Below are 43,686 nucleotides of genomic sequence, written 5' to 3'. Positions count from 1 at the left end.
GAAGCCGAGACTTCAGCTACACTGACCAAAGCAGCATAGCTAACCCCCGATGTGTCCACTTTCCGGGGGTCGGGCCCAACGCGCTCGTCGAGACTATCCAACAGCTACCAGCACACCTGCGTGGTTCGCTGACGTGGGATCAAGGAAGTGAAATGGCCGGCCATAAATCATTTACCATTGCCACCGAATATCCGGTGTACTTCTGTGATCCAGGATCACCCTGGCAGCGAGGAAGTAACGAAAACACCAACGGACTTCTGCGCCAGTATTTCCCCAAAGGCACTGACCTATCCGTCCACACCAAAGAAGACCTCGAGTTCGTTGCCATGCAACTCAACGACAGACCACGCGCAACCCTAGGCTTCGCCAAACCAGCCGAAAAAATGGCCGAACTGCTAAACTATGCCACCGAAATCTAAAATCGTGTTCCCACGACCACTAGAATCCGCCTTGCTTTGGCAACGCTCGACGGTAAACGAGATCATCTCGCTTGCTACCAGTTGGTCCGCCAATAAGAAAACCGTCCGGTGCGCTACGTGCACATCGGACGGTTCCGCTGGGTTCCCAAAAAAGAACCAATTATTGAGTGCTCTGTATAGTCACAAAGCCTATACAGAAGCGGGATGACCTATTTAGCGGTCGACGTCAAGGACTAGGCCGTTCTTGTCGATGTCGACGTCAACGCCACCAACTTCGACCTCCCAGTAACCGTCGTTGTCCCACTTGACCTTGCCTTCGCCATTGTGGGCACGCTGCAGAACCTGGGTCACTTCATCCTTAGTCAGGTGCTCTTCGGTCAGGTCACGCTCTGCCTCACCGGAGTAACCGGTGATTTCGGTTGGCAGGTCGTTGGTAGCTGTGTTGCCACCAGCCTGGCCACCCTGACCAGCGTTGCCGCCGTTCGCGTTAGCGTCAGCACCAGAGGTGACGGTGACGGTTTCTTTGCCACCATTCTGGTTGCTCTGGTTGCCCTGATCAGTCGATGCAACGGTCTCGGTGACGGTCGCTGGGGCGGAGCTGCCGTTATCGCTGCAGGCTACGAGAGTCAGGCCCAGAGCGGCAGTTGCAGCTGCGATGGAAACGCGGCGGTAATTCTTCATTTTCATGTCTTCAACCCTTCTTGTGAGTCTTGTGAGTTTTCCCAACGTTTGCTGGGGAGGCGGTGTCTAGCCTCTGAGAACTCCAGCTCGACACGATTAGTGAGTATACCTATAGGGACATATCAATCAACTATCGCAATCCTGAAATGTGAGGCATATATCACAGTAGCGCACAGCGTGATCGTGGTTATGCTTGCCTTAAAACACTTAGCCGCCCCTTCAGGACCGGCAATCTCCACCAAATGGGCCGTGAGCGTGACAAGTGGCTTTGTGAGAGGTCGCGATTATAGATATTTGTCAAAACCGTCGGAGCAGACCACGGCCATTTGGTTGATGGCCTATTTCCAGCCCTGCCCTTTTATTTCTTGGCGTAGCGCATACCTTCTATGACGTCATCATTGTCAAAGATGACGGGTTGGCCGTACTCCAGATCAGGACCGTCATCGTATTTATGCATCAGGTAATCATCAAGCTGCTGCATATCCTTCACCGTCACCGCTTGATATGGCATATCGAAGGCAAGCTTCTCCAAGAATAGGTAGCCATCCTCATATGGCACGGCAACGCCGGTATGCCCGATGAAAAGTGTGGCCGGTTCCGTCAAAGTATCGTGCGAGAATACCGAGACCACTCGGGCGTCCGTATCCGCGAACTCGATGCCACGGTCCTTAAAATAAGCCTTGATATCGGCGATGTGCTGTCCTGGATCTTGTTCCATGGTGGTTTCCACATTCCCATAGAATGCCTCAAACTTGGCGCGCTCGGCTTCATCAAAGATTTGGTCCGGCGCATTATCTAGGGACTGTTGATCTAAGAACAGCAAGGAGTCATTGGGGTTGTCCTGGTCATCAACGGAAAAGAGCGAATCCGCCAAGGTGAAGGTATTGATGCGGCAATTGGTACCCACATAATCCGCGTGATGATCATTCCACGCCTTTAAAATGGCCTCCACGTCGTATTCTGGGTCTTGCGTCCCGTAATCCACGAAGCCTTCGGCCACCATGCTCTCCGTCGGTACGGCAGTGTTGTATTCGTCTACCAATTCAAAAAAGCCGTCGATGCTTTCTTGTGGCACTCCGGCATCGGCAAGCGCGGTGCGGGCTACTTCTTGCGATTGTTTATCGACGAGATTGCTCATCGTCATCCCAGCCAGAAGCTGCGACGCATCACCTTCTGCGGTCGGAATTTCCGTGCGCTGAGCGCTCGCCGCCTTTGACTGCGCGGCAGCACTGGAGGACGACGCAGATTCAGAACCACTCGGAGCCTGATTCGTGTCACCACTATCGGGATTCGAGCAGGCTGCTAACAATAAACATGCTGTCACGGTGGGGACAGTCAGGAAGGAAAAGCGCATCATCACATGCTAGCGAAAAGGGACCGTACACGATAGCCCCTTGAAAAGGGCAGGCTTGATTTTCAACACGCCTCGCGGCACATCGTGTTGGTCCTTCATTGAGAAAACACCTCTATCCTAAGCTTTTTATACCCTACAAAGACATAAGCCTCCTAGCAGGAGACATCCTCATCAAACATCTTCTGATCCACCTTGATGGCAACGGCGGCTCCAGCTCCCATGGCTTGAGGCATCTGGTCTGGAGAGCTGATGACATTTCCGGCGGCCCAAATGCCCTCGCATGAAGTCATCCCAGAGTCCGCTTTAACCCAACCGTTTTCTACAGCGCATCCAGCTTTCCTGAGAATCGAATCATTGGGAACAAATTCAGGCCCAGTAAAACAAGCTTCATATTCTCTCTTTTCCTGCCCTACGTCAAGAACTACGCCACCATCAAATCGTTCAGATTCTGTAATCCCTTGCACTAAATTAAGTTCGATCGTGATTCCTAGCGATTTCATACGCCGCTGTTCCTCTTGCGGAAGCTCCAATCCATTTGGATAGAAAGTCACTCGATCCGTCCACTTAGTAAGCAACTTTGCTATGCGGAAAGTAAAGGGAGGGTTCTTTCCAACAATGACGGCTAGTTTCTTATTTTTGACCTCATAGCCATGACAGTAAGGGCAGTGAAAAACTCGTGAGCCCCACAGCCGCTCTAGTCCGGGAACATCTGGCAATTCGTCAGTGATACCTGTAGCAACGATTACATGACGCGAGTAGATTACCTCACCGCTTTCCAATTCGGCTTTCCACCCAGCTGAGTCATCCTCAAAAGGAGAGAGCAACTTTGCCTTTTCAGAGATAATCTCTCCTCCGAACGATTGAAATTCACGGTGGCCACTTTCCAGCATTTGAATAGGCGAAGCTGACTCAAAACCTAAAACTCCGTGGGAATGCTCGCTAAACCTATTCCGTGGCTGATGTGAGTCCACTAAGACTACAGACCGGTTCGCGCGAGCCAAAGTAATAGCCGCAGAAGTGCCCGCAAAACCGCCACCAATAATTACTACGTCCGCCCTCATAGAAATCCTTTCCCTTTTCAACTGCTTAGTCATTGATAACCGAGTTTTCCTAATCCCATCTTAAGACAAAGCGAATTAGGGAGCAGAGGCCAAATGGCTGCGGCTGCATTAATCGAGAATCCCACGAGTTAACAGATACGTTGAGGCAATACGCACCATTCGTACACATAGGCGATTTCTCTTACTCGCCACCATACTTATGTCCAGACCGGTTGATTTAATAAAAGCCGTTGCTGCTTCACACCCTAGCCCGATGCCGGGGTGCGTACCGGCAACAATCACTCGTTACTCCCCTTCCGAAAGACCCTAACGTTGGACAACTCTCCATATCAGACCCCCTATCCCGCACAACCGGCCCCAGTCCCCACAACAAAGCCGAAAAAGCCGCTTTTTAGGCGGTGGCGGTTCTGGCTATTACTCGTCGGGGTCACCTTCGTGGTGTTCGTGATCTTTATTTTTGCTGTACTAAAGGTAAGCGAAGCCCAAGATACTGAGGCTGCTTTGGATAAATGTCGCGAGCAAGTAACCAACCGGGCCAAGTATCCCGGCGGAGTCAGTTTTCCAGAAGAGATTGATATTCAGTCGCCAGATTCTATAACCGATTCGCCACGGACGTACCACGCCTTTGGCCAAGTTGATTTCCCCAATGGCTTTGGCACCCCAGTCCGGGAGTTCTATTCCTGCACCATCGTCGTTGATCTGGGTGATGTGCAAGATTCCACTGTCCATGTTGCTAAAGATCCACTTCGCTAATCTCTCTCGACCACAGTCACGACAATGTGGCCAATGTCGGAAAACTTTCTTCCATATCCCTCACCCACATTGAAAGGAACGCTCACCATGAGTACCCCCTCCCCTTCTCCCTCTCCGTATTCCAATAATTCTCAACCCGCGGGCCAACCACAGGCTGGTCAACCACCAGCTGACGCGCCGCAGAAGAAAAAGGGCGGGTGCCTCAAATGGGGCGCGATCATCATCGGTGTCCTCATCGTTATCGCCATCATTGCCGGTTTAGGCGGCAGCGATGATGAAAACAGCAGCAGCACAGACTCCACGGACCAAACCACCCAGCAAGACGCGGTGGAGGCCACCCCGGAGGAAGAAGCCCAGGAAGCTGATGCAGGCGAAGATTCCCACGCCACGCAGGATGACCAGAACGTCCCGCGCGAATTCAAAAATGCGTTAAAGAGTGCCAAGCTGTACTCAGATACCATGCACATGTCCAAGCAGGGATTGTACGACCAGCTCAGCAGCGAGTACGGCGAACAATTCAGCCCGGAAGCCGCCCAGTACGCCATTGATAATTTGGAAGCGGACTATCACGATAATGCTCTTCAAACGGCCCGCACCTACGAAGAAACGATGAGCATGTCACCCAACGCCATCTATGACCAACTCGTGAGCGAATACGGCGAAAAGTTCACCGCTGAAGAAGCACAGTACGCAGTGGATAATCTGTAGTCACCCTCACTAGCATTGAGGCACCATTGCACTCGGAAGGATTCCTGCCATGAACGCTCCACACTCCACGTCTTCCCCGGAACCTGATGACGACTCCCAGGAGCCGTTGCCCTTAACCAAGGATCCATTCCTTAGGTGGAGCGTTCTTGTCCTTATTATCCTTATCATCATCGCCATCGTCACCAACCTGCCTTAAAGCTGGCGACGCTGTAGGCCGATGCCCCATCTAAGCCGCTAGCGCTTGCGCCGGCCGCGGCGAAAGCCTTTTAGCTCCGCCTTCTTGGCAATCGCGGCCACCTGTGCCGCGGTGTAGTTCACTGGCGCAACCCCGGCGCGGGGCAAGACCCATCCCCTCCAGTAAGAAATAATGGCCATGCCGCTGCCGACGATTGGGGAAACCACCATGCCCAAGGCGAATTGGTCATAGGATGCAAAGGTCACCATGACGATGCCGGTCACGATAGACGGCACTGCATAGAGGGGGCTGCCGCCGAAAATGGAAGGGATCTGACCGGAGGCGACATCGCGGACCATTCCCCCGCCGACGGCAGTTAAGACACCTAAAAACACGCACGGGATCATAGGCATGCCCGCAGCCAGTGCCTTCACGCAACCGGTGGTAGACCACATACCCAAAATGATGGCATCGCCGTGCTCGCGAAAAATCTCCCACGCCTTTCCCTTCAGCTCCATGAGAAAGGCGGTCAGCGCCCCGGCGCAGGCAAGGCCCAAGTACCAGGGATCTGAAATGGCGGCGGCGGGGCCGTCATCGATAAGCATGTCGCGGATCATGCCGCCAGCCAGGCCGGAAAATAAGGCGAGGAAAATAAACCCGACGATGTCGAATTCGCGGCGGCGGGCAATCGTGCCACCGATGATGCCGTTCAAGGCCACTCCGATCAGATCGAAGGCCTGGTACATCGTGTTGATGAGGGGATCCACGTCGTGCATAACAACTACTGAACATAGCCGATCACAGCGGTTTCGCCCTTTCTAGGGGTAGGAAGTGAGTAAAGTTGATAGACGGTCTCTTCTGACCGGATTACAGCGTTATCCCGCTTTGTCTCGGTTATCTCGAAAGTTCTTTCATGTCTAACTCAAATGCCAGGTACTTCATCTGGTCCAATGGCCTGCAAAATTTAGGCGACCAGATCGTCGCCTCCAAAACGGTGCTGCCGGCGCTCTTTAATGCGGCAGGCGTCCCCGCCTTCTTCACCGGCCTGCTTACCCCTATCCGGGAATCTGGCTCCATGCTGCCGCAGGCCGCTCTTACCCCCTGGGTGACCACGCACCGCGCACGCAAGCGCTTGTGGATGATCGGCTCGACCGGCCAAGCTATCTCCGCCGCCGTGATTGCCCTTGCAGCTTTCTTTATACGCGGCGCATGGTTGGGCGTGATTGTACTTCTTGCATTGGCGGCGCTTTCCCTATTCCGCGCGTTGTGTTCCATCGCTGGCAAAGACGTCCAAGCGCGCACGATTTCCAAGGGACAGCGCGGCCGGGTGACTGGATCCGCAACGGCCTTGGGCGGCGGGGCCACCCTACTTGCCGGTGTCATCTTATTCCTCTTGGGAGATCTCACGATCTCTACTATGGGCATCGTTTTATTGGTCGGCGCTTCTACCTGGGCCATTGCCACGCGGGTATTTTCGCACGTGGAAGAACCAGTGCCGGAGGGGGAACAAGAGGGCATCGATAAGAGCTGGTGGTCAGATACGTGGAAGCTTTTCACTGACGATGCCCAGTTCCGCAACTTCGTCATCGTTCGCGCACTGCTGCTGGTCTCGGCGCTTTCTACCGCATTTATCGTGCTGCTGCACGATGACCTATCTGGTGTCTTCGGCTTCGTGATTGCCTCTGGTTTGGCCTCACTTATCGGTGGGCGAGTTTCTGGCATATTTTCGGATAAATCCTCCAAAAACACCATGGCGGCTGGTGCTGCCGCCTCCTCCGTTATCATCCTGCTCATCGTGGCTAGTTCCCACTGGGCCTCAGACGCGGTGAATGCTTGGGTCATGCCGCTCGGCTTCTTTGCCGTCAATCTCGCGCATACGTCTGTTCGCGTGGCGCGAAAGACCTACGTAGTAGATATGGCCGGTGGGGATAAAAGGACGCAGTACGTGGGTGCGGCTAACACCATGATGGGCATTATTTTGCTCATCGTGGGTGGTATTTCTTCCGTCATCGCTCTCGCGGGGCCAGAGGCAGCGTTGATTTTCTTGGTGCTCGTCGGCTTTATTGGAGTGTGGCGCGCGGGCAGCCTTAAGGAGGTTTCTCGCACATAGTTTAAATATGGACTATAAGATAAAGCCCGAAGAACTAATCAAACTCAACCCCCAGGAGTTTTGTTGACCGTGGAAGCAACTACCCCAAGTGCCGTCGTCGTCCTTGCGGCGGGCGCCGGCACGCGCATGAAATCCACAAAGCAAAAGACTTTGCACGAAATTGGCGGTCGCACGCTGCTTGGACACGCGCTGCACGCCGCGGCGGGTATTAACCCGGATCACCTCGTAACCGTCGTGGGCCACCAGCGCGAGCAGGTCTCGCCCGTCGTAGAAAAAATTGCGAATGAGCTGGACCGTGAGGTCGTGCAGGCCGTGCAGGAAGAACAGCGCGGTACCGGCCATGCCGTGTCCTGCGGGATTTGCCCAATTTCTGATTTCGAAGGCACCATCATCGTCACCAACGGTGACGTGCCGCTTTTGACCCCAGAAACCATCGAGGGGTTGCGCGATACCCACACCGCTCAAGGCAATGCGGTCACGGTGTTATCCATGCGCCTTGCAGATCCCACCGGTTATGGCCGCATCATTCGCGACACGGACGGATCGGTGTCCGCCATCGTGGAGCACAAGGATGCCACCGAAGAACAGCGCCTGGTTAATGAGGTCAACTCCGGTGTTTTCGCTTTCGATGCGGCAGCATTGCGCGATGCCCTGACCAAGCTTGATACCAATAATGCGCAGGGCGAGCTCTACATTACCGATGTCCTCGAAATCGCCCGCACCGCCGGACATGGCGTGGGTGCGCACGTGGCCGGGGATCCGCAGGAACTCGCCGGGGTCAATGACCGCGTGCAGCTGGCCGCCGCTGGCCGCGAGCTCAATCGCCGTATGGTGGAAAAAGCCATGCGCGGCGGCGCCACCATCGTCGATCCGGAAACCACCTGGATTGGTGTCAATGTCACCATCGGCACCGATGTCACCATCCACCCCGGCACCCAGCTGTGGGGTGCAACGAGCATCGCGGATAATGCCGAGGTCGGCCCGGATTCCACGTTGACGAATATGCAGATCGGTACCGGCGCGTCCGTGGTCCGCACGCACGGCAGTGATTCCGTCATCGGCGTTAACGCCAAGATCGGGCCTTTTACCTTTATTCGCCCGAATACCATCGTGGGCGAAGACGGCAAGCTCGGCGGCTTCGTCGAGGCGAAGAATGCCGAGCTCGGCCGCGGTACCAAGGTGCCGCACCTTACCTATATTGGTGATGCCACCGTGGGCGAGGAATCAAATATTGGTGCGTCCTCCGTTTTCGTCAATTACGACGGCGTGAACAAGCACCACACCACCATTGGCAGCCACGTGCGCACCGGCTCAGATACGATGTTTATCGCTCCAGTCAATGTCGGTGATGGCGCGTACTCCGGTGCGGGTACAGTAATTAAAGACGATGTTCCCGCGGGAGCACTCGTAGTCTCCGGTGGCAAACAGCGCAATATCGAAGGCTGGGTTGAAAAGAAGCGTCCGGGCACCCCAGCGGCAGAAGCCGCAGCCCGTGCACAGGACAACGAAAAGTAAAGGGGCATATTCTCCTATGACTGGCAAAGTAACTGGTAGTAGCAAGAACATGAAGCTCTTTTCTGGGCGCGCACACCCAGAATTGGCAGAGGCAGTGGCAAAGGAACTCAAGACTGATCTGGTTCCTACCACCGCCCGGGACTTCGCCAATGGCGAAATCTTTATCCGCTTCGAAGAGTCCGTGCGCGGCGCTGACTGCTTCGTTATGCAATCGCATTCCCAACCGCTCAATAAGTGGCTGATGGAACAGCTCATCATGATCGATGCACTGAAGCGTGGTTCCGCTAAGCGCATCACTGCGATTTTGCCGTTCTACCCATATGCGCGTCAGGATAAAAAGCACTTGGGCCGCGAGCCCATTTCCGCTCGCCTGGTCGCAGATCTCCTGCAGGCAGCCGGCGCGGACCGCATCGTCTCGGTAGACCTGCACACGGACCAGATTCAAGGCTTCTTCGACGGCCCGGTGGACCACATGCACGCCCAGCCCATCTTGACCGACTACATCAAGTCCAAGTACGCCACCGATAACATCGCCGTAGTCTCCCCCGATGCCGGCCGCGTGAAGGTCGCCGAAAAGTGGGCCCACGACCTGGGCGATGCCCCGCTGGCCTTCGTCCACAAGACCCGTTCCAATACCGAGGCCAATAAGACGGTCTCCAACCGCGTGGTGGGTGAAGTTGAGGGCAAGGATTGCGTGCTTCTCGATGACATGATTGACACCGGTGGCACCATCGCCGGCGCCGTGCGCGTCCTCAAGGAAGCGGGCGCAAAGAAGGTCATCATCGCCTGTACCCACGGCGTCTTCTCTGACCCTGCCCGCGAGCGCCTGTCCGAGTGCGGTGCCGAGGAAGTCATCACCACCGATACCCTTCCGCAGTCCACCGAAGGCTGGTCCAACCTCAAGGTCCTGTCCATCGCCCCACTGCTGGCTCGGACCATCCACGAGATCTTCGAAAACGGTTCCGTGACTACCCTTTTCGATCGCGCATAAGCGTTTCGCCGGTCGCACTACGCCACACACCCCGCCCTTCGCGCTCACCGTGAACGGCGGGGTGCCGGTGTTTTCCATCCCCGTGAGCGCCAAGGGCGTCGCAGGTACACGCAAGCACTACCGCACTACCGCCTGCCGTTCGCCCCACTCCTCCCTTCGCGCTCACCGCGTAACCCGAGCTACAGACATACGCGCTACCGGTGAGCGCGAAGGGCGTAATCAGAGGAGAGGGCGCGAAGGAAGATTAACGGGGTGAGTTTTGGTTTCATCGGCCGAAAGATGCTAATCTAACTCAGTCTCGGCGAGGGCGACTCAAAAATTGGGAAGCCGTTATCGACGCGATTGAAGTTAGAGCATGTTGCTTTTATTGACGCCTGCGATGACTCGTCCAAGACGTTCATCGGCAGGCTTTCGTCGTTTTTATACCTTCGATAGCCTCGCCGCACTACACCGACAAAGGAGATTGCATCATGGCAGAGCGCCCAATTATTAAAGCAGAACCACGTACCGTCTTTGGCAAGGGCTACGCCCGCCGCCTGCGCCGCGACTGGAAGGTTCCCGGCGTAATCTACGGTAGCGACCAGGAGCCCGTACACTTCGCAGTGCCACTGCTGGACATCCAGTCCCTCGTTCGCAACAACGGTGTCAACGCCGTTCTGGAGCTTGAGCTTGAGGGCGAGCAGTACCTGACCATGGTCAAGAACGTTGACCAGAACGTGCTCACCATGGACATCGACCACGTTGACTTGCTGCTGATTAAGCGCGGCGAGAAGGTCGAGGTTGAGGTTCCGATTACCCTGACCGGCGAGTCCGCACCGGGCACCATGCACATTCAGGATGCAGACGTCCTCATGGTTGAGGCTGACGTACTAAGCATTCCGGAAGAGATCGCGCTGTCCATCGAGGGCCTCGAGGACGGCGAGGTCATCACCGCCGCCGACATCACCATGCCGGAAGGCACCACCCTGGTGGCAGACCCAGAGACCGTTATCCTCTCCATCTCCCTGCCTGAGGTTGACGAGGAGCTCGAAGAGGCCGCTGAGGCTGCTGAGGAAGGCGGCGCCGACGCTGGTGCCGACTCCGTCGACGAAGAGGGCGAAGGCGAGTCCTCCGAGTCCGACGACTCCGAGGAGTAATTTCCCACTCCCCCAAACGCATATCGCCGTGAGCAGCAATGCTCACGGCGATATCGCAGTTTTATAGATGGTTTTATAAATCTTGTCCGGCAAGTTCACGAATTCTAGGCGTGATTTCGATCTTGCCCTTGCCTTCCTTAGCGCGCTTGATAATGAGCCGCGCAGCAGCAACTTTGCTACTAGGAATCTTTTCGGTTTCGCGATCAACTTCAGGTGGTTTTTCGGTCATGGGGCGCACCTCCTTAATCACTACGATACTTCCCCAAGTCCACCGCTGTAAGAGGTATTTTTAGGAGCCGAGCAGCAATGATACTCGGCGGCATATTCTATGGAGCATAGACTTGTATTTCCAATAGAATTTCAATTTATGCGACAATAATGCAGTGACTCCACTACTCGTAGTAGGCCTTGGCAATCCTGGCCCGAAGTATTCCGGCACGCGACACAATATCGGCTTCGACGTTGCCGATGAGCTCGCCGGTGAATTAATGAGCAGCTTTTCGGTGCATAAGAAGACTAATACCGAGGTCGCGGAAGGAATGCTATCCGGACGCAAGGTAATCTGCGCTAAACCGCGGTCCTTTATGAACCTGTCTGGCGGGCCAATCAAGGCACTCGCCCAGTACTTCCATCTGGCACCCACGGATATTGTGGTGGTGCACGATGAATTAGAGCTCGACTTTGGGACCGTGAAATTACGCCAAGGCGGTGGCGATCACGGGCACAACGGTCTGCGCTCTACTACAAAGTCGCTCGGCACTAAGGACTATCAGCGCCTTTCCATCGGCATCGGAAGGCCGCCAGGCCGGATGGATCCAGCATCGTTTGTGCTCAAGCCGTGGTCCAAGCAAGAAAAGGTGGAGATCCCCATCCTCTGCGCTGACGCGGTAGCAAAAATAAGGAGTGCGCTAGACTAGCTGGCATGAAACTGGCTACTCTTCGCACCGCGTTCGGAAACTCCGCAATCCGCATTGAAGGCGATAATGTGGGAGTGGAGCTGGACTACGAAGACGTAGGCGCGCTGCTGCGCAGCGAAGATTGGCGCAAGGCCGCACAACTATCCGGCGAGCCGATAGTCTTTGATCAGCATGATTTAGAAGCAGTCGTCCCAACGCCGGGGAAGATCATCTGCGTAGGCCTTAATTACGCCAAGCATATCCGGGAAATGGGCCGCGAGTTTCCCGAGCACCCCACGCTGTTTATCAAGTTCGCTGATGCCCTGACCGGTCCCTTCGATGACGCCTATATTCCCGAGTACGCTACCCAGAAGCTGGACTACGAAGGTGAGCTTGCGGTGGTCATCGGCGAGCGCGCGCACCGCGTAAGCCGCGCGGACGCACTGGATTACGTGGCGGGGTATGCCATCATGAACGACTACACCCTGCGCGATTTTCAGCGTCAGACCAGCCAATTCCACACGGGCAAGTCATTTTATCGCACCGCAGGCTTTGGGCCTTGGCTGACCACCCCTGATGAATGGGCGCCAGGCAGCGGTGCACGCCTTACCACCACGGTTAATGGCGAGGTGCGCCAACAGGACAATACCGATGACCTCATCTTTTCCATCGCTGAGCTCATAGAATTCTGCTCGCAGCTCTATCCCCTCAACCCCGGTGATGTCATCGTAACCGGTACACCCGAAGGCGTTGGTTTTGCCCGCGACCCGCAGCAATTCCTCCAGAACGGCGATACCGTCGCCATAGACGTCGAAGGGCTCGGTCATATTTCTAATACCACTCGCTACGGCGAGCCCGGCCTCTAAGCCTGCTGCACATACCCCGCACAAGCTGTGGTTGGGTTCTCACTCCAACGAGGGCACACCAGTTTTCTAGATAGGGCCACCAAGCCGTTAAGCTGGAAGAATGAGCACCAAAAGCAGCAAATCCCCTAAGAAGCTGAATAAGAAGGCCTACGAAAAAGAGCTCGAGCGGTTGCAAGCAAAGCTCGTTGATATGCAGCAGTGGGTCGTTGAAACCGGCGCCCGCGTGGTCATCATCATGGAAGGCCGCGACGCCGCCGGCAAGGGTTCTGCCATCAAGCGCATCACGCAGTATCTCAACCCCCGCACCTGCCGGATCGAGGCTCTTCCGGCCCCGAACTCGCGCGAACAGGGCCAGTGGTATTTCCAGCGCTACGTGGAAAAGCTGCCGACCAAGGGCGAAATCGTCATCTTTGACCGCTCTTGGTACAACCGCGCCGGCGTTGAGCGCGTCATGGGCTTTTGCACCGACCAAGAATACGTCCGCTTCTTGCACCAGGCTCCCACCTTTGAGCAGATGCTTGTGGAAGACGGCATCATCCTGCGCAAGTACTGGTTCTCTGTCTCTGATGAAGAGCAGATTAAACGCTTTGAATCCCGCCGCAATGATCCGCTGCGCCGCTGGAAGCTCTCCCCCATGGATCTCCAATCCATTACCCGCTGGGAAGACTATTCCCGCGCCAAGGATGCCATGTTCATCCACACCGATACCCCGACCGCGCCGTGGTACACCGTGGAGTCCGAGGACAAAAAGCGCTCGCGCATCAACGTCATTTCGCACTTGCTCAATACCATCCCTTACGAGAAGATCGAGCGCGAGCTGCCAGAGATTCCGCACCGTCCCGATTCCGATGGCAAGACCTACGAGCGCCCAGACCGCGAAGAGTTCCGCTATGTGCCGGATGTAGCCGCCAAGCTAGAGGACTCGTCTAAAAAGAAGGGTAAGAAGAAAAGCAAGAAGAAGGACAAAAAGAAGTAGTCCCCCCGAAGGCGTACTACTATGTCCGACTATGAGCACTGACACCGTCGCCAGAACACGCTTGGGGGATAAAATCCTCACCGCGGTGGCAGCGCTCATCGCGGTGTTTTATCTCACTAGTGCATGGGCGAATCCCGGTGCTATCGAACTCATCCAAGCAGCGCTATCGCTTTTATTTTTACCCTTCATCTGGGTCTGGCGTACCAAACCGGTACTCAGCGCAGCTGGCTTTATCGTCCTCCTTGGTGCGTGGGCCGCGGCGTGGATAAGCCAGCTACCAGCAAACCTCGGGGTCACCCCATGGGCATTGACCGCGCCGATGGCCGTCTACGCCACCTCCCGCTACGTGGAACGCCGCTCAATTCCCCGCGCGGTGCTTATCGCCGCGTTTCTGGGTTCCTTTGTATCGCCTGCTATGTGGCGCATTGACCCCGAGTCCTTTTTATTATCTTTCCAGCTAGATCGCCGCTACATCGCCTTGCTGGTGGTGCATTGGGCAGTGCTCGGCAGCGCCTATTTCATCGCCGCACGCTATTTTGATCTGGATAGGCAACGCGAGCGCTTAGCTCAAGAACGGTTCCACCAAGCGCAGGAGGAAGAGCGCTTACTCATTGCGCGGGAATTGCACGATGTCTTGGCCCATTCCCTCACCTTGATCAAGGTTCAGGCTAATGCCGAGATTATCGCCGCGCGCACGGATACCACCGCCGCAGAGTCCACTTTGAAAAGCATTCGCGATGGTGCGGATTCCGCGCTGGAGGAAGTGCGCGGCATCGTCACGGCGCTACGCAGTACGGGGCCCACGGCGTTAGAACCCGCGCAGCAGCTCGAGCATATACAGAGCATCATCGATGGCTTTCGCACCGCTGGCCTGAAGATTGACGCGGAATTGCCTTCCTCCTACGAGGTTTCCGCGCTGACTCAGCTAGCCCTCGTGCGCATCATTTCTGAAGGGCTGACCAATGCCCTGCGCCATCAAGGCCCCGGCACGCATGTGCGGCTAAAACTTACGCTTTCCGATGCCGCACGAGTCACCCTCACCTCCACCGCTACGTCGCCTACGCCCAGTGAGGTATCCGGCAGCGGCGTGGGTTTGGTGGGAGTTAAGGAACGCGCCCAAGCGTTAGGCGGACACTTAACCAGCAATGGTGATGCCCAGAAATTTACACTGGATGCGGAACTTCCATTACACAAGGACAACCATGCCTAAGATTCGCGTCATGCTTGCAGACGATCAAGCGATGCTCGTCGCTGCCTTATCGACCATCTTGAACGCGCAGGAAGATATTGAGGTGGTGGCTACCGCAACCTCCGGAGGCGACGCCGTCTCCTTGGCACTTCGACACCGCATTGATGTGGCCATTTTGGATATACGAATGCCTGGCATGGATGGAATTGCCGCAGCTCAAGCCATTCTCTCCCGCACCCCTGATTGCCGGATTATCATGCTCACCACGTTCAATGAAGAAGATCTGGTATCCCAGTCAATTGCCGCCGGTGCGCATGGATTCTTGCTAAAAGATGCGGATCCAGAGGTTCTGGCACACGCCGTACGAGACGTTGCCAAGGGTGAGTCAGTCCTCGCCTCCCAAGTAACAGGCCCTGTTTTAGAGGGCTACCGCCGGGCACTAACGCACAGCCAGCTTAGTTCACACGAACGCCAAGGGCTTAGCCTAGTCACTCGGCGCGAGATGGAGGTGCTCGCGCTCATCGCGCGCGGGGCTACAAATCGCGAGATTGCCGACCACATGTCTATCGCAGATACCACGGTAAAAACGCATGTCTCTGCGCTGATGTCCAAGCTAGCTGCACGCGACCGCGTGGCTTTGGTGCTGCTGGCGCACAAAGCCGGCATCGCCTAGCCTCCTACTGTGGTAGGACTACCCCGGCGCGAAGACCGTCTCGCAGGCTGAAGATTAAGGCAGTAGCGCAGCTCATACTTTTCGTATGAGCTATGAGGTTTCCTTCCATCACATCACAAAGTCTTTTGGTTCCCAGGCAGTGCTGCGGGATATAAGTTTTCACGTTTCGTCTGGCCGCGTACACGCTGTGCTCGGGAGAAATGGCGCCGGCAAGTCCACCTTGTTTTCCATTTTCCTCGGGCTTCTGCCCGCCGATTCGGGAACGGTGCGCGTGGCTGGCAAACCATGGTCGCGCGAGGTTCTCGACCATGTTGGTGCCTCGGTTAACGGGCCGGCTTTCTATGGCCACCTTTCTGCCACGGATAACCTCCGCGTGAATACCCGCCTTCTCGGATTGCCTGATACTGAAATCGACCGTGTCTTGCACATTGCTGGTCTAGCCGGAGCTGGTTCTAAGAAGGCAAAGTCTTTTTCCACCGGAATGAAAGCCCGCTTGGCCTTAGCCCAGGCCCTACTCGGTGATCCAGAAATCTTATTGCTTGATGAACCGCAAAATGGACTCGATCCACAGGGCATCGCGGAGCTGCGCCAGCTCCTCCAGCAGCTCGCCGCCGCTGGGCACACAGTCGTGGTCAGCTCCCATCAACTCGGTGAGGTCCTTCACCTAGCCCATGACATCACTATCCTGTCCCAAGGCACCATCCGGTATTCCGGCTCCCTGCAAGAACTCGCCCCCAGCGGTGAATTGGAAGCCGAATTCTTCCGCCTGACTTCTGCAGATGGTGAGACCGATGAGTAACCAGTATCGACGGTATCTCTCAGCAGAACTACTGCGCAGCCGCGGCAGCGCCCTGCAGTGGCTACCATTACTCGCCCTGCCCCTAGTGATAATGACGGTATTCTTTTCTGCGTTCACCTCCTCCGCTGAGGACGCTACCGGGGTTCTTGGCTGGCAGTCCATGTTTATCACCGGCATGTACGCTCCACTCATAGCGCTTTTTGCTGGCATTCCTGAGCGCCGCGAGGCACTCAGCCGTAGCGGCGGCACCCTATGGCGCCGGCTTCATCCTCGCTACGAGCATGCCTCCCGGTTCCTCATCGTCTTGGCAAGCCTCGCAGTATTTCACCTACTTAATTTCGGTCTGTCCTGGGCGGCGGTTGCAATACAAGCACGGACAGACCACCAGCTGCTCATCATCGCTGGGGCTTATTCTTTGATCGGGGCTATTGGCATCGCGGGGCTTGCGACCGCAGGCGCCCGCAGGCTGGGCCTTGCCGTCACGCTTATCCTCGCGGTTATCTGGCAGGTCATTAGTGTGCTTCCTCGCGTTGTCGAGGGGCCGCTATGGTGGGCCTTTCCGCCCGCCTGGCCGCTACGGTTACTATTGCCTGCGCTGCGCATCCACCAGAATTCGGTTCCGCTCGAGCCTGGCGATCCACTCCTGCAGGAAAGCCCCCTTCCTGCACTGGCGTTATGCCTCATCCTCGCTGTAGCAGGAGCGTTGACCGCAACCATGACGCCTCGCCGAATACGGCCGCTCTCCCGACCCCGGCGCGTGACGGCGCCCACGGTCAGTACCGCCGCCACTCCGGCTCAGGGATGGCAGCCTGCCACTGTCTCTCGTGCCGCTGCCCGCTCGCGCCGTGCCGATGCGCTCCGGGGTTTTCACCGGGCCATAACGACACCAGCGGTCATTACGTGCTTGGTATCAAGCGCCTTAGCTCTGATCTTTATTGCCTTTATCTACCCACCACGTTATGTACAGGGATTCTTCGTATTTCTGCTTCTCCCCGTGGGTGCCGGTGTCCTTCCTGTACTGGTCTGGCCGGGGTTCTCAGGCGCGTGGCAGATTGTCTATACAGAATCTCGCCACTGTTCTACTGCCCTTCTCCTGTGGTTACTGGGTATCATCACAGCGGTGTGCACGTGTGCTTCAGTCGCGATTATCTTCGCCGGTGAAGCCACCCTAGCTGTGCTCACCCAACTGCCGCTGGCCATCGGCGTCGGGTACGTGCTTTCGGTGGTATCGCTCATCGTGGTGATCCGCTTTGGTATTTGGAGCTCGCTTGCTCTCACCATCATCGGCACCATTGTCGCCGTGACGGTAGGCGGCGATGTCCTCGCGAAGACTATCCTTTGGCTCATTGCCTTCCCCGCCTGGCCGATGAATGCGGATTCTCCTGGCCGCTACGCCTATGCTGCGATAATAACGCTGTTTTTCGCCGCCATTACTTCGAGGGCCGTCAGGTGGTTGCTGCGCACACGGGCACTTCGACCTACCGATTAAATAACTAAGGCCCGCGAGGACTCCGCGGGCCTTAAACTATGCGAGCTTAAAGCTCAGAGGGAGATACGCGCTTGGGCAGGACCACCGGGCGGGCATTAGAAAGCCCCTCCACTACGCGGATGACCTGGTTGGAGTAACCGAACTCGTTGTCGTACCAGACGTAAAGCACCAGGTGCTTGCCGGAAGCGATGGTGGCGATGCCATCAACGATGCTGGCATTGGTATTGCCCACGAAGTCGCTGGAGACGACCTCTGGGGAGGCAATGTAGGAAATCTGCTGGCGCAGATCCGAATGCAGGGAGACATTGCGCAGGAAGTCATTGACCTCATCGCGGTCGACTTCTTGCTCCAGCTCAAGGTTAAGCACCGCCATGGACACGTCCGGGGTGGGAACGCGGATGGCGTTACCGGTCAGCTTGCCTTCGAACTCAGGCAGGGCCTTTGCCACGGCCTTGGCAGCACCGGTGGCGGCAAGCACCATGTTCAGGCCAGCGGCGCGGCCGCGGCGCTCGCCCTTGTGGTAGTTATCAATGAGGTTTTGGTCATTGGTAAACGAGTGCGCGGTTTCCACGTGGCCGTGGGCTACCCCGTAGCGGTCATTGATCACCTTGAGCACCGGGGTAATGCCGTTGGTAGTACAGGAGGCTGCCGACAAAATGCTGTCAGACTCCTCGATAATGCTGTGGTTAATTCCGTAGACGATGTTCTTCACATCGCCCTTGCCCGGCACGGTGAGCAGAACCTTGGAAACGCCCTTGGACTGCAGGTGCTGTGACAGCCCCTCACGGTCACGCCAGCGGCCGGTGTTGTCGATGACAATCGCATCGTTGATGTCGTACGCGGTGTAGTCAACAGTAGCCGGGTCATTGGAGTAGATGACCTGGATCGGGGTGCCGTTTGCCCAAATAATGTTGTTTTCGCGGTCAACCGAGATAGTGCCGTCGAATGCACCGGGGACAGAGTCACGGCGCAGCAGCGAAGCACGCTTGACGATGTCGTCGTGGGAGACCAGGAAATTGTTGCCGTCCAGGTGGGTCGTGTGCTGCGGTGGCCTGCCCGCCCGCTGCGCGAGGCGCTGGGGCTGGTGACCGGGAAATGAGCAGGAGCATGAAAAAGAAATTGGGCTACGTCGGCCTCGGCTTCCTGCTGGCCGGTGGCGGCGGAGCCGCTGCGGAAATCGACCCCAGCCAGCTACTCCACCTATTAGGAGGTCTGCTGTGAGTACACGGGAAAACGTCACAGTGACGCTTAGATTGGAGGTAGCGGCATGAAATCGGTAATCCTCGACGTGCCGCCGTTTCACAGCGACGGCGCGCAAAGAGAGTTCGAAGAATTTTCTTCCACACTTCCCGGCCCGGAGCTGATTACCGCGAAATATGGCGGCGGCCGCCCGCACCCGCGTGATGTGTCGCGTCTAGCGTATGCAGCCTGCACTGCACTGGCACTGCTGACCGTGTGGCTGTGGCTGCCGCACGGCACCAGTGGCAGTGGCGAGGCGGTGACAGCTAGTCCGACCTCGACAGCCACCTCTACTCCGTCGCCTACGCCGTCCATTACATCGTCGCCGTACGAGCGCGGGCAGCAGCTTGTGGACGACCTCGGCCAAGTCCGCCCCTACCGTCCCGACATATTAAAGGCCTGCTTCCAGTGGGTCGGCACTGGCACCCCGCCCGCTTTCCAAGTGAACTCTGACCCGGACGCGGACACCTACCTGGTGCCCGACGGCTGTGACTCCGGCTGGCGCGAGGAGCTGCCACAGGAAGCGTGGGTATGCGGCGAGGCCAGCGTCTCCAAGCGGTACTCGATATACAACGAGGCACTGGACGAGGGGCGCGTGAAGCAGCCCTATGCCACCTATCTCCTCGCCTACACCATGATTTGCGGAGGTAACGATGAATGACGAAACCCGCGTCTTCTACCCAGTAGATAACGACGAGACGACCATCATGCAGCCGCTCGGCGACCCCGACATTGACTTCGCCCCACCACAGGAGACGGACAACCGCGCCGGGCTGCTCGACAGGCTGGAGCTACCCCGCCCGCAGTGGAGCCTGCCGCACATCGACACTCCGCGGTGGCTGTGGCAGCCCACCTGTCGCAGGCGGTGGCTCCGCTGGCTCGCCGTGCTCGCCGCGCTGTATCTGGTCTCGGTGCTGCTGCACAATGCTGCTGCCGGGTACACGGCGGTCGCCGCCATTGCCCTGTGGCTCGCCGCATGGTTCAGGGGTCGCCGGTACGAGGTGCGGGTACCGCCACGCAGTGCCGTGACGGTCGTGTTCGACCAGAAGACAGGGCGCGGGCGCTTCGCTGATTTGGACGACGCTTTAGAGGCTGGCGGCCTGGCGAATACCACCTACGACGAGAATGGCAAGGCTTTCCACACGGGCTGCTGCACCGTGTCGCTGACCCCACTAGCGGAAACTGGCGACGTGGAAGCGCGAGTGTCCGCGCCGTCGCAGTACCGCCTCGCTGACTTGGAAAAGAATGAGGAGCGCATTCGTCGCCGCCTCAATGTGAAAGACCTTTTTGATTTTCATATCGACCAGTCAAACGGCAATTTTGTGTTCACCATGACGACCGCTGACCGGCCGGACGCGGAGGTCGCAACGGAGTCATGGACAAACGTTTAGGAGTAAGAAAATGGCTAAAGATTTTTTCGCCGGACTCGGCGACGACACCCTGCCGCAGGTTCCCGGTGACACGGAGCAAGTAGCAGAGACGGACACCGTGGACGAGGGTTTTTGCGACCCCGCACTTATCGACGAGGCAGTCGCTGACCTCGCCAGCTACCGCGAACGCTACTCGCAGCTTGCCCAGCACGTAAAGGGCGGCTCGTTCCATGAGCCGGGGGTCGGCAAGCTGCCCGGTGACTCTGTGCACGAGCTGCTGCGTATCTACGGCGCGGTGTTTTCCCCGCAGCCGTGGCACGAGCACGTGGTGCGGTTTGAGCCGGACAGCGTAGGCCTGACACTGGAACTCGACACCGGCGACGCGGTGGAAGCCCTGCGCTCCGCCGGTTTCTACGACGTAACCAGCAATGGCCTCACGGCGCAGGTCGCGGGTCACGACATGCAAGCCACCCGCGGCTATCAGCTCGTCAAGCGCGACGCGCGCGGCCTCTGGGAGCTGGTGCAGTCCACGACGCTGGCACACTGGAACCACACCATGCACAAGCTGGGTCTCGCCTACGTCACTAAACGCGCGGACGGGGTGACCTCCTACCTCTGCCCTACTCCGCAGGGGTGGGGTGTGACAGGTGACGGTCGCGGTTACTTGGCAGTGAAAACCCCGCCGACTGTTGGGTTCGACGTTTGGAACCGGACTGTTGAAAAGCTGCGCGGTGTCGTGAAATGCGACGTTGAACTGCGCCGTTTGGCCGCTGACCGTGTGGCAATCGTCACCCCGCCGAGGGCTGCCCGCATGACCCCCTGGGTGCCTGGCGCAGACGAGCAACTCCATGTAACTGGCACCGACTCGTTGGAAGAGTTTTACGCGTCATCTGTTGCCGCGTATCCGCGCCTGGCGTGGGTGCAGGGCCGCACGGCGGACGGCGAAGTGCTGTCGGCTGCTATGGCGCGCTCACCGCACGCACTGGTCGGCGGCGGCACTGGTAGCGGTAAGTCGTTTTGGGCCTCATGGCTGCTGACTAGCTGCGTGCTCGCGGGTGCCGATGCAATGATTGCCGACGGTAAAGGTAGCTCGGACTACGTTCCCCTGGTGCAGCACCTACCCAATGTGGTGATGTACACGTCAACCGACGCGGAGCATGTCCGCCTTATCCAGTGGGTGCATGCGGAGATGGAACACCGCTACGCGCAGCAGAAAGCCGCAGCTATCTCGGGCGAGGTGTACGAGCCGCGGCTCCTTGTAGTTTTGTTTGACGAGTACGGGGCGTTTTCAAAGTCAATCAACGTTAAGAGTCACCCGCAGAAAAATCATAAGACCGTGCACGGTGTGCCAAGATTGAACTCATGAACGCCTCCACCACGCCTCTGCTTGTCGTGGGGCTCGGCAACCCTGGGCCCAAATATGAACTCACCCGCCATAACGTCGGACATCTGGTGCTAGATGAACTAGCCAGCCGGACTTCTCCGATGCCTTCGTCGTTTAGCGTGCACAAGAAATCGAATGCTGAGATTGTGCAGACTCGGTTTAAAACCTCCGATGGTGGCGAGCGACAGGTGATTCTGGCTAAGCCCCGGACGTACATGAATCTGTCGGGTGGGCCGGTCGCGGCGCTGGCGAAGTTCTTCAATGTCGCACCTAGCGACGTCGTGGTGGTCCACGATGAGCTGGACCTAGACCCGGGTGTGGTGCGCCTTAAGCGCGGCGGGGGCGAGAATGGCCACAATGGCCTGCGTTCGACATCGAAGTCATTGGGCACGAAGGACTACATGCGCGTGCGCATTGGCATTGGTCGTCCTCCGGGCCGCCAGGATCCAGCTGATTATGTGCTGCGCAACTTCAATGCCAAGGAGCGCGAGGAACTCGCTTTCACCCTGCCCACCGCGGCGGAGGCAGTGGAGCTAATCGCCAGCCACGGGCTGGAAATTGCTCAAAACCAGGTGCACGGGCGGTAGTAGCTAGCGGCAAGGCAGCAAAGAGCCCCCTTCCCTCCCAGCTTTCACGGGAATGAGGAAGAGGGCTATTTTCGCTTTCTAGGAAGCTTCAGCCTTACAGCTCGTCGGTGTTCGTGCTGCTCGGCGTTTTCGTCGGCGGTTTCGCTCTGCCCACCGAGCGCCTGGCGGTGGGATTCGGGAAGCTGCGGCAGGGCGGCCCGTGAGGGCATCGACCAGGTGATGAGGATCAGGCGCCCGAGGAGCTCCCCGTCCGACACGCCCACGACTCGGCGTAGCGGCCGCCCTTCGCCAGCAATTCATCGTGCGTGCCCCGTTCTGCGACCGTCCCGTCCTCCGAAAGCACGACGATGAGGTCGGCATCGCGGACGGTGTGCAGGCGATGGGCGACGACGATCACGGTGCGATCGCCGCGCAACGCCTCCATCGTGCCGACGATCGCCCGCTCAGTGGCCGCATCCAGCGAGGACGTCGGCTCGTCGAGAAGCACCACCGGGGAATCCTTCAGAAGCGCCCGGGCGATGGCGAGGCGCTGCCGCTCGCCTCCCGACAGCAGCGTCCCCTCCTCCCCCACCGGGGTATCCCACCCGGAAGGCAGCAGCTCCACGATGCGGTCCACCCCGGAACGCCGAGCGGCCTCGCGCAAGCGGTCCCCGTCACCGGGCCCGGAACCGAATTCGGGGTCGGCGAAGACCACGTTGTCCCGCACGGACGCGTCGAAAAGGAACGTCTCCTGGAACACCGGGGTCACCAGCGAGTTCACGCCGTCGGTGCCGATCCGAGGCAAGGGCACCCCGCCGATGAGGATCTCCCCCGAGTCCGGATCATGAAAACGCGACAGCAGCCGCATGACCGTCGTCTTGCCCGCCCCCGACGGTCCCACTACAGCAACCAGCGCTCCCTGAGGTGCACGGAAGCTGACGCCGTCGAGAACCTTCTTATCCCCGTACCCGAAGCTCACGCCGCGGAACTCCACGTCATGCCCGTTGGGCAGCTCCGGTGCGGTCGGTTCGGGAAGGGCGGGGATCGCCCGAAGGTCACGCAACGCAGCCAACGTGTTGCGGCCCGCACCGAAACCGCCGGACAACGCTCCCGCCGTGGTGATCGGTCCGGTGAACTGGACGACCACGATGAGCATTGGCGCCAACTGCGCCGGCGCCATCCCGCCCGTCGCGGCGACTGCTACGGCGACGATTACCGCCGCCGTGAACACCGCATGGACGACCGAACTCAACCGTCCGATGGCCGCCCCCTGCGTCGACGTCGCCTTCGCGAACGTATCGTGTTGGGCCCGGATCGCCTCATCCACCATCGCGTCCGCCGCCGAACCGTCGCTCGCGGCGCGAATCGCCTGCTGGCAGCGGGTGAACTCGATCAGCCTGCCGGAGACGGCAGCGACGGCGTCAGCATGCGCTTCGTCCGACTCCCCGCCGACCCGGCCAATGGCCCGGTAGGCGAAGAAGAGCACCGGCGCCGACGCGACGAGAACCAAACCGACGCGCCAATCCACCGCCAGAATTCCGAAGGCGATGACGGTCGGCGCAACCACCGCGGCGATGACGGGCCGCAGGATCACGTGCGGCACGGACGCCGCGAACGCGATACCCGACGACGCCATCTCCGAAAAGCGGCCGGCCGTGGACTTGGTGACGTACCCGAGTGGCAACGTCAGCACGCGTTTGCCCAGGGAACGCAGCAGGGACGACAGCACCGCTGCGGAATTCGCCCTGCCGACCGTCCCCGCGGCGAGGGACAGCACCGCATGGGCGACCGCGAGGCCGGCGATGACGCCGGTGAAACGCCACGCCGTCGCATCATCTCCCTCGGCCAGAGCCGACAGCAGCGGCAGCAGCGCGACGAACGCCGCTCCCTGGGCCAGCGAGGCAAGCGCGGCCAACGCAATGAGCCACGCCAGCGTCATTCTCGAGCGCCGATCCGTCATCGACCACAAGTCCCGAATCATCGGTTCCCCGCCTTTTCATCGTCTGATTCAGTGCCCCGCGGAGCGGATGGTTCGTCGTCGAGCGCGAACGCGCGCCACAAATCCCGGTAGCGGCCACCGCGCGCAAGCAACTCGTCGTGGGTACCCGCCTCCGCGACCGCTCCCCCATCGAGAACGAGGATGCGGTCGGCGTTGCGGATCGTGCTCAACCTGTGCGCGATCACAATCACCGTCCGCGAACGGGCCAAACGCTCGATTGCGGACTGGATGAGGGCCTCGGAAGCCGGATCCGCATAAGCGGTTGCCTCATCGAAGATGAGCACCGGCGCGTCCGTGACGATCGACCTCGCGATGGCCACGCGCTGCGCCTCACCGCCGGAAAAGGTCACGTCGACGTTGACCACCGAATCCAGACGCTTCGGCAGCGCCGCGATGGCCGCATCGAGGTTCGCGAGCTTCGCGGCCGCCATGATTTCGCCGTCGGTGGCGTCTCTCCTGGCCAGCCGGATGTTCTCCCGCAACGGCAGCGTGAGCAACTGCGGATCTTGGAACACCACCGACACCGAGCGGTGCACGTCGCGCACGGCGATGTCGCGAAGATCGGCGCCGCCCAGCAGCACCGAGCCTTCAACGGGGTCGTGGAAACGCGCCAACAGCCGGGCGACGGTGGACTTTCCGGAACCGGAGGTCCCCACCAGCGCAGTGAGGGTCCCCGGTTCGAACGTCGCGGACATCCCGTCGAGGACCCGCGGCCCATCGCCGTAGGAGAAGACCAGGTTCCGGACCTCGAGCGCGCCTCCGCGCACGGGCACCGGATCGGCGGGCTCGGCGATTGGCGGCGTGCCCAGCACCTCCGCGATGGACTTCAGGGCGGCAATCCCCGCGATGATGGGTTCGGAGTTCATGGCCACCCGCACGATCGCCGCGGAGAGTCCAAGGCTGAGAACCAGCCCGGCGACGAGACCCTCCGGTATGCCGCCCGCGGCGTCCCTCAGAGCGAGGCCGGCCCAGCACACCACTGCGAGGACTGTGATCGGGGACGTCACCACGTCGATGAACCCGAGATAGATGTTCGATTGCCGGGACCAGGCGGACCACGCGCGGACGAACGACAACGCCGCGGCATCGTAGCGACCCGCGCCCTGGTTGGCGCGTCCGAAGGACTTCATCACCGGGATACCGCGCACCAACTCGATGACCGCGGCCGTCACTCCTTCGGAGGCTCGCTCGTAGTCGCGCTGAAGACCGGCTCCGCGCGAAATCATCACGCCCATCAGGGCGAAGGTGACCAGCACCGGGACGATCGCCACCGCCGCGATCCGCCAATCCACCGCGACGAGCGCGATGAGGGAAAGCAGGGGAACCAGCACCGCCACCACGGTCTCACCGACGGTGTGGCCCATGAGCTGGTGGACAGCCGCGACGTCCTTCTCAACCGACCCGATGATTCCCGACGAGCGCCGGGCGTCCAGCCAGCCCAGCGGCAACTTCCGGATTTGGGCGACCAGCCGGCGCCGGAGGTGGAGCTGCAGGTCGTTATCCGCCCGGTGCGAGAGCATGCCGGCGGCGCCGTCCGCGGCCATGCGCACCGTTGCGGCGACGACGATGACAGCCACGGCCAACCACGTCCGATGCTCCGGGGCCTCCGGGTACGTCATCGCGATGTCGATGATGCCGACCAGCGAAGCGACGGTAGCCACCGACGACAGGACGGATAACGCGACCACCGCACGCATCCGTGTCCGGATCGGGGCGAGCAGCGACCACGGGCCTACGGTCCCGTCCACGGCGCTCACTTGCCCGCCTCCCCGATCGCGCTTTTCTTCGTGAGAGTGCAGAAGTACACCATGCCGGCGTGTGAGGCTCCGCCCAGCTTCAGCCCGTTGGCTTCGGCGAGGTCCTCGAGCTCGCTGCCCCGGAACACCCGGTGGCCCATCTTCGCCATGACGGCCATGTCGACCCGCTCGTTCACGTCGGGATCCTCGGCGAACGTCTGCACGTAAGCGATGCCGCCGTCGGCGAGCAGACCGGCGACCCTGCCGAGCGCGGCACCCGCATCCTTCATTTGGTGGAGCGCGCCGCACACCCAGATTTCATCGGTCCTGCCGGGCTCTCCCGCGAGCGGCGCGAGGACATCGGCGACGTGGAATTCCGTCCGGGCCCCGAGCCTTTCGACGGCGGCGCGTTCGCGGGCGATGCGGATCGCATTGGGCGACAGGTCGTAGCCGACGATGTTCGCCCTGCGATAGCGAGGCTCGGCGGCGAGCATGCGGGCGAGCCACCCGGTTCCGCAACCGAGGTCGAGAACCCGGGCCGGCGCATCCGGCCCGGGATCCAGCGCACGGAGCTTCCGATACACGGCGGCGGCGTCCATCGGTTCACGCGCATAGCGGCTGAGGAACCTCGGCTGGACCTTGTCCTCGTAGGCCGCGAGGAGTCTGCGGTTGTTCTGGACGATCTGGGCAATCGACTTCATCTGGTTCTGTCTCCGGGGTGTGTGGGCCGCGTCCACGCGGCGGTTTCGGGTTAGGTGCTCGGGTTCGCGGGCCGTCGTCGGCGGCGCCGCCCCCGTGGACGTGCCCGTCATGCAGACTCCCCCGGCCTCGTTTTCACGGCGATGCCCCACGCCGCGAGCACGGCGATGCCTAAGAACCAGGCCGCGCAGACCACCAGACCCGCAGCCCCGGTGCCGTTGACGGCCTCGCCTGCCGCGGATACGGGGGTGTGCCCGGCGATTCCGCGCAGGAGGGGACGGAAGTGGTCGGCGGGCATGAGCACCGTGTTGACGAACATCGCAACGATGATTAACGGGATGAGGGCCACGGACCCCTGGGGGCTGGTGATGGAGAACGCGATGTACGTGCCGGTGCATGCGGCCGCCGCGGCAACCATCGCCCCGGTCACCGCGATCCTCCACCACCAGGACACCTCCGGGGGGCCGTCGGAAAGCAAGGCGGCCACCGCCGCGACGACGGCCGTCATCGCCATGATCCGGATGAACTCGGCAATGATCCGTGCGGCCGACACGGCCGCGTACGGTGACGGCATGGTGATTAACCGCTCGTGGAAGCCATTGCTGCGTTCAACGAACACGGTGGACGATCCCGTGATGGCCAGGATGAACGCCCACGCCGTCACGACCAGGATGACCGCGTTCCGGAGTTCGAACTCTCCGGTGAGCTGCCTGACCAGGCCACCGAACATGCGGTTGACGATGAACAGGTACACGAGCGGAGCAATGAACGTCATGAACCAGAAGTCGGGGCGCCGCAGCCAAATGTGGGCGATGCGCCGCAGATGCACGAAGATGGCGCCGATCATGATTCGCTCCTCGAGGTGAACCGGCGGATGAACAGGACGATTCCGGCGACCACCGCGACACCGAGCCACAGGGCTGCCTCTTCCCCGGCGCTATCCGGGAAGGCGTCCGGGGACGCCGCCCTGATCACCTCGATCATCGGCGAAAACGGCATGTGACGTACGACGTCGCGCAGGGAGCCGTCCAAAGCGGTCGCCGGAATGAACGCGGTAGAGAACATGAGCAGCAGCATTTCCAGCGCCTGGATCGATGAGGCCGTCGACACCGGGGCGGGCACCATCAGGATCACCCCGTCCGTGACCAGGGACAGGACCGCCGCGGCGAGCAGCGACCACAGGACAGTCCACGCGACGTCACCGACAGCCATGTCGAGGCCGCAGGCCCACGCGACGACCAGCAGCGCCGCGATCGACGCGGACATCCGCAGCACATCGGTGGCGAGCCTGCCGGCGACATAGCCGCCTGTGGCCCCGGGCAACACGCGCACGCGGTCAACGAGCCCGGATTCGACGTCCTGTCCCACCGCCATCGCCGACGCCGCGGCGGTGAACATCGCCGCCTGGAACAGGCAGCCGCCGAGCACGAAACGCAGGTACCCGAAGCCGGATTGCCCCGCCGAGTATCCAAACACCGCGTACAGGCACAGCAGGAAGAGGGGCGGAACTACGAACATGGAGATCAGCGACGCGGTGTTGCGTCGCAACAGCAGCAGATCCCGACGGAGAAACGCCGCGACCGACGTCGCACTCATCGCGCCGCACCCCCCGCGTTCATCGATATGAACACCTCGTTGAGGGTGGGTGACGACACGCTCAGCGAATCCGGCGACGCTTCCGAGGCCTCCATCGCCTGCGCCGCCGCCTCGAGGACCCGCGGTCCGGGGTCGACGTCGAGGGACACCAACTTCCCCGCGACGCGGGCGCCGTCTAGGCACGTTCCCCCGAGGCAGCAGGCGAACGCCTCCGCCTCGGCGGCGGTGGCGAAGGACACGCGGAGCACGTGCGACCCGAAGTCGCGGCGCAATTCCTCCGGCGTTCCGCTGGCGACGATGCGGCGATCCTTGAGCAGATGGACGTGGTCGGCCAGCGCCTCCGCCTCTTCCAGGTACTGGGTGGTCAGCACCAGGGTCATTCCGTCGTCGCGCAGTTGCCGGATGAAGCCCCACAGCTCTTCGCGGCTGACAGGGTCCAGCCCCGTTGTGGGTTCGTCGAGGAACAGCAGCCTGGGCACGACGCACAGCGACGCGGCGATGTCGAGACGGCGCCGCATGCCACCCGAATAGGCCGACGCCAGCGTCGAGGCACTGTCCGCGAGCGAGAATTGCGCGAGCAGTTCCGTCGCGCGGGCGGCCGCGGCGGCGCGGTCGAGCCCGCGCAGCCGCCCGAAGAACTCCAGGTTCTCCCGGCCGGTGAGGTTCTCGTCGATCGCCGCGAATTGGCCGGTGGTGGCAATGTCGGCGCGCACGCCCGCCGGGTCCTCTTTCACATCGCGCGAGAAGATGCTCACCTCGCCGGAGTCGGCGGTGATGAGCGTCGACAGGATTCGGATGAGGGTGGTCTTGCCTGCACCGTTGTGGCCGAGGAACGACACGATCGCCCCGGCGGGCACGGTAAAACTCACGCCGTCGAGCACATGCTTGCGCATCCGGGCGCCGCGCTTTCCCTTGCGCCCGCCGTCCGGCGGGGCACCTGCCCCGCCTTCGGGCGGGGTGCCCGCATTGCCCGCATTGCCCGCAATCGGGTAGCTCTTCGTGAGGTCGCGGACGACGATCGCCGCACCTCGTTCAGCTTGATCCGTCATCGTTTCCCCTTTTCTTTGGTATCGCAGTGGGCCGCTGTCGGCAGCGGCCCCGTGGTCGGGTTGTCATGCGGCACCTCGATATGGATGCCCGCATCGCGGGCGAAGGCGAGGACCGGTTCGAGGAGCCGGGGGTGGCCGACGAGATCCCGGCACCCCGGCGCGACCGGCTTCCCCGCGACCGCCACAACGGTGGCGGCAGCAATCGCCGCGGTCATTTTGTAGGAACCCGGGCCGGTCGCCCGGACGACGGTCGTCTCGGCCGTCGGCCCCGCATCGCCCGCGCCGGCGGACAACAGTGCGACGACCAGCTCGGCGGGTTGCGGAGTGCCCTTCACCCGCGCCTTCCGCGATGTCACGGCCGCCCCGAGACGGGCGAGCAGACCGGAGACAACGGGCATCGCGTACAGTCTCGACGTGCAGATCTTCTCCACCGACTCATCGGGGAGAGCATCGAAGGCGACGTGGTAGGAATAGCCGCGGATCGAGGGGCACACCTCGCGTACGACGTCGATGTCCGGGCATTCATAGCCGATTCCGCTTTGCGACGACACCGGGTTGCGCCGTACTTCGACAATGGCGCCGCCGAGCATTGCGCGGTATCCGCCGCGAATGGTCCGGAACATCGACTCGACCGACGCGGCCCCGGATTCCTGGTCGGCGCCGATTCGCAGATCGACCCGCACATCGCGGACCTCTTCGACCCCCGCAGCGCGGGCCCCGAGAATCAACAGTGCCGTCGACAAGCCCGGGCACAGGCCGAACCCGGTGAGCACGGGAACCCCCTCCCGCCGGGCATCCCCGTCGAGAGCCATGATTGCGCGGCGGGCGTCGATCGAATCGTTGACGTCGATGTACCCGGTACCTGAGTCGATGCAAGCACGGGCGAGTGAGTCTGCGTGCACCTCGAACGGGCCGGTGCAGTTGACCACCCAATCGTGTTTTCGGAAGACCCTGCAGATCTCGTTGTGGCCGGCGGCGATCCTCAGCGGGAAGTGCCGCCCCGGGCCATCGTCTGGCTTCTGCCGGGAAGTGTAGGCCAGCTCAATCCCGTCGACGACGCCGAGCATCCCCCGGACGAGCCGTCCGGTGACGCCGGTACCTCCGGCCACCAGCACTTTCACGGGTTCGCCCGCGTCGCGGTCCCGTGCTTCCCCGCCGTTTCGTCGGTCAGTCATTTTCCATCTCGTTTCCCCGGTCCCGCGACCGGTCGATTCCTTCGGACGACGGGTCCGCTGCCCTGTCGTCCGTTTCCGGCGCCCGGCGCCGGCGTTCGATGTACTCCCCGATGAGGGCCCCGGTCAACGCGGCATCCTCTCCGAGGACGAACGAATAGTGGTTTCCCGCGACGCCGGCGACGCAGAGGTCATCGACGAGGTGGTCCCGCCACTGGTCGTGGTTGTGAGCCTCGCCGTCATCGGGGAGAACGAACAGCGCCTCCCTCACCCGCCCCCCGGGCCGGTACCGGGTGCGGGCATCGATGAGCGAGCGCAGCGAGTTGAACTCCGTCGCCGTCACCCGGTCGCCGGAAAGCCCAAGGTCCTCCAGGAGCGTCGGTGCGACCGCTGCGGCCAGGGCACGCAAACGGGCCCCCCGTTCCCCGTCGGTCTCGTCGACCCCGCCGAACTCCGCCCAGAGGCGGGCAACCGGCGTTCCGTGCGGGAGATCGGCAATCGAGGGCACCACCCGGGACAGCAGCCCCTTTTCGGATTCCGCGCCGAAATCCCCGACGTCGACCGCGATCCCCGGAGCCAGGCTGTCGAGAAACACCAGCGCGGGATCAAGATCGGCCAAACGGAGCACCATCTCGGCCGCGATGGTGCCGCCGAGGCTCCATCCGACGATCGCCGGGGCGGCACCGTCGACGAGCACCTCGCGGACCCGGCCCGAGTAGTGGGCCGCGATGTCGCCGATGCCGATGGCGTGGGGGAATGGTCTCTCGAACTCCGCGAAGCCGACGCCCCACACCTGCCCGCCACCGGGGATCGCGAGGGCCAGGTCTCGGTAGATGTCGACGGTGCCGAATCCGCCGTGGACGAGGAAGATCGGGCGCGCCTCATCGCCGCTGCGCAATAGGACCAGCGAATGGTCCGCGGCCGACGCGCCGGGGTCATCCACGTCCCGCCGGTCGGTCGGCGTGGCCGTCGACTGGCCGACGAGCTCGGCCACGCCACGTGGCGTCGGCTTGGCCAGCGCTTCCGCGAGCGGTACCGACGCCCCGGTGATGTCCTGGATCCGCTGCATCAGATTCACGAATCCCAGGGAGTCGTAGCCGAGGAGGAACAGGTCGTCGTCCGCGCCGGCTTCAGCGCCGCCTAGGTCGGCCCGGACCATCCCGGTGATGACCGTCAGGTATTCGCGAACTCGGCCCATCAGGTCCCCGGATGCGATCCTCGAGATCGAGCCCGACCTGTCGCGCTCCGCCGATGACGCGCCCGCGACGCCGTCGCCGATCGCCCCACCGCTGGAAGAAGTGCCCCCGACCGCCAGGCGCAGGCGCCGAACCTGGCCGACGCTCAGCGGCGCCGCTTCGGGGCAGCCCCCGGCGAAGCCCGACACCGACCTGATGTAGTGGTCGAAGATGTCCTCCACCAGTTCCGGTTCCAGGATCTGCTCGACGAAATCCCAGGCGACGTTGATACGCCCGCCGACCTCCATCACTTGGTTGTCCAACAGCACCTGCGGGGTCTGGGAGATGGCGTAATCGACGTCACCCAGGACGTGGGCATCCCTACCCGAGCCATCGCCTGCCGCGGAACCCTCGCCGAACAGCAACGAGGTGTACACGAACGGCGCGATGGCCTGTCCGACGGGCAGACCCCGGTGGCGCGCGATGGCGCCGAGCAACGACACCCCGGAGTACCCGGCCGCCATGTGCCCGAGCAGCCGGTCGCGCAGTTCCGCCGTCCACCAACGGAGGTCATAGTCGGCGGCCGCTTTCACCGGCATCAGAATGACGCCGGTGAAATCACCGAAGACGCCGGCGAAGTCGGCGATTTCGGGATCACGGTTGTACGTGGTGATGTTGATGCCGACCGAATCCCCCCTCGACCACAGCGACAGGCTCGTCGCATAGCAGGCGAGAAGCAGTGCGGACACGCTGCCGTCGGCGGCGCTGGCCCGTTCCCGCAACAGTGCGGTTTCCTCAGCGGTGAACGTGTGCGACAGGCGACGCATCCGCGGCACATCCACGTCCGCGGCCGCACCGATTGATGGAAGGGTGTTGCCGGGCGGGAAGTCCTCGACCACCGTCCGAGTCAACGTCTCATCGCCACGCCCGACCGCCGAAGCCTCCCGGCGCTTCATCTCCAAGACGTACGTGCGGTAGTCGCCGGTGACGGGCGGAAGCTCCGTTCCCCGGTACAGCTTGTCCAGGTCGTCGATGAAAATCCGTTGGCTCGCCCCGTCTCCGATGATCATGTCCACGCTGAAGAACAGGCGGTGCCTCCCGTCCGGGAGCGCGAACGCCGACAGATGAAACAAGGGCCAGCTGCCCAGATCGAATACCTGGTGGCTCAGCTCATCGCGCTTGCGCCGCACCGCCTCGACCACGGTCGCCTCATCGGCGGCCCGGTAGTCGGCGACGGCAATGCGGTAGCGCGGAACCTCCGGCAGAATCCGCTGCGTGGCTTGTGCGGTGAACACGACGCGCAGCATCGGATGCCTGCGGATGAGGTTGTCGAGGGCGTCCTCCAGGCGGTCGATGTCGGTACCGGGTTCGGTGACGGATTCGATGTAGTAGTGCTCGGTGACGCCGCCCAGCTCGAACCCGGAGTTCCGGCCGACGTAGTAGGCCTTCTGCATGTCGGTCAGGGGGAACGGCGCGTGGGGGTCGTCCCCGAATTGTTCCACCGGATCCTTCCCGTGGGCACTCGCGGAGGATTCTCGGGCACCTCCTGCGGCTGAACCGGCACCGCCGGCACAATCGAGGGAAGACACTGCCTCGGCGACGGCTTCAGACTCGGCACCGGACTCCCGCATGGCCTCCGAGACAAGGCCGGCGATGTGCGCGATGGTCGGGTCGGCGATGACGTCGCGGAAACGGAGCCGGACGCCCGTCTTCTGCCGGATCGCGCGCATCATAACCTGGAATTGCAGAGAATCGCCGCCGCGGCGGAAGAAGGACTCTCCCGCGCCGCACGCCGGATCCGCCCCACTCGTCGACGGGGCTTCCCCGAGGATCTCGTCGAAGACTCCGGATACCAACTCGATCGCCCCGGGGGCGGCGACGGAACCAGCCGCGCCCGCGGCTCCGGCCTCCGCCCCGGCGACCTCGCCATCGGCCGTTGCCCCGCCGCCCGCGGCACCGACGTGCCTACGAATTTCCTCCTGATCCAGTTTCCCGTTGACGGTGACGGGCAGGTGCGCCACGGGCAGCAGGACCGTCGGTACCATGTACGCTGGCAAGCAGCGGGCGAGCTCGGCCCGGACGGCATCCCGCGAGCCGGTCATGTCGTCCGCCGGAACGTAAAGGCACGCCAGGAGTCCCCGACCGCCCGATTCGACGACCGCCGCCATCGACGCGGTCACCAGGCCGGACCGCTCGAGGACCGATTCGATTTCTCCGAGTTCGACGCGGAAGCCCGCGATTTTCACCTGACGATCGCGGCGGCCGAGAAATTCCACGAAACCCTCCGCGTTGAAGATGCCCACGTCTCCGGTTCGGTAGCAGCGCCCGATGCCTGGGACATCCCCGAAGGCGGCAGCGGTCCGCTCCGGATCGGCCGCATACCCCTGCGCGACGCCGAGACCGCTGATGTGGATTTCCCCCGGCACGCCGACGGGGCAATGCACCCCGTCGGGCGCGAGCACGTGGATGCCCTGGTTCGCCAGCGGGTACCCGTAGGGAATGCGGTTTTCCAGGCTGTCGCGTAGCAGCGGGCAGTGGATGGACCAAATGCTTCCTTCGGTCGCACCGCCGAGGCTATTGATCGACGCGTTCGGGAACATGTCCATGGCGCGCGCCGGAAGCCCCGCTGCGATGCGATCGCCGCTGAGCAATACGGTGCGCACATCCGGGAACACGTCGTCGTCCGCCGCCCGGACCAGGGCGAGCTCCAAAAGGGCGGGCGCGGAGTTCCACAGCGTGACCCGCTCTTCCCGCAAGACGTCGAGGATTTCATCGGCGTCGCGCTCGTCTCTGACCATCGTCACCGTCGCGCCTGCCGCGAACGCCCCGAACACGTCGTAGACCGACAGGTCGAATCCCAGCGACGACAATCCGATGATGCGATCGGCGGAGGTGACCCCATACCGCCGGTTCACGTCGAGGATGGTGTTGATGCAGTTGCGGTGACTGATTCGCACACCCTTTGGCCGGCCCGTCGTCCCCGAGGTGAAGATTACGTAGGCAAGGTCGTCAGGGGCAGTGCCAAGCGAAGGGTGCGCACCCGCGCTGCCCGCGCGGTCGCAGACTTCCGCGGCTGCGGGCTTGCCGACGCCCGCCACTCCGCTTTGGTCCAGTTCATCGATCACGCCGGTGTCCAGAATCGGGCCCGACGCACCTGAGGCTTCCACGACGTATTCCTGTCGCTGGGCCGGCATGCCCGCGTCGACGGGGACGAATGCGGCTCCCGCACGCAATGCGCCGACCATGTTAACGATGTCGTCGGGATGCTTGGTGTAGCGCACGATCACCGCGTCCCCCGCCCCGACGCCGGAATCTGAGAGATGGCGGGCGATGCGTCCGGCCCGGGCCCAGACCTCGGCGTAGGTGTACGAGATGTCCCGGGCGGCGAGGCGCACGGCCGGCGCGTCCGGAGTCGCCGCGTATGCGGCTTCGACAAGCGAAACCAGGGTGTCATCGTGGATCGGGCCCGCAGCGTCATTGTAGCGGGCGACGGCCCCCTCCGTCTCCGCATGACGGATGGGCAGAGCCTCTCCCCCCTCCGCCACCACGTCCAGGGCCTCCGCAACGACCCCGAACATCGTATCTGCCGCAGGGAAGTAATCGTCGACCACGTCCCACGACAACGTCATCCCGCCCGATGCCGGCATCACTTGGATGTCGAGGCACACCTGCGCGGTTTGCGTGTAGATGCGTTCGATGACCGGGCTGCGCCCGCTGCCCCGCTCGCCGCCGAGGTAGCTGGTGAACACCACCGGAGCAGTGGCCTGGGTCTGATTGGCCGCGTCCCGGAGGAATCGCTGTAGCACCTCCACACCGGAAACGCCGCGGTGGGACAGCCCTTCACGGATGTCCAGGTCGATCGCCTCCGCCAACCCATCGATGGTCGCAGCTCTCCCGGCGTCGACGCCGATGAGCATCGATGAAGTGAAATCTCCCATCACCCTCGTGCCCGCGGCGAGGCCGCTGCGTTCGCTGACAGTCACGTTGACCGTCAACGCCGATTCGGGCAGCCACCTGCAGACGACGGCGGCGTTGACGGCCATTACCAGCGACGACAGGGTAACTCCAATGCGGCGGGCCCGTTCGCCGAGCTTGGCGGTGATCTCCGCGTCGAGCACCGTGCCCAAGCGCCGGGTCGACCAATCGTCGTCACCCCTCACGGCCGCCGGGAACTCCGGGCGCCGCGGCAGATCTGCGGCCTTCTTCTCCCAATAGGCGAGGTCCTCGGCCCGTTTCCCTTCGCGCCGGCGCGCAGAGATTGCCGCCAGGGCATCCCCATATTTGGAAGCCGGAGCCGGCGGCTCCCCGGCCAGCAGAGATTCGAGCTCGTCGAAGAACAGGTACACCGAACCCGCATCCATGACGATCATGTTGAAGTAGATGAACATCCTGCACCCGCCCGCATCTGCGAGCAGCCTCGCGGCGACCATGGGACCGTCCTCGTTCGACGATCGCGCCGCGGTTCGCATGTCCCGACGGATCTCCCCCACCGCCGCGTCGACATCGTCGCCGGACCCGACTACCTCGACGGTGGCGAGGCACGCGCCGGTCGGGCTCAAGACCCCGGCATCGACGTCGAGCCGATGGAACAGTACGTCGTGACGCCCGAAGACCACCCGCACGGCCTCCTCCACCTGCGGCAACGAATAGTCGTGCCGGGATTCCGCGTAAATGTACGTCGCTTGGCCGCCAAGCTCGATGTCCTCGTCCGCGCCGAGCAGGTAGGCGGTCTGAATTGGATTGAGCGGGACCGCATCCGCGGGACCGGCCCCATTTTTGCCGGCACAGCCGTCATCCGACTCACCCGTCGCTACAGCGGGGTCGGCCCCGGCAGCGGCGCCTGCGGCAGATCCGGCATCAGCGCCACCCCGGGCGGCGTCGATGACGGCCGCCAAATCAGCGACCGTGACCCCGGGGTCCATCGCCGCGTAATCGATGGTCACCCCGTACTCGTCCTCCAGCGCCAGCAGCATCTGGAGGAAAGTCAGGGAGTTCGGGATGTGGTCGCGGAGTTTCACGTCCGCCGAATCCAGGTGCACGCCGATGGCGTCGGCGATGGACTCCGACAGCCGTTCGGGGGCGACTCGGTCCCCGGTGCGAGCTCCTCCCACGGCGGTAGATGCGACGGCCGGCGCGATCGTTTCATTGGTCATCGTCATCTCCTCAGAGCAAAGCCTCGAGCTTGCGGCGGAGCTTCTTGCCGTTCGACGCGACGGGCAGCTCGTCGACCCACAGAACCCGGGAGACGGGCACCCCGGCGACGCGCATCAGTTCGGTCGTCGCGGACCGGGCCACCGCCTGTTCAGAGATCGGAGGTTCATCCCCGTCCGATCGCCCGGCACCGGTCGCATCGTCGGCCTTACGATCGGTCGGGGTCCGCCTGGCCAAGAACACGGCGATCTCCTCTTCGCCCGTGGCTGGGTTGCTCCGGCCGAGAACGGCAACATCGCGGTCAAGCGCATTCTCCAGCACGGCTTCCAAATCAGCCGAATAGTAGTTCCGGCCGTTGACGAAGATGATGTCCTTCTTCCGGCCGAGGACGAACAACTCGCCGTCGCGGAGAATGCCCATGTCCCCCGTTGCGAACGCCCCGTCATCGGTGAGCTCGTGCTCCACGATCCCCTCTGCTGTGATCGCGGCTCGGGTCATCGGAGCGCCGGCGATGTGGATTTCACCGACGGTGCCGTCGCCGAGGACCCCGCCCCCGTCATCGCGGATGGTCAACGAGATCCCCGGGACGGCCTTGCCCAAGGCGACGAACTCAGCTCCGGACTCGCTCTCGATGTCCTCGAAACGCTGCCCCGTGGCGATGCCCGTCCGGTCAAGTCGCACCGTGGACAGACCCGAGTAGATGTCCCGGGTCGTAACCAGGAGGCAAGCTTCGGACATTCCGTAGGCGGAGGTCAGGGCATCCTCCCGGAGGCCCATGGCGGACATCGCCACGAGGAACTTCCGGGCCAATGGAGCGTCGATGGGTTCAGAACCGCTCATCAGCTTCTGGACGTTGGAGAAGTCGTAACCGTGGTCATCCCCGAGGGGCCGGCGCTCGAGATGGCGCAGGAAATGCTTGAACGCGAAGTTCGGGCACACTGTCACCGTCGGCTGGTGCCTGGTCACGGCCTCGAACCACCTCGGGGGATCGGCGACCACCTCGGAAACCGGCAGCAACACCTGGTCGTACCCACGAAAAAGGGCGTAGACGTGGAAACCGATCAGCGAAAGGTTGTGGGTCAAAGGCAGCCACGTGAGCATCTTGTTCTCGTACCGGTGCGCGTGGCGTGGGATCGTCGCGCGCAGACCGTTCAGCACGGACTCGTTGGTTACGATGACGCCCTTTGGCGATCCCGTGGAGCCGGACGAAAACTGGATGAGGGCTTCGCCGGCCGTCCCACCTCGCACCGGGAACGCGGGGACCGCCCCGTCGCCATCCCCGGAATCCACGTCCCCCGCCTGGGAGAAGTCCGATTCAGCATCACCCGGCATCGCCGCACCCGGGTCCGCGGCAGCGTCATTGACGATGGACACGTCGAGCAGCCGGTCCTCGCCCACGACCACGGCACCGTTTGCGCCGGTGAGCAGCGTGTGACTGCGTTCGTCGACCAGGATCGGGGCCCCGGGCATCATGTCCGAGAGCGTCCGCACCCTGTCGACGTCAACCGGGCCCGACACCGGCGGCGCAAGCGCCGGAACCGCGCCGGCGTAGACGCAGCCCCAGAACGCCCGGATGAGCCCGCGGTTCTCCGAAACTTGGAAGATCACGCGATCACCGGGGCCGATGCCGGCTTCAGCCAACCGAGTCGCAGCCGCCACCGCCTCCGCGTGGACCCGGCCATACGGGACGAAGACGTCCCGCCGATTCTCGACGAAGGTGATCCCCTTTTTCGTCTCATCGGCCTTGTCCCGAAGCACGTCGCTGATGGTCCGGATCGTGTTCATTGGTACCTCTTTCGGTTGTCGGCGCCATGCCGGTGCCGGGCGGACCGGGCCCGCATGGCGTGACCCGGAGGATGTGTCTGAAGGGTTGAAAGGGTGAAGCAACTGGGTGGGGCGCGTCTCCGCACAAGCTCGGAAACGCTCGCGGGCCCGGGACCCGCCGGTTCCGGGTGCCCGTCAAGTCACTGCGGACACCAGGGCGGCGACGAAGGCCGCGGCGGACGCTGCGGCCGCGAACCCGTCACGCACTCGCCAGGGGTGATCGGTGCGGAAGGTGCGCCGCGGATGACGGCCGAAGTTGCGCATCGCCAGGGTCAGGGACAGCTTTTCGGCGCAGCGCACGGCGCTGACGAACAAGGGAAAGGCGATGCACGCGGGCGTCGTCGCGCGAATGAAGCCGGAGCGGAAAGACTGCCCCGGTCGCATCGAGCGCAATCTAATCGCCCATGTCAGATGGGGGATTTCGCTGCGCAGGAACGCCGCGATGCTCACCCCGGAAATCGCTATGGTGCACCATGTGTAGGGAACCCGGAGGCGTTGCACCATGGCGTCGAAAAGCTCCTCGACGCGCATGCACGCGGAGACCAGGACCGTCCCCGCGAACACGGCCGTCAGCAGCAGTCCGTGATGGATGCCGTGGCGGACGGCCTCCGCCGGATCCCCACCGCCGTAGAACTCGGAGCGCCACCCGAGCAGGCCGAAGAACACCCCGATCAACAGGACGAGGAGGACCTTCCCCGCCGTCGCCCGAACGTCGCGTTCCGCGATCGCAGCGAGTGCGAGGAACGCAACCCCCGTCAGCGCGAGAACGGCGTCTCCGCCGGAGAGCAGCCCGGCGACGAGGACGAGCATCACCGCCGCGACGATCGTGATTGCGTTCAACCCCGCGCGCCTCCGAGCGTCGGATTCACCGGTCCAGGGGCTTTCGTCCCCGGACGTCCGTGCGCCGGCCGCGGGCAGTGCGCGATCCCGCCGGGACGACTCCGGGGCAGCCGGCACGTCGGTCGCGGGACCGGACCAGGCGACCTTCCCTTCGGCGACGATGCTCGCCCGATCCGCCCACGTTCGCGCGACACGGCGGTCGTGGCACGTGAACACAACGGTTCCGCCGGCCCCGGCGTATTCCGCCAGCGCATCCAGCACGATGCGCGAGCTCGGCGAATCCAGGTGCGCCAACGGCTCGTCGAGAAGCAGCAAACGGCGATTGGCCGCCACCGCCAGGAAGATGCCCAACCGTCTTTTCTGTCCGCCCGACAGGACGAACGGCGAGACGGGGTCAAGTGCCCGGGGGCACAGGGCTTCCCGCAGTTTCCGCAGCTCATCGGCGCCGAGTGGCCCGTGCGGGTCCGTGCCGGCCAGCGCGGAGTCGATTTCCGCGGCGACGGTCGCGCGGGTGAACTGGTGCTCGGGGTTCTGGAACGCCCACGACGCGAAGGCGTCGGGGGCGCGCCGGGCTGGCTCGCCGTCGATCCGGAGGTCCGCTCCCGCCTTCATCTGGCCCGACAGCACCGCCAGCAAGGTGGACTTACCGGCTCCGTTGGTGCCGACCAAGGCATGGATCTCGCCCCGTTCCAGTGTCAGATCGGCCCCGTTCAGGATCCGCTCCCTGCCCCGGGCCACATGGGCTCCGGTCAAGGCCAGCAGTGGAACGGCGTCCGCCTCCGATTCCGGATCGGCGCCATCCCCGGCTCCCCGGGGCCTTCGCCGCCGGTCCGGACTGAGACGGTCCGGTGCCCCCGTGCCCGGCGTACTGGCGTCCGGCGCTCCGGCGGTCGCGGCCGACGTCGCAATGCCCTTCACCGCGATGCCCTCCGGCGCTCCGTGCGCGGCGACGCTCCCGTCCGCATCGAGGATTGTCACCGTGTCGACCCACCCGTCGAACGGGCGGAGGTCGTGCTCGATGAGCAGGATGACGCGACCCGGGGCCCGCAAATCACGGATGGCGGCGAACAGCGACCGGCGACCGTCCTCGTCGACGTGGGCCGCGGGCTCGTCGAAGATCATGACCTCCGGCGCCCTGGCCACCGCACCGGCGATGGCCATCCGCTGGCGTTGCCCACCCGACAAAGCCCACGGATCCTTCTCCGCGAGCTCTGACAGCCCGAGCTCCGATAGGGCCTCGGCTGATCGCTTGGCGACGATGCCGGCTTCCACGAGGGAAAACTCGAGGGCCATGGACACGTCATCGACGACTCGGAGCGTGAGCACCTGCGTCGCCGGGTCTTGCCCGACGAAGGTGACCCGGTCCCCGTCCACGGGGCGTTCGGTGCCGTCGGCATCGACGATGTGCACGAATCCGGCATGGTCGATGGGGATGTGCGAGGGGATCAGTCCAGCGATAAGGTGGGCCAGGCTCGTCTTTCCGCATCCCACGGGTCCCGTGATGGCGTTGATCGTGCCGAAATCGAAGGAGAGATCCACCATGTCGGGTGCCCATCGCCCATCGGCATGCCGCACGCCCGCGCCACTAACCCGTAACCGGGCCGGGGCCGTCCCGCGTGTCGCACCGGCGCACGCGGGTGCTCCGGCGGTCACCGGGTGACCCCGCGGCTGCGAAGCCCCTTTGCGACGGCAAAGCCCAGGACCAAAAACACCAGGCTCGATGCCAAGGCTACGGCGAAGCTGATCAGGGCCATGGGCGTGGTCAGCGAGTCGACGCCGACTGCGCGCGGGGCCATCGTTCCCATCAGCGCGGAAAACAACATCGCCGATGCCACGAACTGGGGACGCGTCCACCGCCGGTACAGGGTGACCATGAACGGAAGCTCGATGAGCAATCCTTCCACAATCAGCGCCCCGATTGCGGCGACGCCGAATGGGGTGGTCGCCGCGGACACGACGCCCATGGCAAGGCATGCGATGAGGCTCGCGCCAGGCTTGCGGACGACGATGAGGGGAACAACGCACTGCAGGAACCACAACCCGAGCGTCGCCGCGACGAGATAAACGTGGGCGATGCCGGCAAACACCTGCAGGTAAGTCAGGGGCACGATGATGAGAGACCCCGCGACGCCAATCGCGGCGGCGACGAGCATGTCGCGGGTGGATAGTCGGCCACCCGCTGCGACCGGTGCGACGTGCACCAACCGCCCGTCATCCGTCTGCGACGCCACCGCGTCCCCGGCTCCCCCTCCGGAGAGGGGTTCTCCGGTCGATCCACGTTTTCCGTTCATCGTCGCCGCCTCGCTTCCGTTGCCGATTCCCGATCGGGAACACCACCTGAACCAGTATTAGGTTAGGCAATGCTTATCGCATTACGCAAGGCTCAATTTACTGACCTTACCCCCTCACCCCCGTTACCGTGATGGTGCCCCTCACGGGGCGCGGTCACCGGGCCCGGTATGGCTTATCTGCGTGAACATTTCCATAATCCGGGGGTGTTGCCACCGGACACCGGGGACAACCGCTGACAGCTAATAGGGACACGGACCAAACAGAGGTCTCGTCGTAACGTGGGTGCCTGCAACGGATGTCCAAGACACCGGCGACCAGCCGCAACAGAAGGACACCACCATGGAACCGTCCACAACACCCGAAATCATCATCGGCCTCGACGTCGGCAAAACCGGCCACCATGCCTGCGCGCTGACCAACACCGGCGAGAGAATTTACGACAAACCACTGCCCCAAGACGAAGCCGCACGGCGCGAAATCTTCGCGTCCATGCAAGCCCACGGCAGCGTTCTCATGGTCATCGATCAACCCAACACGATCGGCGCCCTGCCCATCGCCGTGGCCCGCGACTGCGGTTGCACGGTCGGAGACCTCCCCGACCTAGCCATGCGAAAAGCAGCCGATCTCTACCCTGGACGATCAAAAACCGCCGCCGGAATGCATTCATCATCGCCGACACCGCCCGCACCATGCCGCACACACTGCGGGCAGTCGACCGCGACGACGAGACACTAGCAGCGCTGAAGATGCTCGCCGGATTCCACGATGACATCGCCAAAGACGCCACCCGAACGAAAAACCGCCTTCGCAGCGTGCTCACACAGATTCACCCCGCACTCGAGCGCGTCTTTGCAGGCGAGATTCTCTCGCGCACGCTGGTGCTGGACTCGCTCATCCACTACGAAGGTCCGACAAAACTGGCCGCCGCAGGTCGAGGCCGGGTCCTGAAGTGGATGCGCAACCGCGCCAAGAAGGATCCTGCTTCCCTGGTTGACGCAATTTTCGCCGCCCTTGCCGAGCAAACTGTCACGGTACCCGGCACTGCGGCAGCAGAATTGGTCATTCCCCAGCTGGCGGCGAACATCAAAGCGCTTCTAGCACAGCGCGACACGATCGCCGGACAAGTCGAGGAGATGCTCGAATCGTTCTCTCTTACCCAGGTCTTGATGTCGATGCCCGGCGTAGGCATCGAGACCGCCTCTAGCATCTTGTTGTCCATCGGCGATTGCCAGGACTTCGCCGACGCCGCGCACTTGGCCGCTTACGCCGGCATCGCGCCGACCACCCGGCAGTCGGGTACGTCGGCCCGCGGCGAGTTTCCCACCAAGGCCGACAATAAACAGTTGAAAAACGCGATGTTTCGATCGGCGTGGATCGCGTCGAACTGCCATCCCGCATCGCGCGACTACTACCTGCGTAAACGGGCTGAAGGACAGAAACACAATGCCGCGGTGATGTGGCTTGCCCGGAGCCGCTGCAACGTCATCTATGCCCTGTTGACTCGGTGTGAGTTCTTCCGAGAAATCCCTGCTAGAACCATCGCCACGGCTGCGTAGGCCGCTGCGCTGATCACCGCCGGCCCGCACGATGCGGCCCGGCGATCAGTCATGGCTACCCCCATACGATGTACGTGAAAGTCTCGCCTGACTATTGACAATCCACATAGGGACCCCCACGCGAATCGGGACCGAGTGGCGGCCGACCCCTCGGCCCAACAGCGCCCGGGGCCGCGCAGAACCAGGTCCACCAGCGGTAGGCGATAGCGGCCTCCCGCACCGAAAGCTCCGTCCCCCTCCCCTGCCC

The 43,686-nt window shown here is 62.3% G+C and carries 36 protein-coding genes and 1 pseudogene; 20 read left to right on the top strand and 17 right to left on the bottom strand.

Features of this window, described 5'->3' with window-relative positions:
- Positions 1-419: IS30 family transposase (locus ABRP95_RS09565; RefSeq protein ID WP_349839292.1), on the top strand; the 419-nt coding region annotated here is incomplete at its 5' end.
- 213 nt (positions 420-632) lie between these two features.
- Here the strand turns inward: ABRP95_RS09565 and ABRP95_RS09560 are convergent.
- From ABRP95_RS09560 to ABRP95_RS09550, 3 genes are all read right to left on the bottom strand, one after another.
- The gene (locus ABRP95_RS09560; protein WP_284783709.1) at positions 633-1,106 is read right to left on the bottom strand and encodes a hypothetical protein; all 474 of its coding nucleotides are present in this window, start codon (positions 1,104-1,106) and stop codon (positions 633-635) included.
- Positions 1,107-1,458: 352 nt separating this feature from the next.
- Entirely contained in the window at positions 1,459-2,238 is a 780-nt protein-coding gene (locus ABRP95_RS09555) for a DUF4300 family protein (RefSeq protein ID WP_284785856.1), read from the bottom strand.
- A gap of 368 nt (positions 2,239-2,606) precedes the next feature.
- Positions 2,607-3,548 (bottom strand): NAD(P)/FAD-dependent oxidoreductase, encoded by a 942-nt coding sequence (locus tag ABRP95_RS09550; protein WP_284851828.1) that lies wholly within the window; start codon positions 3,546-3,548, stop codon positions 2,607-2,609.
- A 402-nt stretch (positions 3,549-3,950) separates the two neighbouring features.
- On the opposite strand from ABRP95_RS09550, the gene ABRP95_RS09545 reads away from it, so the two are divergent.
- The 3 genes from ABRP95_RS09545 (at position 3,951) to ABRP95_RS09535 (ending at position 5,172) form a co-directional block, all read left to right on the top strand.
- A complete protein-coding gene (locus tag ABRP95_RS09545) occupies positions 3,951-4,268 on the top strand; it encodes a hypothetical protein (RefSeq protein WP_284771315.1) in 318 nt (105 codons plus the stop codon).
- 87 nt (positions 4,269-4,355) lie between these two features.
- The gene (locus tag ABRP95_RS09540; RefSeq protein ID WP_284771314.1) at positions 4,356-4,976 is read left to right on the top strand and encodes an Ltp family lipoprotein; all 621 of its coding nucleotides are present in this window, start codon (positions 4,356-4,358) and stop codon (positions 4,974-4,976) included.
- Between the two features lie 49 nt (positions 4,977-5,025).
- Entirely contained in the window at positions 5,026-5,172 is a 147-nt protein-coding gene (locus tag ABRP95_RS09535; RefSeq protein ID WP_284771313.1) for a hypothetical protein, read from the top strand.
- A 38-nt stretch (positions 5,173-5,210) separates the two neighbouring features.
- Here ABRP95_RS09535 and ABRP95_RS09530 read toward each other — a convergent pair whose 3' ends face one another.
- Entirely contained in the window at positions 5,211-5,927 is a 717-nt protein-coding gene (locus ABRP95_RS09530; protein WP_284771312.1) for a trimeric intracellular cation channel family protein, read from the bottom strand.
- 137 nt (positions 5,928-6,064) lie between these two features.
- On the opposite strand from ABRP95_RS09530, the gene ABRP95_RS09525 reads away from it, so the two are divergent.
- The 4 genes from ABRP95_RS09525 to ABRP95_RS09510 all read left to right on the top strand — a co-directional run bounded on the left by ABRP95_RS09525 (position 6,065) and on the right by ABRP95_RS09510 (position 10,903).
- Positions 6,065-7,261: an MFS transporter gene (locus tag ABRP95_RS09525; RefSeq protein WP_284796761.1), complete on the top strand. Its 1,197-nt coding sequence runs from the start codon at positions 6,065-6,067 to the stop codon at positions 7,259-7,261.
- A gap of 69 nt (positions 7,262-7,330) precedes the next feature.
- Complete coding sequence (gene glmU / locus ABRP95_RS09520) at positions 7,331-8,776, top strand: bifunctional UDP-N-acetylglucosamine diphosphorylase/glucosamine-1-phosphate N-acetyltransferase GlmU (RefSeq protein WP_349839291.1); 1,446 nt, start codon at positions 7,331-7,333, stop codon at positions 8,774-8,776.
- Between the two features lie 16 nt (positions 8,777-8,792).
- Positions 8,793-9,767, top strand: coding sequence for a ribose-phosphate diphosphokinase (locus tag ABRP95_RS09515; RefSeq protein ID WP_284771310.1), 975 nt, complete (start codon positions 8,793-8,795; stop codon positions 9,765-9,767).
- 470 nt (positions 9,768-10,237) lie between these two features.
- Positions 10,238-10,903: a 50S ribosomal protein L25/general stress protein Ctc gene (locus tag ABRP95_RS09510; protein WP_349839290.1), complete on the top strand. Its 666-nt coding sequence runs from the start codon at positions 10,238-10,240 to the stop codon at positions 10,901-10,903.
- Positions 10,904-10,976: 73 nt separating this feature from the next.
- On the opposite strand, the gene ABRP95_RS09505 is transcribed toward ABRP95_RS09510, so the two are convergent.
- Complete coding sequence (locus tag ABRP95_RS09505) at positions 10,977-11,132, bottom strand: hypothetical protein (protein ID WP_023030897.1); 156 nt, start codon at positions 11,130-11,132, stop codon at positions 10,977-10,979.
- A 154-nt stretch (positions 11,133-11,286) separates the two neighbouring features.
- Between ABRP95_RS09505 and pth (ABRP95_RS09500) the strand changes: the two genes are divergently transcribed.
- From pth (ABRP95_RS09500) to ABRP95_RS09470, 7 genes are all read left to right on the top strand, one after another.
- Entirely contained in the window at positions 11,287-11,820 is a 534-nt protein-coding gene (pth, locus tag ABRP95_RS09500; protein ID WP_349839289.1) for an aminoacyl-tRNA hydrolase, read from the top strand.
- Between the two features lie 5 nt (positions 11,821-11,825).
- Positions 11,826-12,665, top strand: a complete 840-nt coding sequence (locus ABRP95_RS09495) for a fumarylacetoacetate hydrolase family protein (protein WP_349839288.1) — start codon at positions 11,826-11,828, stop codon at positions 12,663-12,665.
- 100 nt (positions 12,666-12,765) lie between these two features.
- Positions 12,766-13,641, top strand: a complete 876-nt coding sequence (ppk2, locus tag ABRP95_RS09490; RefSeq protein ID WP_349839287.1) for a polyphosphate kinase 2 — start codon at positions 12,766-12,768, stop codon at positions 13,639-13,641.
- 31 nt (positions 13,642-13,672) lie between these two features.
- Positions 13,673-14,851: a sensor histidine kinase gene (locus ABRP95_RS09485; RefSeq protein ID WP_349839286.1), complete on the top strand. Its 1,179-nt coding sequence runs from the start codon at positions 13,673-13,675 to the stop codon at positions 14,849-14,851.
- Positions 14,844-15,503 carry a response regulator transcription factor gene (locus tag ABRP95_RS09480; RefSeq protein WP_349839285.1) on the top strand — a complete coding sequence of 220 codons (660 nt, stop codon included), beginning with the start codon at positions 14,844-14,846 and terminating at the stop codon, positions 15,501-15,503. The genes ABRP95_RS09485 and ABRP95_RS09480 overlap by 8 nt, the downstream gene beginning before the upstream one ends.
- Before the next feature lie 85 nt (positions 15,504-15,588).
- The gene (locus tag ABRP95_RS09475) at positions 15,589-16,302 is read left to right on the top strand and encodes an ATP-binding cassette domain-containing protein (protein ID WP_349839284.1); all 714 of its coding nucleotides are present in this window, start codon (positions 15,589-15,591) and stop codon (positions 16,300-16,302) included.
- The gene (locus ABRP95_RS09470; protein WP_349839283.1) at positions 16,295-17,791 is read left to right on the top strand and encodes an ABC-2 family transporter permease; all 1,497 of its coding nucleotides are present in this window, start codon (positions 16,295-16,297) and stop codon (positions 17,789-17,791) included. Before ABRP95_RS09475 ends, ABRP95_RS09470 begins: the two co-directional genes overlap by 8 nt.
- Before the next feature lie 46 nt (positions 17,792-17,837).
- Here ABRP95_RS09470 and ABRP95_RS09465 read toward each other — a convergent pair whose 3' ends face one another.
- On the bottom strand, positions 17,838-19,031 hold the full coding sequence (locus ABRP95_RS09465; RefSeq protein ID WP_349839282.1) for a glyceraldehyde-3-phosphate dehydrogenase: 1,194 nt from the start codon (positions 19,029-19,031) through the stop codon (positions 17,838-17,840).
- A gap of 48 nt (positions 19,032-19,079) precedes the next feature.
- Between ABRP95_RS09465 and ABRP95_RS09460 the strand changes: the two genes are divergently transcribed.
- Genes ABRP95_RS09460 through pth (ABRP95_RS09445) form a run of 4 tightly spaced genes read left to right on the top strand, consistent with a single transcriptional unit; the run spans position 19,080 to position 22,371 of the window.
- Positions 19,080-19,691, top strand: coding sequence for a hypothetical protein (locus ABRP95_RS09460; protein ID WP_349839280.1), 612 nt, complete (start codon positions 19,080-19,082; stop codon positions 19,689-19,691).
- Positions 19,684-20,421 carry an RNA-binding protein gene (locus tag ABRP95_RS09455; protein WP_349839279.1) on the top strand — a complete coding sequence of 246 codons (738 nt, stop codon included), beginning with the start codon at positions 19,684-19,686 and terminating at the stop codon, positions 20,419-20,421. Before ABRP95_RS09460 ends, ABRP95_RS09455 begins: the two co-directional genes overlap by 8 nt.
- A 10-nt stretch (positions 20,422-20,431) precedes the next feature.
- Positions 20,432-21,766 carry an FtsK/SpoIIIE domain-containing protein gene (locus ABRP95_RS09450; RefSeq protein WP_349839278.1) on the top strand — a complete coding sequence of 445 codons (1,335 nt, stop codon included), beginning with the start codon at positions 20,432-20,434 and terminating at the stop codon, positions 21,764-21,766.
- Positions 21,763-22,371, top strand: coding sequence for an aminoacyl-tRNA hydrolase (pth, locus tag ABRP95_RS09445; RefSeq protein ID WP_284851819.1), 609 nt, complete (start codon positions 21,763-21,765; stop codon positions 22,369-22,371). Before ABRP95_RS09450 ends, pth (ABRP95_RS09445) begins: the two co-directional genes overlap by 4 nt.
- Positions 22,372-22,597: 226 nt before the next feature.
- On the opposite strand, the gene ABRP95_RS09440 is transcribed toward pth (ABRP95_RS09445), so the two are convergent.
- The 11 genes from ABRP95_RS09440 to ABRP95_RS09390 all read right to left on the bottom strand — a co-directional run bounded on the left by ABRP95_RS09440 (position 22,598) and on the right by ABRP95_RS09390 (position 41,744).
- Complete coding sequence (locus ABRP95_RS09440) at positions 22,598-24,331, bottom strand: ABC transporter ATP-binding protein (RefSeq protein ID WP_284771096.1); 1,734 nt, start codon at positions 24,329-24,331, stop codon at positions 22,598-22,600.
- A complete protein-coding gene (locus ABRP95_RS09435; RefSeq protein ID WP_349839277.1) occupies positions 24,328-26,106 on the bottom strand; it encodes an ABC transporter ATP-binding protein in 1,779 nt (592 codons plus the stop codon). The genes ABRP95_RS09440 and ABRP95_RS09435 overlap by 4 nt, the downstream gene beginning before the upstream one ends.
- Positions 26,103-26,897 (bottom strand): class I SAM-dependent methyltransferase, encoded by a 795-nt coding sequence (locus ABRP95_RS09430; RefSeq protein ID WP_284785440.1) that lies wholly within the window; start codon positions 26,895-26,897, stop codon positions 26,103-26,105. The genes ABRP95_RS09435 and ABRP95_RS09430 overlap by 4 nt, the downstream gene beginning before the upstream one ends.
- A complete protein-coding gene (locus ABRP95_RS09425; RefSeq protein ID WP_284771093.1) occupies positions 26,894-27,631 on the bottom strand; it encodes an ABC transporter permease in 738 nt (245 codons plus the stop codon). Before ABRP95_RS09425 ends, ABRP95_RS09430 begins: the two co-directional genes overlap by 4 nt.
- Positions 27,628-28,380, bottom strand: a complete 753-nt coding sequence (locus tag ABRP95_RS09420) for an ABC transporter permease (RefSeq protein WP_005510617.1) — start codon at positions 28,378-28,380, stop codon at positions 27,628-27,630. The genes ABRP95_RS09425 and ABRP95_RS09420 overlap by 4 nt, the downstream gene beginning before the upstream one ends.
- Positions 28,377-29,429 carry an ABC transporter ATP-binding protein gene (locus ABRP95_RS09415; protein ID WP_284771092.1) on the bottom strand — a complete coding sequence of 351 codons (1,053 nt, stop codon included), beginning with the start codon at positions 29,427-29,429 and terminating at the stop codon, positions 28,377-28,379. Before ABRP95_RS09415 ends, ABRP95_RS09420 begins: the two co-directional genes overlap by 4 nt.
- Positions 29,426-30,604: a saccharopine dehydrogenase family protein gene (locus tag ABRP95_RS09410; protein WP_284771091.1), complete on the bottom strand. Its 1,179-nt coding sequence runs from the start codon at positions 30,602-30,604 to the stop codon at positions 29,426-29,428. Before ABRP95_RS09410 ends, ABRP95_RS09415 begins: the two co-directional genes overlap by 4 nt.
- On the bottom strand, positions 30,597-36,929 hold the full coding sequence (locus ABRP95_RS09405; protein WP_284851815.1) for a non-ribosomal peptide synthetase: 6,333 nt from the start codon (positions 36,927-36,929) through the stop codon (positions 30,597-30,599). Before ABRP95_RS09405 ends, ABRP95_RS09410 begins: the two co-directional genes overlap by 8 nt.
- Before the next feature lie 10 nt (positions 36,930-36,939).
- Positions 36,940-38,712: an AMP-binding protein gene (locus ABRP95_RS09400; RefSeq protein WP_284783401.1), complete on the bottom strand. Its 1,773-nt coding sequence runs from the start codon at positions 38,710-38,712 to the stop codon at positions 36,940-36,942.
- A 174-nt stretch (positions 38,713-38,886) separates the two neighbouring features.
- Positions 38,887-41,133 carry an ATP-binding cassette domain-containing protein gene (locus ABRP95_RS12100; RefSeq protein ID WP_284854085.1) on the bottom strand — a complete coding sequence of 749 codons (2,247 nt, stop codon included), beginning with the start codon at positions 41,131-41,133 and terminating at the stop codon, positions 38,887-38,889.
- A gap of 107 nt (positions 41,134-41,240) precedes the next feature.
- The gene (locus ABRP95_RS09390; protein ID WP_284819571.1) at positions 41,241-41,744 is read right to left on the bottom strand and encodes an ECF transporter S component; all 504 of its coding nucleotides are present in this window, start codon (positions 41,742-41,744) and stop codon (positions 41,241-41,243) included.
- Positions 41,745-42,222: 478 nt separating this feature from the next.
- On the opposite strand from ABRP95_RS09390, the pseudogene ABRP95_RS09385 reads away from it, so the two are divergent.
- Positions 42,223-43,439: pseudogene (locus tag ABRP95_RS09385) on the top strand (IS110 family RNA-guided transposase).
- Positions 43,440-43,686: the final 247 nt, after the last annotated feature.

Origin of the sequence: Corynebacterium sp. KPL2895, assembly GCF_040225815.1 — a bacterium.
GTDB lineage: Bacteria > Actinomycetota > Actinomycetes > Mycobacteriales > Mycobacteriaceae > Corynebacterium > Corynebacterium rhinophilum.
Note: the sequence above shows the minus strand (reverse complement) of the source record. Positions and strands in the feature narration are given on the sequence as shown.

Bases quoted from the DNA above. Each gene is read 5' to 3' on its own strand.
- ABRP95_RS09390 (WP_284819571.1), bottom strand. From the start codon at position 41,744: ATGCTCGTCGCCGCCGCGATTGGCGTCGCGGGGTCTCTCATCATCGTG.
- pth (WP_284851819.1), top strand. From the start codon at position 21,763: ATGAACGCCTCCACCACGCCTCTGCTTGTCGTGGGGCTCGGCAACCCT.
- ABRP95_RS09480 (WP_349839285.1), top strand. From the start codon at position 14,844: ATGCCTAAGATTCGCGTCATGCTTGCAGACGATCAAGCGATGCTCGTC.
- ABRP95_RS09560 (WP_284783709.1), bottom strand. From the start codon at position 1,106: ATGAAAATGAAGAATTACCGCCGCGTTTCCATCGCAGCTGCAACTGCC.
- ABRP95_RS09550 (WP_284851828.1), bottom strand. From the start codon at position 3,548: ATGACTAAGCAGTTGAAAAGGGAAAGGATTTCTATGAGGGCGGACGTA.
- ABRP95_RS09425 (WP_284771093.1), bottom strand. From the start codon at position 27,631: ATGATCGGCGCCATCTTCGTGCATCTGCGGCGCATCGCCCACATTTGG.
- ABRP95_RS09510 (WP_349839290.1), top strand. From the start codon at position 10,238: ATGGCAGAGCGCCCAATTATTAAAGCAGAACCACGTACCGTCTTTGGC.
- ABRP95_RS09400 (WP_284783401.1), bottom strand. From the start codon at position 38,712: ATGAACACGATCCGGACCATCAGCGACGTGCTTCGGGACAAGGCCGAT.
- ABRP95_RS09405 (WP_284851815.1), bottom strand. From the start codon at position 36,929: ATGACCAATGAAACGATCGCGCCGGCCGTCGCATCTACCGCCGTGGGA.
- ABRP95_RS09415 (WP_284771092.1), bottom strand. From the start codon at position 29,429: ATGACGGATCAAGCTGAACGAGGTGCGGCGATCGTCGTCCGCGACCTC.
- ABRP95_RS09535 (WP_284771313.1), top strand. From the start codon at position 5,026: ATGAACGCTCCACACTCCACGTCTTCCCCGGAACCTGATGACGACTCC.
- ABRP95_RS09525 (WP_284796761.1), top strand. From the start codon at position 6,065: ATGTCTAACTCAAATGCCAGGTACTTCATCTGGTCCAATGGCCTGCAA.
- ABRP95_RS09430 (WP_284785440.1), bottom strand. From the start codon at position 26,897: ATGACGGGCACGTCCACGGGGGCGGCGCCGCCGACGACGGCCCGCGAA.
- ABRP95_RS09515 (WP_284771310.1), top strand. From the start codon at position 8,793: ATGACTGGCAAAGTAACTGGTAGTAGCAAGAACATGAAGCTCTTTTCT.
- ABRP95_RS09530 (WP_284771312.1), bottom strand. From the start codon at position 5,927: ATGCACGACGTGGATCCCCTCATCAACACGATGTACCAGGCCTTCGAT.
- ABRP95_RS09470 (WP_349839283.1), top strand. From the start codon at position 16,295: ATGAGTAACCAGTATCGACGGTATCTCTCAGCAGAACTACTGCGCAGC.
- ABRP95_RS09505 (WP_023030897.1), bottom strand. From the start codon at position 11,132: ATGACCGAAAAACCACCTGAAGTTGATCGCGAAACCGAAAAGATTCCT.
- ABRP95_RS09450 (WP_349839278.1), top strand. From the start codon at position 20,432: ATGGCTAAAGATTTTTTCGCCGGACTCGGCGACGACACCCTGCCGCAG.
- ABRP95_RS09410 (WP_284771091.1), bottom strand. From the start codon at position 30,604: ATGACTGACCGACGAAACGGCGGGGAAGCACGGGACCGCGACGCGGGC.
- ABRP95_RS09455 (WP_349839279.1), top strand. From the start codon at position 19,684: ATGAATGACGAAACCCGCGTCTTCTACCCAGTAGATAACGACGAGACG.
- ABRP95_RS09475 (WP_349839284.1), top strand. From the start codon at position 15,589: ATGAGCTATGAGGTTTCCTTCCATCACATCACAAAGTCTTTTGGTTCC.
- ABRP95_RS09420 (WP_005510617.1), bottom strand. From the start codon at position 28,380: ATGAGTGCGACGTCGGTCGCGGCGTTTCTCCGTCGGGATCTGCTGCTG.
- ppk2 (WP_349839287.1), top strand. From the start codon at position 12,766: ATGAGCACCAAAAGCAGCAAATCCCCTAAGAAGCTGAATAAGAAGGCC.
- ABRP95_RS09555 (WP_284785856.1), bottom strand. From the start codon at position 2,238: ATGAGCAATCTCGTCGATAAACAATCGCAAGAAGTAGCCCGCACCGCG.
- ABRP95_RS09540 (WP_284771314.1), top strand. From the start codon at position 4,356: ATGAGTACCCCCTCCCCTTCTCCCTCTCCGTATTCCAATAATTCTCAA.
- ABRP95_RS09485 (WP_349839286.1), top strand. From the start codon at position 13,673: ATGAGCACTGACACCGTCGCCAGAACACGCTTGGGGGATAAAATCCTC.
- ABRP95_RS12100 (WP_284854085.1), bottom strand. From the start codon at position 41,133: ATGGTGGATCTCTCCTTCGATTTCGGCACGATCAACGCCATCACGGGA.
- ABRP95_RS09495 (WP_349839288.1), top strand. From the start codon at position 11,826: ATGAAACTGGCTACTCTTCGCACCGCGTTCGGAAACTCCGCAATCCGC.
- ABRP95_RS09440 (WP_284771096.1), bottom strand. From the start codon at position 24,331: ATGATTCGGGACTTGTGGTCGATGACGGATCGGCGCTCGAGAATGACG.